The 57671-nt window shown below is 41.9% G+C and carries 56 protein-coding genes (1 of these 56 running past the window's edge); 54 read left to right on the forward strand and 2 right to left on the reverse strand.

What is annotated here, in order from left to right; genetic code table 11:
- Positions 1-116: 116 nt before the first annotated feature.
- From LI149_RS00005 to rpsU, 41 genes are all read left to right on the forward strand, one after another.
- A complete protein-coding gene (locus LI149_RS00005) occupies positions 117-1439 on the forward strand; it encodes a hypothetical protein (protein WP_227142841.1) in 1323 nt (440 codons plus the stop codon).
- Positions 1427-2053 carry a response regulator transcription factor gene (locus LI149_RS00010; protein ID WP_227142842.1) on the forward strand — a complete coding sequence of 209 codons (627 nt, stop codon included), beginning with the start codon at positions 1427-1429 and terminating at the stop codon, positions 2051-2053. The genes LI149_RS00005 and LI149_RS00010 overlap by 13 nt, the downstream gene beginning before the upstream one ends.
- Positions 2054-2138: 85 nt before the next feature.
- Complete coding sequence (locus tag LI149_RS00015; RefSeq protein ID WP_227142843.1) at positions 2139-3518, forward strand: extracellular solute-binding protein; 1380 nt, start codon at positions 2139-2141, stop codon at positions 3516-3518.
- Positions 3519-3540: 22 nt separating this feature from the next.
- On the forward strand, positions 3541-5124 hold the full coding sequence (locus LI149_RS00020; protein ID WP_227142844.1) for a helix-turn-helix transcriptional regulator: 1584 nt from the start codon (positions 3541-3543) through the stop codon (positions 5122-5124).
- A gap of 1 nt (position 5125) precedes the next feature.
- Positions 5126-5287, forward strand: coding sequence for a hypothetical protein (locus LI149_RS00025; RefSeq protein ID WP_005330202.1), 162 nt, complete (start codon positions 5126-5128; stop codon positions 5285-5287).
- Between the two features lie 153 nt (positions 5288-5440).
- Positions 5441-6490, forward strand: a complete 1050-nt coding sequence (locus LI149_RS00030) for a hypothetical protein (RefSeq protein ID WP_147566986.1) — start codon at positions 5441-5443, stop codon at positions 6488-6490.
- A 46-nt stretch (positions 6491-6536) separates the two neighbouring features.
- The gene (locus LI149_RS00035; RefSeq protein ID WP_005330204.1) at positions 6537-7217 is read left to right on the forward strand and encodes a TIGR00266 family protein; all 681 of its coding nucleotides are present in this window, start codon (positions 6537-6539) and stop codon (positions 7215-7217) included.
- Positions 7218-7260: 43 nt separating this feature from the next.
- Positions 7261-7611: a hypothetical protein gene (locus LI149_RS00040; RefSeq protein WP_005330205.1), complete on the forward strand. Its 351-nt coding sequence runs from the start codon at positions 7261-7263 to the stop codon at positions 7609-7611.
- 126 nt (positions 7612-7737) lie between these two features.
- Positions 7738-9129: an SPFH domain-containing protein gene (locus LI149_RS00045; RefSeq protein WP_227142845.1), complete on the forward strand. Its 1392-nt coding sequence runs from the start codon at positions 7738-7740 to the stop codon at positions 9127-9129.
- Between the two features lie 41 nt (positions 9130-9170).
- Positions 9171-10244 carry a hypothetical protein gene (locus LI149_RS00050; RefSeq protein WP_227142846.1) on the forward strand — a complete coding sequence of 358 codons (1074 nt, stop codon included), beginning with the start codon at positions 9171-9173 and terminating at the stop codon, positions 10242-10244.
- Between the two features lie 15 nt (positions 10245-10259).
- Positions 10260-11084 carry a TPM domain-containing protein gene (locus LI149_RS00055; protein WP_005330212.1) on the forward strand — a complete coding sequence of 275 codons (825 nt, stop codon included), beginning with the start codon at positions 10260-10262 and terminating at the stop codon, positions 11082-11084.
- 23 nt (positions 11085-11107) lie between these two features.
- Positions 11108-12211 carry a hypothetical protein gene (locus LI149_RS00060; RefSeq protein WP_168933028.1) on the forward strand — a complete coding sequence of 368 codons (1104 nt, stop codon included), beginning with the start codon at positions 11108-11110 and terminating at the stop codon, positions 12209-12211.
- Positions 12212-12335: 124 nt separating this feature from the next.
- Entirely contained in the window at positions 12336-13286 is a 951-nt protein-coding gene (gene spoIIIAA, locus LI149_RS00065) for a stage III sporulation protein AA (RefSeq protein WP_227142847.1), read from the forward strand.
- A complete protein-coding gene (locus LI149_RS00070) occupies positions 13280-13798 on the forward strand; it encodes a stage III sporulation protein AB (RefSeq protein ID WP_117682471.1) in 519 nt (172 codons plus the stop codon). Before spoIIIAA ends, LI149_RS00070 begins: the two co-directional genes overlap by 7 nt.
- Before the next feature lie 62 nt (positions 13799-13860).
- Positions 13861-14055, forward strand: a complete 195-nt coding sequence (spoIIIAC, locus tag LI149_RS00075) for a stage III sporulation protein AC (protein WP_005336645.1) — start codon at positions 13861-13863, stop codon at positions 14053-14055.
- A gap of 38 nt (positions 14056-14093) precedes the next feature.
- Positions 14094-14480, forward strand: a complete 387-nt coding sequence (locus tag LI149_RS00080; RefSeq protein ID WP_005336643.1) for a SpoIIIAC/SpoIIIAD family protein — start codon at positions 14094-14096, stop codon at positions 14478-14480.
- Between the two features lie 110 nt (positions 14481-14590).
- Positions 14591-15724 (forward strand): stage III sporulation protein AE, encoded by a 1134-nt coding sequence (locus LI149_RS00085; RefSeq protein WP_227078212.1) that lies wholly within the window; start codon positions 14591-14593, stop codon positions 15722-15724.
- 61 nt (positions 15725-15785) lie between these two features.
- A complete protein-coding gene (locus LI149_RS00090; RefSeq protein WP_005330230.1) occupies positions 15786-16169 on the forward strand; it encodes a stage III sporulation protein AF in 384 nt (127 codons plus the stop codon).
- Entirely contained in the window at positions 16117-16761 is a 645-nt protein-coding gene (locus LI149_RS00095) for a stage III sporulation protein AG (RefSeq protein WP_227142848.1), read from the forward strand. Before LI149_RS00090 ends, LI149_RS00095 begins: the two co-directional genes overlap by 53 nt.
- Positions 16762-17388 (forward strand): SpoIIIAH-like family protein, encoded by a 627-nt coding sequence (locus LI149_RS00100; protein ID WP_005330233.1) that lies wholly within the window; start codon positions 16762-16764, stop codon positions 17386-17388.
- Between the two features lie 212 nt (positions 17389-17600).
- Positions 17601-19205, forward strand: a complete 1605-nt coding sequence (locus LI149_RS00105; RefSeq protein ID WP_005330235.1) for a peptide chain release factor 3 — start codon at positions 17601-17603, stop codon at positions 19203-19205.
- A gap of 96 nt (positions 19206-19301) precedes the next feature.
- The gene (locus LI149_RS00110) at positions 19302-19685 is read left to right on the forward strand and encodes an Asp23/Gls24 family envelope stress response protein (protein WP_005330237.1); all 384 of its coding nucleotides are present in this window, start codon (positions 19302-19304) and stop codon (positions 19683-19685) included.
- Positions 19686-20084 carry a transcription antitermination factor NusB gene (gene nusB / locus LI149_RS00115; RefSeq protein ID WP_005330241.1) on the forward strand — a complete coding sequence of 133 codons (399 nt, stop codon included), beginning with the start codon at positions 19686-19688 and terminating at the stop codon, positions 20082-20084.
- Positions 20085-20170: 86 nt separating this feature from the next.
- Positions 20171-21382 (forward strand): exodeoxyribonuclease VII large subunit, encoded by a 1212-nt coding sequence (xseA, locus tag LI149_RS00120; RefSeq protein WP_227142849.1) that lies wholly within the window; start codon positions 20171-20173, stop codon positions 21380-21382.
- A complete protein-coding gene (xseB, locus tag LI149_RS00125) occupies positions 21375-21590 on the forward strand; it encodes an exodeoxyribonuclease VII small subunit (protein WP_005330243.1) in 216 nt (71 codons plus the stop codon). Before xseA ends, xseB begins: the two co-directional genes overlap by 8 nt.
- Entirely contained in the window at positions 21574-22476 is a 903-nt protein-coding gene (locus LI149_RS00130) for a polyprenyl synthetase family protein (RefSeq protein ID WP_227142850.1), read from the forward strand. Before xseB ends, LI149_RS00130 begins: the two co-directional genes overlap by 17 nt.
- A gap of 12 nt (positions 22477-22488) precedes the next feature.
- Positions 22489-24351, forward strand: coding sequence for a 1-deoxy-D-xylulose-5-phosphate synthase (dxs, locus tag LI149_RS00135; RefSeq protein WP_227142851.1), 1863 nt, complete (start codon positions 22489-22491; stop codon positions 24349-24351).
- A 3-nt stretch (positions 24352-24354) separates the two neighbouring features.
- Positions 24355-25167, forward strand: coding sequence for a TlyA family RNA methyltransferase (locus LI149_RS00140; protein WP_005330246.1), 813 nt, complete (start codon positions 24355-24357; stop codon positions 25165-25167).
- Positions 25168-25171: 4 nt separating this feature from the next.
- Positions 25172-26008 (forward strand): NAD(+)/NADH kinase, encoded by an 837-nt coding sequence (locus tag LI149_RS00145; protein ID WP_117648941.1) that lies wholly within the window; start codon positions 25172-25174, stop codon positions 26006-26008.
- 4 nt (positions 26009-26012) lie between these two features.
- Positions 26013-26471 carry an arginine repressor gene (gene argR / locus LI149_RS00150; protein ID WP_005330250.1) on the forward strand — a complete coding sequence of 153 codons (459 nt, stop codon included), beginning with the start codon at positions 26013-26015 and terminating at the stop codon, positions 26469-26471.
- Positions 26472-28148 (forward strand): DNA repair protein RecN, encoded by a 1677-nt coding sequence (gene recN / locus LI149_RS00155; RefSeq protein WP_117606100.1) that lies wholly within the window; start codon positions 26472-26474, stop codon positions 28146-28148.
- A 216-nt stretch (positions 28149-28364) separates the two neighbouring features.
- On the forward strand, positions 28365-29429 hold the full coding sequence (gene spoIVB / locus LI149_RS00160) for a SpoIVB peptidase (RefSeq protein WP_117648939.1): 1065 nt from the start codon (positions 28365-28367) through the stop codon (positions 29427-29429).
- A gap of 114 nt (positions 29430-29543) precedes the next feature.
- On the forward strand, positions 29544-30335 hold the full coding sequence (spo0A, locus tag LI149_RS00165; protein WP_117494204.1) for a sporulation transcription factor Spo0A: 792 nt from the start codon (positions 29544-29546) through the stop codon (positions 30333-30335).
- 68 nt (positions 30336-30403) lie between these two features.
- The gene (glgA, locus tag LI149_RS00170) at positions 30404-31840 is read left to right on the forward strand and encodes a glycogen synthase GlgA (protein ID WP_117494205.1); all 1437 of its coding nucleotides are present in this window, start codon (positions 30404-30406) and stop codon (positions 31838-31840) included.
- Positions 31830-32711: a methylenetetrahydrofolate reductase [NAD(P)H] gene (metF, locus tag LI149_RS00175; protein ID WP_118144729.1), complete on the forward strand. Its 882-nt coding sequence runs from the start codon at positions 31830-31832 to the stop codon at positions 32709-32711. Before glgA ends, metF begins: the two co-directional genes overlap by 11 nt.
- Before the next feature lie 15 nt (positions 32712-32726).
- Positions 32727-33371 carry a vitamin B12 dependent-methionine synthase activation domain-containing protein gene (locus LI149_RS00180; protein WP_005330265.1) on the forward strand — a complete coding sequence of 215 codons (645 nt, stop codon included), beginning with the start codon at positions 32727-32729 and terminating at the stop codon, positions 33369-33371.
- Between the two features lie 3 nt (positions 33372-33374).
- Positions 33375-35780 carry a homocysteine S-methyltransferase family protein gene (locus LI149_RS00185; protein ID WP_117612779.1) on the forward strand — a complete coding sequence of 802 codons (2406 nt, stop codon included), beginning with the start codon at positions 33375-33377 and terminating at the stop codon, positions 35778-35780.
- Positions 35781-35782: 2 nt separating this feature from the next.
- A complete protein-coding gene (asnA, locus tag LI149_RS00190) occupies positions 35783-36790 on the forward strand; it encodes an aspartate--ammonia ligase (protein WP_173785878.1) in 1008 nt (335 codons plus the stop codon).
- Between the two features lie 159 nt (positions 36791-36949).
- Positions 36950-39586: an alanine--tRNA ligase gene (alaS, locus tag LI149_RS00195; RefSeq protein ID WP_227142852.1), complete on the forward strand. Its 2637-nt coding sequence runs from the start codon at positions 36950-36952 to the stop codon at positions 39584-39586.
- A gap of 30 nt (positions 39587-39616) precedes the next feature.
- Positions 39617-40951 carry an APC family permease gene (locus tag LI149_RS00200; protein WP_173789369.1) on the forward strand — a complete coding sequence of 445 codons (1335 nt, stop codon included), beginning with the start codon at positions 39617-39619 and terminating at the stop codon, positions 40949-40951.
- Between the two features lie 113 nt (positions 40952-41064).
- A complete protein-coding gene (gene rpsU / locus LI149_RS00205; protein ID WP_004054229.1) occupies positions 41065-41241 on the forward strand; it encodes a 30S ribosomal protein S21 in 177 nt (58 codons plus the stop codon).
- Positions 41242-41522: 281 nt separating this feature from the next.
- Here rpsU and LI149_RS00210 read toward each other — a convergent pair whose 3' ends face one another.
- Complete coding sequence (locus LI149_RS00210; protein ID WP_227142927.1) at positions 41523-42095, reverse strand: Maf family protein; 573 nt, start codon at positions 42093-42095, stop codon at positions 41523-41525.
- A 179-nt stretch (positions 42096-42274) separates the two neighbouring features.
- Between LI149_RS00210 and LI149_RS00215 the strand changes: the two genes are divergently transcribed.
- The 7 genes from LI149_RS00215 (at position 42275) to LI149_RS00245 (ending at position 49992) form a co-directional block, all read left to right on the forward strand.
- The gene (locus LI149_RS00215; protein ID WP_173785880.1) at positions 42275-42811 is read left to right on the forward strand and encodes a prolyl-tRNA synthetase associated domain-containing protein; all 537 of its coding nucleotides are present in this window, start codon (positions 42275-42277) and stop codon (positions 42809-42811) included.
- Between the two features lie 20 nt (positions 42812-42831).
- A complete protein-coding gene (locus tag LI149_RS00220) occupies positions 42832-44535 on the forward strand; it encodes an ABC-ATPase domain-containing protein (protein ID WP_173785881.1) in 1704 nt (567 codons plus the stop codon).
- A complete protein-coding gene (gene tsaA, locus LI149_RS00225; RefSeq protein WP_173785882.1) occupies positions 44502-45272 on the forward strand; it encodes a tRNA (N6-threonylcarbamoyladenosine(37)-N6)-methyltransferase TrmO in 771 nt (256 codons plus the stop codon). The genes LI149_RS00220 and tsaA overlap by 34 nt, the downstream gene beginning before the upstream one ends.
- Before the next feature lie 181 nt (positions 45273-45453).
- Positions 45454-45759: a metal-sensing transcriptional repressor gene (locus LI149_RS00230; protein WP_173785883.1), complete on the forward strand. Its 306-nt coding sequence runs from the start codon at positions 45454-45456 to the stop codon at positions 45757-45759.
- Positions 45760-45781: 22 nt separating this feature from the next.
- Positions 45782-48328 carry a heavy metal translocating P-type ATPase gene (locus tag LI149_RS00235; protein ID WP_173785891.1) on the forward strand — a complete coding sequence of 849 codons (2547 nt, stop codon included), beginning with the start codon at positions 45782-45784 and terminating at the stop codon, positions 48326-48328.
- Positions 48329-48393: 65 nt separating this feature from the next.
- On the forward strand, positions 48394-49674 hold the full coding sequence (locus LI149_RS00240) for a D-alanyl-D-alanine carboxypeptidase family protein (protein ID WP_227142853.1): 1281 nt from the start codon (positions 48394-48396) through the stop codon (positions 49672-49674).
- Between the two features lie 129 nt (positions 49675-49803).
- A complete protein-coding gene (locus LI149_RS00245) occupies positions 49804-49992 on the forward strand; it encodes a hypothetical protein (RefSeq protein WP_227078223.1) in 189 nt (62 codons plus the stop codon).
- A gap of 119 nt (positions 49993-50111) precedes the next feature.
- On the opposite strand, the gene LI149_RS00250 is transcribed toward LI149_RS00245, so the two are convergent.
- The gene (locus tag LI149_RS00250) at positions 50112-51917 is read right to left on the reverse strand and encodes an aminopeptidase P family protein (protein WP_173785885.1); all 1806 of its coding nucleotides are present in this window, start codon (positions 51915-51917) and stop codon (positions 50112-50114) included.
- A gap of 144 nt (positions 51918-52061) precedes the next feature.
- Between LI149_RS00250 and LI149_RS00255 the strand changes: the two genes are divergently transcribed.
- From LI149_RS00255 to recA, 6 genes are all read left to right on the forward strand, one after another.
- Positions 52062-52928, forward strand: coding sequence for an HAD-IIA family hydrolase (locus LI149_RS00255; protein ID WP_173785886.1), 867 nt, complete (start codon positions 52062-52064; stop codon positions 52926-52928).
- Positions 52929-52984: 56 nt separating this feature from the next.
- Positions 52985-53848, forward strand: coding sequence for a metallophosphoesterase (locus LI149_RS00260; protein WP_173785887.1), 864 nt, complete (start codon positions 52985-52987; stop codon positions 53846-53848).
- Between the two features lie 73 nt (positions 53849-53921).
- Positions 53922-54665, forward strand: coding sequence for a ScpA family protein (locus LI149_RS00265; protein ID WP_227078224.1), 744 nt, complete (start codon positions 53922-53924; stop codon positions 54663-54665).
- Between the two features lie 110 nt (positions 54666-54775).
- Positions 54776-55357: an SMC-Scp complex subunit ScpB gene (scpB, locus tag LI149_RS00270; RefSeq protein WP_005332498.1), complete on the forward strand. Its 582-nt coding sequence runs from the start codon at positions 54776-54778 to the stop codon at positions 55355-55357.
- 100 nt (positions 55358-55457) lie between these two features.
- Positions 55458-56750 carry a D-alanyl-D-alanine carboxypeptidase family protein gene (locus LI149_RS00275; protein WP_227142854.1) on the forward strand — a complete coding sequence of 431 codons (1293 nt, stop codon included), beginning with the start codon at positions 55458-55460 and terminating at the stop codon, positions 56748-56750.
- A gap of 154 nt (positions 56751-56904) precedes the next feature.
- Positions 56905-57671: the 5' portion of a recombinase RecA gene (gene recA / locus LI149_RS00280; protein WP_005332501.1), read on the forward strand. The gene runs 325 nt beyond the window's last position; 767 of the gene's 1092 nt are visible here — the first part of the coding sequence; the start codon lies at positions 56905-56907; its stop codon lies beyond the right edge, outside the window.

Consider the following 57671-nt stretch of genomic DNA (forward strand, 5'->3'; position numbering starts at 1 on the left):
CAAAACACTATTTTAGCAATATTTTATTATCAAGGAACATTTTTACACATATTTGGCGCCCTGTGGGACTAAACTTACCACTTTTTCAGTGGCGCCCTTTTAGGAGGTGGTGTTTCATGAAAACAGTAATCATGGATATCATGAAACGTTCATTTACTGAATTGTCAAAAGAAAGTCAGATTATATTGGGAATCATTATTACTATAATTACAATTTGGGAAATTTCTGCCTTTTTGAATATGATTGAAAGAAAAAGAAGATGGTACTTGTTGTCACTGGCAGTCGGTATACTCATTTTTTCAACAATATTAATGCAAGGACTTGCTGATCTTGCAAGAGGTGGACATATGACTGAATCTGTGCCAGGTAGAATTCTTGAAAAGATACCATTTTCATATGGTGTTTTACTACTTGCACTTTTGTATGGAGTAGAATATTTACTATGGAAAAAAGAAAAAAATACTCAGGAATATCTGACGGCTCGGTCTGTAAAGGAAACACTCGATGCAAGAATAGATGGAATCTGCTATGCATCTATGGAGGGACAGCCAATTCTGGTAAACATACAAATGAATGAGATTTGCGGATATTTATTTCAAACAGAGATTATGAATGCGAATGATTTCTGGGAAGATTTACAGAACATTCAAACTTCAGAGAAAGCAGAAGTCATAAGGAATGAGCCGTCTTTGATTCTTCGATTTTCAGACACAAAAGTATGGAACTTTTTGAAAAAAGAAGTGTCCATGAAAGATACTTCGTATCAGGAAATTATAGCATACGATATCGCAGAGCAGTACCAGCTGAATCGGGAGCTGAAGGATAGAAATACTAAGTTGAATGATATCAATAGAAGGCTCATGAAATTTAATGAAGAAGTAGAAACCGTTACGCGGCAGAAAGAAATGTTGGAAGCGAAGATGAAAGTACATGATGATCTCGGACGCGTTCTTCTTGCACTTCGGACTTATCTGGAAGAACCTGAGAATTCCAAGAGGCGCAAGGAACTTCTTGCAATGTGGAAATATGTTGTAAATTCGATGACTTATGAGGCAGGAGAAAAAGAAAACAAGAAGTCATTTGAGGAATTGAAAAAAATTGCAGATTTAATGGATGTGGAAATTATTTTTGAAGGAGAGCTTCCACAGACAGAAAAAGAACAGCGGGTTATATATGCACTTTTAAGAGAAAGCCTGAATAATATGATCAAGCATGCCGGAGGACATTATCTTTACATTGAAATAGACAATTCCGGAGAAGATGTGCAGATATGTCTGCACAATGATGGAGAGATACCCAAACAGAAAATAGAAGAAAAGGGCGGACTTCGCAATCTCAGGATGATGGTAGAATCAATAGATGGAGAGTTTCGCATTGAAAGTTTCCCGATTTTTGCAATTTATGTGACCTTAAAAAAGGAGAAAGTATGGAGAAAGTAAAAGTAATGATCGTAGATGATCAGTATATAGCCAGGCAGTTATTTGAAATGTACATAAAATCCAGTGAAAAATATAAACTTGTATTGCAGGTAGATTCAGCAGCATTGGCCACAAAAGCACTGAAAGGAAATCCAGTTGATTTAATTCTGATGGACATTCTTATGTCAGATGGTTCGAATGGACTATCAGCCGCCTGTGAGATAAAAAAATTCAGACCAGAAGTGAAGATTATTGCTGTAACATCTATGCCGGAAACATCTTGGCTTACAAGGGCAAGAGAGATTGGAATCGATAGCTTCTGGTATAAAGAAGCATCGAAAGAAACTATCCTGCAGGTAATGGACAGAACGATGAGTGGAGAATCTGTTTATCCGGATAAGGTACCACAAGTTAAGGTAGGGATGGCCACAAGTCATGAATTTACAGAACGGGAAATGGAAGTACTGCGATTGATGACCACTGGTGCTTCGAATGCTGCGATCGCTGAAAAACTGGTGATTTCGGAAAGTACTGTGAAAAATCACATCCATCGAATGTTGAAAAAGACAGGCTGTGAAAGCCGCACAGAGCTTGCAATAGAAGCAAGAATTAGTGGAATTGCAATAAAGATATAAAAATAGATCTTTTGGTTCATGTCTTTCTTTTGATTAATTGATATGATATTTAAGAGAGAGTTTTCGCTTAAAAGGGGGGACGAGAATGAGATCTACAGAAGAAAAAATCAAAAGAAAAGTTATCAGTGTGGTTATTATTGTAGCAATTCTGTCAACGATGGCCGGGTGTGGAAAAAGTCAGAGCCGCAAAGAACCAATCACATTGACTATCTGGCATGTATATGGAGGACAGACAGATTCTCCATTAAATGATCTGATCGATGAATTTAATGGGACGGAAGGGAAAAAAGAAGGTATAAAAATCCAGGTAGGGATGGTATCTAATACAAATACGATTCATGAAGAAGTACTAAAAGCAGCGAATAAAGATCCGGGAGCGGCAAAATTACCAGATCTTTTTATCTCATATCCCAAAACAGTGCTAGCTATGAATGATTCCGGTATATTGGCAGATTATCATGATTATTTTTCAGAAAACGAGTTGAAAGATTTTATACCGGAGTTCCTTAAAGAAGGTGAAATTGACGGTCGCCTCCTCGTATTCCCGGTTGCTAAATCTACAGAAATCTTATTTGTTAACAAGACGATATTTGATCGTTTTTCAGCAGATACCGGAGCTTCTATGGAACAGCTTACCATTTGGGAAGATCTTTTTGACTTGTCAGATACCTATTATGAATGGTCAGATGCTCAGACTCCTGATGTAGAAGGTGATGGAAAGAGCATGTTTGTTCATGATTATCATTTTAATTATTTTCAAGTAGGAGTAGAGTCACTGGGGACAGATTTTTTTAATGGGGACAAAATCGTCTATGATACCAGCGAGTTTGGGCAAGTATGGGAGCCTTATGCAAGGGCGGCTATAGAAGGTGGAATCTGGTTAAATGAAGGGTATGCAACAGAGCCTCTTAGAACAGGTGAGTCCATTGTCAGTGTAGCATCTTCAGCCAGTGTATTATATTATGAAGATATTGTAACTTACTCCGATAATCGTTCTGAGCCAATTGAAATTATTGCCAGACCAGTTCCGGTCTTCAAAAATGGAGGCAAGCTTGTTATGCAAAGAGGTGCAGGAATCTGCCTTACAAAGTCTGATCCAGAAAGAGAAGAAGCAGCAGCAAAATTTGTAAAATGGCTGACTGAACCAGAAAAGAATGTTCAATTTGTTACAAGCGTGGGATATATGCCAGTGACGGAAAAGGCATTCGAATTATTACCGGAAGCAATAAATAATCTTACAAATGAAAAATATAAAAGTCTGTATCAGGCATTCATAGATACACAAAATGAATATACATTTTATTACGCACCTCAAATGGATAGTTATCTTGACTCGGAAATGAAATTCGAAAAAAATATCAGAATGAAATTAACATCTGCAAGAAAAAGATATATGAATAACGAGGCAGATATAGAAACATTAGTATGGGATACATTTCAGGAATTTAGTGATTCGATGGAATAATAAGATAGAGTATGGGTAAGAAATGATAAAGAAAATAAAAGAATTTGGCCAGATTATCTATCTGGCAAGAAAAAAGAATATTCCAATGCGAAAAAAACTGATGCTGTACTTATGCACCATGGTCATGGCAGGTCTTGGAATAGTGTGTTTGCTGCTTGTCCTGACAAGAAATCTGTTTGGAACGCATAAACAGATACAAGATGTATTACAGATGCAGTTGGATTCCAGTACAGCACAGATGCAGGAAGATCTTGAACAATATACAGGATATGGACTTTCTCTTTCCGGACAGATCAGTCAGAATATAGATAATCAATTGAAAAATAATGCAAAGAAACTTACAGATTATAATGATGACCAGGAAGCACTGATTGAATTACAGAGACAGATATATCCGGAAATGAATACGACAATTCAAATCTGTCGTCCGAGCGGTGTATATGCAGTATTGGATGCTACAGTCAATACGAAAATATCCGGGAGTGAAAAGTCAAGAAGCGGACTTTATCTAAGATTAAAAAATGTTACCAATACTGGAAATTTAATGGCGGAGACCATTTTGTTCCGTGGCAGTCCGGATATTGCACGCGAAAAAGAACTGGAATTACATAATCGATGGAATTTGGAGTTTAATACGGATGTAATGCCGGGATATCACACATTGGTAGATGAAAAAAAACGAAAAGGAATGTCATATTTCTGGAGTGAGAAGACGTCATTGACCGGAACGTGGGAAGATGTCATGTTCTTGTGTGTCCCGATCATTGGAAATTCAGAAGACATATATGGACAATGTGGAGTGGAACTGAATTCCATGTATTTTAATCAGAATTACACAGCTGTAGACAGCAAATACGGCTCTATGGTTACGATACTTGCACCAGTCAGCGATCAGATATTGGAAGTGCAGAAAGGTATGACAGGTTCTACCGATGGAACCTGGCTTCAGTCAGTTGAAGATTTAAAAATCAATCATAAGAAATATTACAATGAATATTTTTCCGGTCAAGGAGAGTTTATAGGTCTGCAGAAGGAAATACAGATTCCGGGAGAAAAAGAAGATCGGTGGGTAGTTGCAGTACTTCTTCCGAAAGATAAATGGCAAGCTTCTGTCTGGCGGAACCGAAATTATATGATGTTAGCCGGAATAGGTTTTTTAGTTGTGATGTTTTTCCTTGCAAATCATTTGTCACAGAGGTTTGTTAAGCCTATACTTCGGGGATTTTCTGACATTGTTGGAAATAAAGAACTTTTAAGAAATGAATCGGGTATTGAAGAGTTAGAAGAATTATTGCGATTCACTGGTGAACAGAAGAAAAATGAAAAGATCCATACACAGTCACTGCCACCGAATATTGAAGAATTGTTTACTAGATTTGCACTGGGAGTATGTACTTTGACAAAAACAGAGTATATAATTTTTCATTACTATATGGAAGGATACGAGATTGCACAGATTCCTGAAATTGCATTTATTAGTATGAGTACGGTAAAAAAACATAATAGAAATATCTATGAAAAATTAAAAGTTTCATCTTACAATGAACTGATGCTATATCTGGATCTGTTTGAGAGATGCGGACGGATCAGTGAGCTGGAACGATAAGATGATTACAGGATTAAGTGATGGAAACCGAGCAGAGGGCGAAAGCCTTTTGCCCGGTTTTTCTGTTGCCAAGCATACGACAAAAAGGTCCGGTGGACCTTTTTTAGTTTTAGGTAAAAAGAACTATGTTGTGATCGACATGAAGAGAAAGCTTGTATTATAAGGGAAAAATAATGGTATACCTGGTATACCATTAACGAAAACAGGCCATTAAGTAGCCGTGGGTGAATAGAAAATAATAAAAAAAACATATAAGATAAAACCAGAAAATCACATAGCTCAAAGATTTGAAAAGAAGAAAAAGGAGATGATCAAAATGAAAAAGAGAGCATTAGGAATTATTCTTTCTGTCTTATGTGTACTTTTATTATTTAGTGCGTGTGGCGGAAAAGATAAGAAAGAAAAAAAGAAATCTGATGAAGCCAAGGTGAAAGTTGAAAAAGAAGAGTCGGAAGAAAAAGAAGATGAAGAAGAGGAAGTAAAACTTTCACCAGAAGAAGGAACACCATTTACGACAGAAGCCGTACGTGATGTGACAATGGGACCGGTTACAGTACATTGTCAGTGGATTCCATTTGAAAGTCCATATATTGTAGATGATATTTTCAGTGGACGTGTAGCTGCAGCAGGTGACCGGGTATGGATACTCGCAGATGGCAAGTTAAAAGAATATCAGTATGCAAATGATGCAGTTACATTTGTAAAAGATATTTCAATTGGTGATGGATATTCAGAGATCACAGCAGATGAAACAGGGAACTTATATGTTTCCAGTAAGCTTAGCAATAATGCATTCTTGAGAATTAAGGACGGAAACATAGAAGAGCTGGCAAAGGACATTGGACCTGTAAAAATGCAAAGAAGTGGAAATGTTGGTATATCTGCTCTCTTTGATATAAAAAAGATTGTAGTAGCAGATGGAACAGCAACAGCACAGGACTGGATGCCGCAGGAGCACGATATTATAAGCACAGCACTGATCAGTGAGAACTATGCATATATCGGAGGACGCAGTGAGGAATTAGATGCCTATATTTTAAAAGCATATGATATGGAAGGAAATCACTTACTGACCTTCGGAGAAAAGGGAAAAGATGGTGATGATTGGCTTGCATATGTATCACAGATCATGGAAATTCCAGAAGGTTTCTTTGGAATTGATGCGAATATGCGAGATCTCTATATCTGGGGACCGGATGCAAGTGTACTTGGCTCAGTAGAAGCACCGGATCTGTTTGGAGCTAGATATGCATGGATTGCAGGTGCAGCTAAACAGGACGATGGAAGTATATTGGTTGCATTGACACAAGATCGAGATGATGATTCAGCTACTGAATTATTACTTTACAGATTGAGCGGATTTTAAATTAGAACAAAATTAATTAGAAATATTTTATAAGGAGGAAAATTATATGAGGTATGAAATCACAGGAGGAAATTTACCAGTCGTTATTTGTTATTTACAGTCAGGAGAAGGTATGATCACAGAATCCGGAAGTATGAGCTGGATGAGCCCGAATATGAAAATGGAGACAGTCGGCGGAGGAATGAAGAAGATGCTTGGAAGAGCATTTTCAGGAGAAAATGCATTTCAGAATCGTTACAGTGCGCAGGGCGGCGATGGAATGATTGCATTTGCTTCCAGCTTTCCAGGTTCTGTCAATGCATTAGAGATTGGACCAGGAAAGAGCATGATCGTTCAGAAAAAAGCATTTCTTGCAGCGGAGGAGGGCGTAGAACTTTCTGTTTATATGCAGAAAAAACTTGGAAAAGGATTGTTTGGTGGTGAAGGATTCATCATGCAGAAATTAACCGGACAAGGAACAGCATTTATTGAAATTGATGGTTACGGAGTAGAATATAATCTTGCTCCAGGACAGGAAATGATTGTTGATACAGGTTACCTGGCTGCAATGGAAGAGACTTGTACAATGGACATTGTTAAAGTCGAAGGAATGAAAAATATGTTCCTTGGTGGTGAAGGATTATTTAATACTGTAGTGAGAGGACCAGGTAAGATTATTCTTCAGACAATGCCGATCGCAAATGTTGCAGCGCTGCTCCAGCCATTTTTTGCAGACGGAAAAAAATAAATAAGTAATCTAAGAACACATAAGAGGAAAGGGTGAATTTATTATGAGAAAAAAATTGGCGGTCTTAATTGCTGTGATCACAGCCGCTATGATGCTTTTCGGATGTGGCGGAAAAGATATGTCCGGAAGTGAATATCTCGGAAAGTGGAAAGCAACAAAGGCTGAATATGCCGGAATAGAAGTTGGAGTAGACACCGTATTTGATGAATTTCATTTTACACTACAGGATAACGGAAAAGTAAAATTAAATGTAAATGGTGATGAAACAACTGGTAAATGGGATGAAACAGAGAATGGTATTTCAATAGAAGATGAGATGGAATTCCAGAAATTAGATGACAATACGTTGACCTATGAAGTCAGTGGAGTCACAGTTCATTTTGCCAGAGATTAATCAAGAAACAAAGTATGCCGAAAGCATTCTTGAATAAGGTGAAATAGGTGAAAATAAGTCAGGTGGAGCACATCTTGTGGTGGGTTCCGCCTGAGTGTGATATCAGATGCGAAAGGAGTTAAAAATATGGGACTTATTAAAGCGGCAATGGGAGCAGCAGGCGGTGTTATGGCGGATCAATGGAAAGAATTTTTCTATTGTGATGCGTTGGATCAGGATACATTGATGATCAAAGGTCAGAAACGTACAGGAGCAAGATCTTCCAATACAAAAGGAAGTGACAACATTATTAGTAACGGTTCCGGAATTGCAGTAGCAAATGGACAGTGTATGATGATTGTAGAACAGGGTAAAGTTGTGGAAGTTTGTGCAGAGCCAGGAGAGTATACATATGATACATCTTCCGAACCAAGTATTTTTGCCGGAAATTTAAGTGACAGTATTAAATCAACATTTATGACAATTGGAAAAAGATTTACATACGGTGGTGACACGGGTAAAGATCAGAGAGTCTATTATTTTAATACAAAAGAAATTACAGACAATAAATTTGGTACAGCAAATCCAGTCTGGTTCCGTGTAGTCGATCAAAAAATCAACCTGGATAAAGATGTTGAAATACGCTGTAATGGAATTTATTCCTATCGTATCACAAATCCACTTTTGTTCTATACGAATTTAGGCGGAAATGTATCAGACCGATTTGAAAGAAGTGAGATTGACACACAGCTTCGCACAGAATTTATCAATGCTCTTCAACCGGCATTTGCGAAGATAGCTGAACTGGAGATACGTCCAAGCCAGATTCCGGCACATTCTATGGAAATTGGAGATGCGATGAATGAGGTGCTGACGAAAAAATGGTCAGAACTTAGAGGAATTTCAATTGTATCTGTAGCATTTAATCCAGTTACATTGAAAGAAGAAGATGCAGAGGCAATCAAACAGGCACAGAATGCATCGATGTATCGCGATCCGAATATGATGGCAGCTACTCTTGGAATGGCTCAGGCAGAGGCAATGAAGACTGCTGCCGGTAATCCTAATGGTGCGATGATGGGATTTATGGGTATGAACATGGCCGGAGGCGGTATGGGTGGCATGAATCTTCAAGGACTCTATAACCAGGGAGCAGCACAACAACAGATGCAGCAACAACAGATGCAGGAACAGCAGATGCGTGAACAACAGATGCAGCAACAACAGATAAAACAGCAGGAAGTGGCACAGAACACACAGACGACAGAAACAGCGGCTGGCTGGACGTGCGCTTGTGGAAAAGTAAATACCGGAAAATTCTGCATAGAGTGTGGAAAACCAAAACCGGCAGATGGCTGGACTTGTAGTTGTGGAACTGTGAATAAGGGGAAATTCTGTATGGAGTGTGGAAAACCAAAACCGGCAGGAGAAACATTATATCGCTGTGATAAATGTGGCTGGGAGCCTGAAGATCCAAAGAATCCACCAAGATTCTGTCCAGAGTGCGGAGATCCATTTGATGAGAATGACATGCAGTAAGCAGAAGGCTTTATAACTAATTAAGGAAAGGAGTTGAGAGGATGTCTGATTTAAGAGAATATAAATGCCCTGCATGTGGAGGAGCTATGGAGTTTGATAGCGAATCTCAAAATATGAAATGTCCATTTTGCGACACAGAAGTATCTATTGAAGAATTCGAACAGGAACAGAAGAAAAATCCAGAGGAAACACGCTGGAAAGCTGGTAATGGAGCACAATGGAAAGAAGATGAAATTTCTGGCATGGCAGTTTATTCTTGTCAGTCCTGTGGCGGTGAAATTACAGCAGACAAAACAACAGGAGCTACGACATGTCCGTTCTGTGGAAATCGTGTTGTTCTAAAAGGCCAGTTTGAAGGAGAATTGAGGCCGGATTATATCATTCCGTTTAAGCTGGATAAAAAGGCTGCAAAAGCAGCTTACTATAAACATTTAGAAAAGAAATCATTTCTTCCAAAAGTATTCAGCTTTGAAAATCACATTGATGAGATTGTAGGTGTCTATGTTCCATTCTGGCTGTTCGATGTAGATGCACAGGCATATATGACATACAATGCAGAGCGGATACGAACCTGGAGACAGGGAAATAAAGAACATACGGAGCATGAATATTATCATGTGGACAGAGCCGGCGGCATTGAATTTGAACATGTTCCAACGGATTGTTCAAGAAAAATGGACGATGCACTTATGGAAGCAATCGAACCATATGATTTTAAAGATGCTGTGCCATTTCAGACACCGTATCTTGCCGGATATGTGGCAGACCGATATGATGTGAATATGGAAGAATGTATGGGGCGTGCAACCAATCGGATCCGGCAAAGTGCGGAAGATGCTCTTAGAGAGACTGTAAAAGGGTATCAGATAGTTACTACTACAAATCGTCAGATTAATATTATGAGTGCGCAGTACTGGTATGCAATGTATCCTGTCTGGGTTTTAAATACGACCTGGAAAGGAGAAAAATATACATTTGCCATGAATGGACAGACGGGAAAGATGGTTGGAGATCTTCCGGCAGATCAAGGTGCTTTCTGGAAATTTGTAGGACTTAGAGGAGTGATCCTTGGAGCAATTATTTATGCTGTCATGTGGATCGTGACATTGATATAGAAGGAGGGATCAAAGATGAAAATGAGTTCTGAAAAGAAAAAAATATTCGGTGTGATTCTTTCTTTCCTTTTGGTATTTAGTATGTCTGTTCCGGTAATGGCAGAAGATGAAAACTATCCGAGATATTTGGATGACGCAGGACTTTTGAGTAGTAGTCAGGCTCAAAAGCTTGAGAAAAAACTGGATAAAATCAGCAAAGAACATCATTGTGACGTTGTGATTGCAGTGGCCAATACTACAAACGGCCAGGATATCGAATCATTTACAGAGGATTTCTATGATTCGATGGGATATGGGCAAGGTGAGAAAAAAAGCGGAATTATGCTGATGGTCAGCATGAAAGAACGGCAGTGGAATATGTGTACGACCGGAGATGCGATCGATGCGTTTACCGATGCAGGACTTGATTATATCGGTGAAACATTTATCACTTATCTTAGTGATGAGAAGTATAACAAAGCTTTTACTACATTTGCCAGGTTAAGTGATAAATTCCTGAACCAGGCAGAGAAAGGTAAACCATATGATTCAGGACATATGCCAAAAGGAAGTGTCTCACCGTTCTGGATATTTGGAGATTTGGCGATTGGAATTTTAATTGCATTGATTTGGGGAAATGTAAAAAAAGCAAAACTTAAATCTGTGAAAAAACAGGTGGCAGCTCAGGAATATACAAAACCAGGAAGTCTCAGACTGACGATGAATTCTGATCGGTTCGTGAACAGAACCGTGACTACGCGGGTGATTCAAAATAACAATTCTAATTCTTCCGGAGGTGGCAGTTCGGTCCATAATGGATCATCAGGAACTTCTCACGGAGGAAAGAGCGGAAGCTTTTAGTAAGGACGAAAGAAGGTGACAGAGTGAACGAGAGATTATATAAAAGAAAAATAAGATTGCTTATCTCTATAGTCTTAGTGCTGGTAATGGCGTTTTCTGGTTGTAATGGAAAACAAAAAAAGCAGGAAAGGAAGCGGGAAAATCGTCAGGAAAGCCAGCAGGAAAAAAAGGAAACTGTGAAAGCGGATAACAAAGATCTTTCAAAATCCGAACAGTCACTCCAAAACCTTCAGAAGAATCTAAGGAGAAGCCGCATGCCAATGGCAGCCGCATACCTTGGATATGCAGATGATAACAGTCCATTTCGGGATCAAGTCCGGACGCTGTTGAAGAATGGAAAATATGAAGAACAATATTCTTTTTTGGCAGATGTCCCAAAAGAAAATTACATTTCCTATAACGGGGAAGAAGTATATGCAATTGTTCCGCAAAGTACTCAGTATGCTATGAAGGTTGAGTCTTTTGATTGGGATGAAAATGCAAATGCAATGGTCCGGGATACATTGTACATAAGCCAAAAGGCAGCTCCTGTGATACTTAAGTGTAATCTCAGTGAGCTGAGTTACAATGTTGTCATCACATTGACAAAAGGGACAGAGACATTTTCTTACTCCCCATCATTAAGTCTCATGGATGGGGCATTGTATGCATATAATCTGGATGGGATGGAAATCTATGATTTCACGCTTTATGATAATCTGGAGATACCAGTCTGGAATGAATGCGGAGAATGCGGAGGATGCGGTGATCCGGAAGGTTATGGTGCCCCTTTAGAGGCTGCAGGAGAAGAACCTGGACTGATCGGGCAATGGATATCAACAGAATTGAAAAATCAGTCCGGACAGAATATTACATACGGAATGTATTTTGGAGATTATCAATATTTTGAATTCCAGTATGGTCAAATGGGACATGATTTAGAATGTTGGTCGGGAACTTTTGAGGTAACAGACCAGTTCAGAAATGGAGAACTCGTTGTACATTATGTATTGTACACTCCTGATGGTATACGGGAGGGAGAGTTTTATACAATGGTAAATTATGGAGAAATGCTTGTAACAGAAGGAAGTGGAGATGCAATATTTCCATTTACAGATGCAAGTACAGAATGGTTTTATTCTTATTAAGATGATACTTCGTGTCGGGCAACGGTTAAGGGTACTCTGGAAGACAGGGTATCCTTTCTTAGTGAAAAAAACCAGTCATAAATCCTGTCCATTTACATATATTGAGAGTAAGAGGTGAGAAATCATGAAAGAAGAAGTTATTTTAACCATTTTGCCGCATCAGCTCAGGGAGGTTCTTAAGAGAGAGAATATTGATTTCCAGAGTATTCAGGAAATCAGGCTTCGGGTCAGAAAACCTTTGATTTTGCTGTACAGAGGAAATGAAGTGATTCCTGAGGCAGACGGCAGGCCGTATTACATCACAAAAGATGAAATACGGGAAATGTTAGATTACATCAGTGGATATTCACTGTACTCTTATGAACGTGAGATGAGTCAGGGATATATTACAATTGAAGGAGGGCATAGAGTGGGACTGGCAGGACAGGCTATAATGGAAAACGGAAAGGTGAAAAATTTAAAATACATTTCATCGATCAATGTGAGAATGTCACATGAAATACTTGGATGTGCAGATGGACTATTGCCTTATATTACTTTCCACAGGCGATTATATCATACACTTCTTGTCTCGCCTCCAGGTTGTGGAAAGACGACACTACTTCGGGATCTGATACGACAAATTTCAGAAGGCAATGAGTTTATTAAGGGAATGTCTGTCGGTGTTGTCGATGAACGTTCAGAGATTGCCGGCTGTTACAGAGGTGTGGCACAGAATCATCTGGGAATCCGTACAGATGTACTGGATGGGTGTCCAAAGGCTGAGGGAATGATCATGCTGATTCGTTCGATGCGTCCCGAAGTCATTGCAGTTGATGAAATTGGAGGGAGTGAAGATGTACATGCTATTGAATATGCAATGCATTGCGGCTGCCGTATGCTTGCAACAGCTCACGCAGATTCTATGGAGGAACTACAAAAGAAACCAGTATTTGATCGGCTGATACGGGAAAAAAGATTTGAACGTTATGTATTACTTGGAAATGAGCCACAGATAGGAACGATTCAGGAAATTTATGATGAGAGAGGTTCGCTTCTGTATCAGGATCAGGAGGAAAAAACTGCTATATGTTAAAGTTTCTTGGAAGTCTTTTTATAGTAAGTTCTATGACCGGGATTGGAATCTGGAAAGCAGAAGAAGTGAAACACTCCTATCAGGCGTTAGGAAAAATATATCATTTGATTGGAATGATGAAAAATGAATTAAGTTATGCGGGCTCGGAATTTGGAGAAATGTTCGAATGTCTTTCGAAAAAAATGGATGCACCATATCGAAATTGGCTGCTTGGAATGAAAATACAGATGGAAAGAAGAGATGGAAAGACATTTTCTGAAATATGGGAGGATAATGTCAATGGTTTTTTGGAGGAAAGCGGACTTGGTATGGAAGCTTTAAACCATTTAAAAATGCTGGGCAGAAATCTTGGAGGAGCCGATCGGCAGATGCAGATCTGGTCCATGGAACGTTATTTGAAACAAATAGAATTACAGATGGACGAGATGAGAAAAGATATTCAAATGCGAATGAAAGTGCGAATTTGTCTTGGAGCAAGTGCAGGCATATTGATTACCATATTCTTGATATAACAAAGGAATATTTAGTTGTAAATGAAAAACCATGAGCTGCGAATGTGAATCAGGAGGTAACTATGAGTGTCAATTTAATCTTCAAAATTGCAGCAGTTGGAATTCTTGTGTCTGTTATAAGTCAGGTGCTCAAACACAGTGGGAGAGAGGAACAGGCATTTCTGACAAGCCTTGCAGGCCTGATTCTTGTATTATTTTGGATTGTACCTTACATATATGAACTTTTTGAATCGATCCAAAGATTGTTTACACTGTAAAAGAGCAGTGAGCGCGAAAAGGAAAGGCGGCATCTTACATGAGTATTTTGAAAGTAGGGGTTCTCGCAGTTGCCGGAGTTCTTCTGGCAGTTCAGTTTAAAAATGGGAAAACAGAATATAGCACTTATATAAGTGTTGTATTGGGAATTTTAATTTTTGGCGGAATTTTGGGATATCTGGAAATATTGATCCATGCATTTGATAAGTTGGAAGAGGATTTGGATTTGGATTATGCATATGTCGCAATTTTATTGAAAATGCTTGGAATTACTTATGTGTCGGAACTTGTGTCTGCAATCTGTAAAGATGCAGGATATCAGTCAGTTGCACTTCAGATTGAAATATTTGCAAGGCTTGGGATCATGGTTTTGTGTATTCCGATTCTTATGACACTTCTGGAGGTTGTACGAGGGTTTCTGGGGTAGAGCGTATGTTGATAAGAAAAATATCGGACGTGGAAAAATTCACGAAAAATTCCCGGAGATTTATGTGTCGGAGATTTGTGGGATTAGGGATGCTTTTTTTGTGCTTCTGTATGGAGTTACTTATTGGGAGAAATGTTTATGCATCACAGCTGCAATCAGGTATAAACGATGAAACTGCACTGACTTCAAGTGTTGTCTGGCAGTTTGCAGATCAGTACGACTACGGCGAAATTGATGAGACATTAAAAGAACTTTTTCCCAAGGAAAGGCTGGATTTTAAAGAAATACTTATAGGAGTTCTGTCCGGTGATATTACATTTTCAGCTCAATTATTGAAGCAGCTTGTTAAAGAACAGTTCTCCTATGCATTTGCGAGCAGCAGGCAGAACCTGATACATATTCTCATGCTGGCGATCATGACGGCAGTATTTACGAATTTTGTCCGGGCATTTGGAAATGGTCAGGCAGCAGACACGGGCTTTTACGTGATGTATTTTCTGATTGTGGCATTTTGTCTGAATTCCTGCCAGATCATCATGGACTGGGTGGAGGCAGGAATCAGCAATCTGATACAGTTCATGACAGTATTTGGTCCTATTTATTTTCCGGCGGTGGCAGTCGCAAAAGGGAGTGTGACTGCAATTTCTTTTTACAGCCTGACGCTTTTTCTTGTATATCTGGTAGAGATGTTTCTGAAGTATGTGGTGCTCCCGGCAATTCATATTTATATTTTAGTAAGTATGCTGAATTATTTGACGAAGGAATCGTATCTGAGCAAACTGGCAGAGTTGATAAAGACTGTACTTGTGTGGATTATGAAGACAATTCTGGCGGGTGTAGTGGGGCTGAATCTGGTGCAGAGCCTTTTAAGTCCTGCTATGGATACAGTCAAGAGAAGTGCGTTGACGAGGGGCACTGAGGCAATACCTGGGATCGGAGATGCGATTGGCGGTGTGACAGAGGTGATTTTTGCTTCGGCAGTGCTTGTGAAAAATGGAATAGGTGTAGTGGGAGCGATTATCTGTTTTGCTCTTTGCCTGATGCCGATTGTACAGATAGGGGCAATCGCACTTCTTTATAAACTGGCGGCAGCTCTGATGCAGCCGGTATCAGATGTCCGGATTATTGGATGTATGGAGACTGTAGGAGAAGGTATGAGGCTTTTGATCCGGGCAGTGTTTACAGTAGGAATGTTGTTCCTTATTACAATTATACTGGTGGCGGCATCTACTGGGACAACATAAAAGCTTTACAGTAAAATGAAACTGTGAAAAGACATAAGACAGAAACAGGAAGGGGAAACAAGTGGTTCAGGAATGTTATGACTGGGTGTGGAAACTGGCTGGATATCTGATTTTTATGACGGCAGTATTACAGCTTGTCCCAGGAGAGAAAGACCGCAAGTACATTCATTTTTTTACAGGACTGGTGCTGATCATTCTGATAGCATCGCCTGTGATAAAATTCTTTACTTCAGATGATCTATTTGTTCAGTTTCAGGATCAGTATGATGCAATGGAGACACAGGTAGAGGAGATGTTAAAGAATACTTCCGGATTGGAATCTGTGATGAAATCTCAGGATAATAGAAATGCAGAAGATGAGCTAAGTGAAAACGTGGAAGGGGGAGAGCCCGGTGGAATCCAGGTGGAGGAGATCCGAATCGGACACGGCAGTGAAAATCCGTAAGGTGTTTGAACATTTAAAGCATGGAAAGTTAAAAAAAGACCAGCTTCTTATCGTGTTTTTGGTGGGAATTCTTTTACTCGTGATTTCAATTCCTGCCGGAACTAAGAAAGACAGCAATACTGGAACTAAGAAAACACTGGCCAATTCGTCAAAAAGCAGTGTCGGAACGACAAAGCAGAGTGAGTATACAGCTTATATGGAAGAACGACTGGAACGGATTCTCTCCCAGATTGACGGGGCGGGACAGGTGCAGGTGATGATTACCTGGAAGTCTGATGGTGAAAAGGTGGTTGAAAAGGACAGAAAGTCCAATGAGGAAAATGTGTCCGAGAAGGACAGTCAGGGAGGCAGCAGGACAACGAGCAGCCATGACACGCAGGAGACGACAGTCTATAATAGTGGAAGCAGTACTTCCGGTGTACAGGAGCCTTATGTCAGCAAGGAGCTTTCCCCTCAAGCACAAGGTGTGATTGTGATTGCGCCGGGCGGAGACGATGCAGTAGTCGTAAAAAATATTACGGAAGCTGTGCAGGCATTATTTGAGATAGACACGCATAAGATTAGAATAATGAAAGGCGGGAGGGTGAAGTAAGTGAAGCGAATCTTAAAAAAGAATCAATTGATCATTGCGGCTCTTGCAGTGATGATCGCAGCAGCAGGATATCTGAATTATTCCGGAAGATTATTACCGGGATCTCAGAATACGAAGGAGGCAGGCAGTGACCTTGCGAATAAAGAACTTCTGGATATTTCTGATGAAGATGTTGCCAGTGCTTCCGGGGATATCAAAAGCCAGGACGGCGATGAAGGCGAAGTAGATGGCAATCCAGGCGAAGCGGTCTTAACTTCAGGGGATGCTCAGGCAGTGGCTGCACAGGCGAAGGTCACAAGAGAACAGGTGCGTGCCAAGAACAAGGAGACGCTTCAGAGCATCATTGACAGTGACTCTTTAAGTGATGCCCAGAAGCAGGACGCTGTGGCGCAGATGGTAGCCATGACAGAGATCGCAGAAAAAGAAACGGCAGCAGAGACAATGCTGGCGTCAAAAGGCTTTCTTGATTCTGTAGTCAGTATTTCAGAGGACTCTGCAGACGTTGTTGTCAATGCATCAGAACTGACGGAAGCAAACCGGGCTCAGATTGAAGACATTGTAACAAGGAAAACAGGCGTGGCAGCGCAGAATATTGTAATCACTCCAGTATATGCAGAAGGAAAATAATCGATTTACGCAGACTTGTTACTTTGCGATAAGGCGGCTATCTACAGCCGCCAAATTTTCGTTGAGGAAAATGTCTCCTTATGCTATAATGTATGTCGCTGATTGAAACATGAGATAAGTCCACATTTGTTCATAACTTTAATAAATGTAAAAAATATGATGTAGATATGAAGTGTGAAGATGGGACAGTTTAGATAGGAGAATTCAAATATATGTCAAAGATAAAGGACGATGTTAAGAAACAGATTGAGAAAAGACGAACATTTGCGATCATTTCCCATCCGGATGCCGGTAAGACGACTCTGACTGAGAAGTTTCTGCTATATGGAGGGGCAATCAATCAGGCGGGAAGTGTAAAGGGAAAAGCAACATCAAAACATGCAGTTTCTGACTGGATGGAAATTGAGAAAGAAAGAGGTATTTCAGTTACTTCTTCTGTATTGCAGTTCAATTATGGAGGATATTGTATCAACATTCTGGACACACCGGGACATCAGGACTTCTCAGAGGATACATACCGTACTCTGATGGCAGCAGATTCTGCGGTCATGGTCATTGATGCATCCAAGGGTGTTGAGGCACAGACAAGAAAGCTGTTCAAAGTATGTACGATGCGCCATATTCCGATTTTTACATTTATCAATAAGATGGACCGTGAGGCGATGGATACATTTGAACTATTAGATGATATTGAAAATGAACTGGGAATCGCGACCTGCCCGGTCAACTGGCCGATCGGTTCCGGTAAGGAGTTCCGCGGTGTCTATGACCGTGCTACAAAGAGTGTGGAATTATTCTCAGATACAAGAAAGGGTACGACACAGGGAGAAGTGCAGATTGTGCCAATCGACGATCCTTCCCTGAATGGACTCATCAGTGAAGAGCAGAAAGCAAAGCTGGAGGAAGAGATTGAACTTCAGGATGGAGCCGGAGCAGAACTGGATCAGGAGATGGTAAGTAAAGGAGAACTTTCACCGGTATTCTTCGGATCTGCTCTGACGAACTTTGGAGTAGAGACATTCTTGAAGCATTTCCTTAAGATGACTACATCACCGCTTCCAAGAAAGTCTGATAAAGGTGAGATCGACCCGATGGAAGAAGGCGATTTTTCTGCATTTGTATTTAAGATTCAGGCAAATATGAATAAAGCACACCGTGACCGTATCGCATTTATGCGTATCTGTTCCGGAGAATTCGAGGCAGGTATGGATGTATTCCATATGCAGGGAGGCAAGAAAGTACGACTTTCCCAGCCACAGCAGATGATGGCCAGTGAGCGCCACATGGTGGATAAAGCTTACGGTGGAGATATTATCGGTGTCTTTGATCCGGGGATTTTCTCAATCGGAGATACATTGACAACCTCCTCTGACAAGTTCAGTTATGAAGGAATCCCGACTTTTGCACCGGAACATTTTGCAAGAGTGCGTCAGGTCGATACGATGAAACGTAAACAGTTCATCAAAGGAATTAATCAGATTGCGCAGGAAGGTGCGATCCAGATATTCCAGGAGTTTAATACAGGTATGGAAGAGATCATTGTAGGAGTTGTAGGAGTTTTGCAGTTTGATGTTTTAAAATATCGTCTGGAGAATGAATATAACGTAGATATCAGACTGGAGAATCTGCCATATGAGTATATCCGCTGGATTGATAATCCGCAGGACTTCGATCTTGCAAAACTTTCAGGTACTTCTGATATGAAGAAAGTGAAGGATTTAAAAGACCGTCCGCTTCTTCTTTTTGTCAATGAGTGGAGTATCCGCATGACCCAGGAGCGTAACGATGGACTGGTTCTGACTGAATTTGCCCGATAAGGTTTGTAAATATTTACCGTGAACCTTTGCAAATGTATGCGAATGTGGTAAAATGCTTAAAAAGGACGTATAGAAAAACCGAAAGGATTGGTAGATATGAGTAAAGAAGAAAAGAAAACTTATACAATAAAGTCAGATGAGAATCTGGGCGAAGTAAAGATTGCCGATGAAGTTGTAGCAATTATTGCAGGACTTGCAGCTATGGAAGTAGAAGGTGTTTCTTCTATGGCAGGGAATGCAACAAGAGAGCTGATCGCAAAGCTTGGAATGAAATCTTTATCCAAAGGTGTAAAAGTAGATGTCCTGGACGGCATCGTGACTGTGACACTGGCTCTTAATATGAGCTATGGATACAGTATTAAAGATATTACAGCAAAAGTGCAGGAGAAGGTAAAAGCTGCAATTGAAAATATGACAGGACTTGAGGTTGCGGACGTGAATATCCGTGTAGCCGGAGTTGATGTGCCGGAGGAAGCATAAGTGAAGAGAACAGAGATGAGGGAACACATTTTCAGAATGGTGTTCAGTTATGAATTTAACAGTGATCAGGAGATGCCGCAGCAGATGCAGCTTTATTTTGAACAGCTTGACCAGGAACCAAAAGAGGAAGACATGGCATATATCAGAGACAAGGCTCTGAACGTCATCTTGAAATCTGAAGAGATTGATGAGATGCTCAATGAACATGTGACAGGCTGGAAGACAAGCCGCATGAACAAGGTGGATCTAAGTATCTTAAGACTTGCGGTCTATGAGATGAAATATGACGAGGACGTACCGGTAGGAGTTGCAATCAACGAAGCGGTAGAGCTCGCAAAAAAATACAGTGGTGATGAAGGCCCGGCATTTATCAATGGTGTGCTGGCCCGGCTGTCATAAATAACAGACTGATATACGCCTGACGGGGGATTGAGTAGAACATTACATGTTGCCCCGCGGGCGAATCTTGAATATAGAGGTGTGTAATGACACGGAATGTATATACGGTAGGCCAGGTGAATGCTTACATCAAGAACATGTTTACACAGGATTACATGTTGAACCGTATCTATGTGAAGGGCGAGGTATCTAATTGTAAATACCATACTTCAGGACATATATATTTTTCACTGAAAGATGAGTCTGGAACGATTGCCTGCGTAATGTTTGCCGGGCAGCGCGGCGGGCTCTCTTTTCGTATGTGTGAGGGACAGCAGATCGTAGTGTTCGGACAGGTCAATGTCTATGAAAGAGGAGGTTCTTATCAGTTATATGCAAGAGAAATCCGTTTGGACGGAGAAGGTGTTCTTTATGAGCGTTTTCAGGCTCTTAAGCGTGAGTTGGAAGAGATGGGAATGTTTGCTTCGGAATATAAGATGCCGATTCCTGCATATGCACGAAGAATCGGTGTTGTGACAGCACCGACCGGAGCTGCGATCCGGGATATTATGAACATTTCCAGACGAAGGAATCCTTTTGTACAACTTATTTTGTACCCGGCACTTGTGCAAGGAGAAGGCGCGAAAGAGAGCATTGTAAAAGGTATACGTATGTTGGATCAGGATGACATAGATGTGATCATTGTCGGACGAGGCGGCGGATCCATTGAAGATTTGTGGGCGTTCAACGAGGAAGAAGTTGCAAGAGCAATTTTTTACTGCCGGACACCGGTGATTTCTGCGGTAGGGCATGAGACGGATACGACTATTGCAGATTATGTGGCAGATCTTCGAGCACCGACTCCTTCTGCAGCAGCAGAACTGGCAGTGTATGATTACTGGAAGACACAGGAACAGGTGGATGTAAGAAGAAGTCAGTTACAGGGCTATCTGCGAAGAAAAATGGAGGTATCTAGACTTCGAATCGAGAAGTATGAGACGAAGTTAAAGTATCTGCACCCTGAGCATAAGCTTCAAGAAGACAGGCAGAGACTGGCGGATACAGAAGAAAAGCTGCATATACTGCTGCATCGCAAAGTAGAGCAGTACAGACACCGGTTTGCAGTTTATATGGAACAGATGAAAGGATTATCCCCACTTCAGAAACTGAATCAGGGATATGCATATATTGAAGATGTGGACAAAAAAGCAGTCCGAAGTATCGAACAGGTCAGATGTGGTGATCATCTGTCGGCATATGTGACAGATGGATCCATTCAGATGATAGTAGAGAGTGTAAAGGAGGAGCGCCATGGCTAAGGAAGAAAAAACACTGGATGAGATGTTTCAGGAACTGGATAAACTGATCCAGGCTATGGAGGAGCCGGAAGTATCTCTGGAAGATTCTTTTCAGATGTATCATCAGGGCATTGATATGTTAAAGGCATGCAATGACAAGATGGATAAAATCGAAAAGCAGATGCTTGTATTGGATAGTGAAGGAGAGACACATGAGTTTGAATCTTGATTTTAAAGTACAAAAAGAGCAGAAAGTCAGGGAGATTGAAGATTCTCTGCAGAATTACCTGCCAAAGCAAAAGGGATACCAGAAAATTATTATGGAAGCTATGGAATATAGTCTTCTGGCCGGAGGAAAGAGACTTCGTCCGATGTTGATGAAGGAGACTTATACTTTGTTCGGCGGTCACTCAAAAGTAATTGAGCCATTTATGGCAGCGATTGAGATGGTTCATACATATTCTCTTGTACATGATGACCTTCCGGCAATGGATAATGATGAATATCGAAGAGGGCGTAAGACGACGCATGTTGTATATGGAGAAGACATGGCGATTCTGGCGGGAGACGCTTTGTTGAATTACGCATTTGAGACAGCAGTCAAAGCATTTGTTCTGGAACCGGAAGATAGTCTGACAATCGGAAATGCAATCCGCGTACTTGGTGAGAAAGCCGGAATTTACGGAATGCTTGGAGGTCAGGTCATCGATGTAAAAGAGACCGGGCATGCTGTTTCAAAAGATGTGTTAGATACGATCTACGAATTGAAAACCGGAGCACTTATCGAAGCTGCTATGATGATCGGAGCAATTCTTGGTGGAGCAAGCAAGGAAGAGGTAAAGACGGTAGAGCGTATTGCAAGCCTTGTTGGACTGGCATTCCAGGTGCAAGATGATATTCTCGATGTGATAAGCACCCAGGAAGAACTTGGCAAACCGATACATAGTGATGAAAAGAATGAGAAGACTACTTATGTAACATTACTTGGCATTGACGATGCAAAGAAAGTGGTCGAAGAAAAATCGGAAGAGGCGATCAGCCTGCTTCGGACACTTCCGAATGAGAATCCATATCTGGAAGAATTGCTTATGGAGCTGATTCACAGGAAAAAATAGAGGGGGACCAGTATGCTGGAACGAATACAAAAGGAAAATGACATAAAAAAACTAAACAGCGAGGAATTGGAGTGCCTTGCAGGAGAGATCCGTGAATTCCTTGTAGAGAAGGTCAGTAAGACAGGAGGACATCTGGCTTCCAATCTTGGTGTTGTAGAGCTTACGATGGCATTACATCTGATCTGTGATCTGCCAAAGGATAAGATTATCTGGGACGTTGGACACCAGTCCTATACACATAAATTACTGACCGGACGAAAAGAAGGATTTGAAGATTTAAGAAGTTACGGCGGTATGAGCGGATTCCCGAAGAGAAAAGAAAGCCAGTGTGATGCATTTGATACAGGACACAGCTCTACTTCGATTTCTGCAGGACTTGGTTATGTGAGAGCAAGAGATTTAAAACATGAAGATTATACCGTTATCTCTGTGATCGGCGATGGCTCTCTGACCGGAGGTATGGCATATGAGGCGCTGAACAATGCATCGAATCTGAAGACGAATTTTATTGTGGTACTCAATGACAATCATATGTCCATTTCAGAAAATGTTGGCGGAATGTCCAGATATCTGGCAAATCTCCGGACGGCAGATATCTATACCGGACTGAAAAAAGGTGTGACAAATGCTTTGCAGCAGGTGCCGGTCATGGGAGACCGCATGATTGAGCATATCCGGAAGACGAAGAGCAGTATCAAGCAGCTCGTGGTACCGGGCATGTTTTTTGAGGATATGGGAATTACTTATCTGGGACCGATTCCGGGACATAATTTACCAATGCTCTGCAAAGCTCTTAAGGAAGCGAAGAAAGTGGAAGGTCCGGTACTCCTTCATGTTATGACAACAAAAGGAAAGGGCTATGAACCAGCAGAGACAGCACCGGATAAATTTCACGGGATCGGACCTTTTGACATAGAAAGCGGTAAGGTACTTGCAAAAAAAGACGGAGATACTTATACAGATGTGTTTGGTAAAGTGCTTTGTGACGAGGCATCCAGAAATCCAGACATTGTGGCAATCACAGCTGCCATGGCAGATGGAACCGGACTTGCTAGATTTAAGAAGCATTATCCGAATCGTTTTTTTGATGTTGGAATTGCGGAAGAACACGGTGTAACATTTGCTGCGGGACTGGCAGCAGGAGGATTAAAGCCTGTATTTGCAGTTTACTCTTCATTTTTACAGAGAGGATATGATCAGTTAATCCACGATGTGGCACTGCAGAATCTCCCGGTGGTATTCGGGGTAGATCGTGCGGGGCTTGTCGGAAGCGATGGAGAGACTCATCAGGGAATATTTGATCTGTCATTTTTATCCAATATTCCCAATATGACCGTTATGTCACCGAAGAATAAATGGGAATTAGCCGATATGTTACGGTTTGCGCTTCAGATGAATTCGCCTGTGGCAATCCGCTATCCGAGAGGAAAGGCTTACGACGGATATGAAGGATGCCGGGAAAAGATCAGTTACGGAAAGAGCGAATGGATCTTTGAAGGAAAAGAAATTGCAATTTTAAGCGTCGGTCATATGTTCGAGGAGGCTGTGAAGACAAGAGATAAACTGATCGAACAAGGATATGAGCCGACACTTATCAATATGCGTTTCATTAAACCAATCGATGAAGCAATGATAGAAAAAGTCTGTCAGACACACAAACTGATTGCAGTGATTGAAGAAAATGTCCAGACCGGAGCATGCGGAGAGCGTGTATCAGAATACGTGATGCGAAACATGCTTCCGTCACACGTCCTGACACTGGCACTCCCGGATGATTACATTGAACATGGAAGTGTTGATGTGCTCCGTAAGATGACAGGAATTGACAGTGAGAGTATGTCTGAAAAAATTATAGAGACGTATAAGGAGTTATAGAAGATGAAAGAACGTTTGGATGTGTTGCTGGTGAAGAGAAATCTTGCCGCGTCCAGAGAAAAAGCAAAAGCCATTATCATGTCTGGAAATGTTTATGTGGACAACCAGAAAGAAGATAAACCAGGAACAACATTCCCAGAAGAATCTAAGATTGAAGTGCGTGGCCATACACTGCCTTATGTCAGCCGCGGCGGACTTAAGTTAGAAAAAGCAATGAAAGAATTTCAGGTATCTGTAGAAGGAAAAGTCTGCACAGATGTAGGTTCTTCTACAGGTGGATTTACAGATTGTATGTTGCAAAATGGCGCGGTCAAGGTGTTTGCCATTGATGTAGGTCATGGACAATTAGACTGGAAACTTCGCCAGGACGAGCGTGTAGTTTGCATGGAGAAGACGAATATCCGTTATGTGACACCGGAAGATATCGGTGAGCCGGTTGATTTTTCATCAATTGATGTATCCTTTATTTCCCTGACAAAAGTGCTGATGCCGATTCGTGATTATCTGACAGATAAAGGACAGATTGTAGCACTGATTAAACCACAGTTTGAAGCGGGAAGAGAGAAAGTCGGTAAAAAAGGAGTTGTGCGCGAAAAGAGTACACATATTGAGGTTGTGACCATGATCTTGGACTATGCGTCTACCCATGGATTTCATGTGCTGGATCTTACATTTTCACCAATCAAAGGACCGGAGGGAAATATTGAATATCTTGTCCAGTTAGAAAAATGTGAAGAGCCGGGCGATATAAATGAAAAAATTCAGATTGAAAAAATTGTAGACGAGGCATTTGGAAACCTCGCAAAAAAGGAATAAAGATATGGCAGAGAGAGTGTTGATTGTAACAAATGATGGCAAAGATGCAGACTATGCAATAACGAATCGGGTCAAAGAGTATCTGACACAGGCAGGAAAGATATGCCTGCAGTGCCCAAAAGATGAGAATAATGCCATTGTTTCCGAGCAGATACCACCGGACCTTGATTATGCGATCGTTATTGGGGGTGACGGAAGTTTTATTGAGGTGGCGCGTGCTCTGCGTGGCAGAGATGTCCCGATTCTGGGAGTCAATATGGGAACATTAGGATATCTGACAGAAGTAGAGTTAACGAATATTGAGGGAGCTCTGGAACGTGTTGTGAAAGGCAGATATACGGTAGAAAAACGAATGATGTTAGAAGGCAGTTTTGACGGAGAGCGAATGGATCTGGCTTTGAATGATATTGTAGTTGCAAGAAAAGGGGCTATTCGAGTCGTTCATTTCCGACTTTTTGTAAATGGAGAATTGTTGAACTCCTATGAAGCAGATGGAGTGATCATATCTACCCCGACAGGATCTACGGCGTATAACCTTGCAGCGGGAGGTCCGATCGTAGAGCCGACGGCATCCATGATCGTGATCACACCAATCTGTCCGCATGCGTTAAATACAAGCAGTATTGTATTGTCAGCAGAAGATGAGATCGTGATACAGATCGGAGAAGGAAAACATGGAATCCCAGATGAGGCATACGTGGCATTTGACGGTGTGGATGAAGTGGAGCTGACTTCCGGTGATATGGTAGAGATCCGCAAGGCAGAAGCCCAGACAAGAATTATAAAATTGAACCAGGATAGTTTTCTGGAAACGCTTCGAAGGAAGATGAAAGGAAATTAGAGATATGAAAGTAAACAGACATGCTAAGATCATTGAACTGATTGGCAAATATCATATTGAGACCCAGGAGGAATTGGCAGATTATCTGAACCGGGAAGGATTTAAAGTGACTCAGGCAACGGTGTCCCGAGATATCCGGGATTTGAAACTTACCAAGATTCCAGCTGAGAACGGCAAACAGAAATATGCGCTGCATCAGGAAAGTGGCAATGGCATGAGTGAAAAATATATCCGTGTTTTAAGAGACGGATATATGTCGATGGATATGGCACAGAATATTCTGGTCATCAAGACGGTGGCTGGAATGGCGATGGCTGTATGCCTGGCTATTGATGCTATGAACTGGAGCGAGGTCGTGGGAAGTATTGCCGGAGACGACACAATTATGTGTGCAATCCGCACGACAGAGGATACTCCGAAGGTGATGGATAAGATTCGTAAAATTGTTCGGCAGGAGGAATAGATGTTACAGAGTTTACACGTAAAGAATCTGGCATTGATTGATGAGATAGAAGTAGAATTTGCAGAAGGGTTAAATATTCTGACCGGTGAGACGGGAGCAGGAAAATCTATTATTTTGGGTTCTGTAAATCTGGCACTGGGTGGAAGATACACAAAAGATCTGATCCGTCAGGGGGAGAATTATGCACTGGTGGAGCTGGTCTTTACTGTGACGGAAAAAAGCCGTCTGAAAGCTTTGGAGAAACTTTGTATTTATCCGGAGGATGGCCTTTTGATCTTGAGCCGGAAATTAATGGATGGCAGAAGTGTAAGCCGGATTAACGGTGAGACTGTAACAATTGCTGTTTTAAAGGAAGTAGCTGCTATTCTGATCGATATTCACGGGCAGCATGAACATCAGTCTCTGTTATATAAAAAGAATCATCTCGGGTTTGTCGATGCATTTGCGTGGGATTATCTTGCAGATATAAAAAAACAGGCTGCTTCGGCTTATCAGGAATATCGTACATGTAAAAAGACTCTGGATGAGGCTGATATGGACGAATCAAGCCGTGCAAAAGAATTGGATTTCTTAAAATTTGAAGTATCTGAGATTGAAGATGCCATGTTAAAAGAAGGAGAAGATGAAGAACTGGAGACAACCTTCAAACGCATGGAAAATGGACGAAAGATTGCTGAGAGTACTGCGGCTTCGTATGCTTATACGAGTGGGGAAGCCGGAAGTGCAAGCGAATGCCTGAGCCGCGCGATCCGGGAGCTGGCACCAGTCAGTAATCTTGATGAGACAGCAGGAAATCTGTACAGCCAGCTGATGGAGATAGACAGTCTGTTAAATGATTTTAATCATGATCTTTCCGATTATCAGGATAGTCTGGAGTTCTCAGAAGAAGATTATATGACAATTACTGAGCGCCTTAATGAGATCAACCGTTTGAAGACGAAATATGGCACGGATATTGCAGGAATTCTGGATTATGGAATAAAACAACAGAAAAAGATACAAAAACTGGAAGATTATGAGAATTATATTGCGGATTTAAAGCGAGATTTGGAACAAAAAGAGCAGAAGCTTGAGAAAGTGACAAAGAAGCTGACGAAGATCCGAAAAGAGCAGGCGCAGATTATGGAACAGGCGATTACAGAAGGTCTTGCAGATCTGAATTTTGAAGATGTGAAATTTTCTATTGCATTTGAAAAGTCTGGTTCTTATTCTGCAAATGGTTCTGATGACGTAGAGTTTATGATTTCTTTGAATCCCGGACAGCCGGTGCGTCCGCTTGTGGAAGTAGCGTCAGGTGGAGAACTGTCCAGAATTATGCTTGTGATCAAAAGTGTTATGGCTGACAGGGATGAGATTCCGACGCTGATTTTTGATGAGATCGATGTGGGGATAAGTGGAAGAACAGCACAGAAAGTGTCTGAGAAGATGGCGTTGATCGGCAGAAAGCATCAGGTCATCTGTATTACACATCTGGCACAGATTGCGGCCATGGCAGATCATCATTTTATGATCGAAAAAAATGTGTCAGATGGTCAGACAAAGACATCTATCAGGGAACTTAAGGCGGAAGAATCTACCGATGAACTGGCGAGAATTCTTGGCGGTGCTAAGATTACGGACACGGTCAGACAGAATGCAAAAGAAATGCAGGAACTGGCAGCGCAGATCAAAAAATAAAAGAATTGAAATTCAAATAATACACATACTAAGACAGGTGTTCTGATTGAGGGACACTTGTCTTTATTTATATCAGATGTGAGATGCTTTCCACCGTTGTAGATGGCAAGCAAAAAAATCAGTATCAGTGGCAGAAAGTCCATACTCATCTGATATAGCCTCCGGCAGGATGCTGATTGAGATTTTTTTGTAAAAAACATGGGAGGATCAGAGTGTATGAAAAAGTATTGGTATCGGCGAATTTTAATTATGGCATTGGTGTTTTTTATATCGGTAGGTGGAAGCTATCTTTTGATCGAGCAGAAAAAAGATGCCATGAGGCGAGAGGTGAGCGCTCAGACCTCTGAAGAAGACCTGGTAATTCCAGGTGGCATGCCGGTAGGGATTTATATGAAAACAAAAGGTGTTATGGTATTGGATACACAGAAAATCAAAGGGGAAGACGGTTCAGAATATGAACCGGCGCTTCATATTGTAAAAGCCGGAGATTACATCACTGGATTTAACGGCAAAGATATCAATACTAAAAATGAACTGGTCGAAGCAGTAAGTTCCTTCTCGGAACAAAAAGCAAAATTAGATATTTGCAGGAAGGGGGAGACGATTCATGTAAAAATGGATATGATCCAGTGTGAAGATGGGACGAAAAAACTCGGAATCTGGGTGCGGGATAATGCACAAGGACTTGGGACCATTACTTATCTGGACTCGGACAGTCATTTTGGCGCGCTGGGACATGGAATCCATGATATCGATACAGGGGAGCTTCTTAATATTTCCGATGGAACACTATATCTGACAAGTGTTAAGGAAATCCAAAAAGGTGTGAATGGGACACCTGGTGGTATGGAAGGAATCATTGTTTATAATAATTATAACGTGCTTGGAAAAATAAAGAAGAATACAGAGGCAGGAATTTTTGGAACGATTGACCGGGTTGATGTCCTGTTCGCAAATCAGACTCCGGTACAACTGGCAAAAAAAGAAGAGGTAGAAGAAGGGCCTGCTATCATTCGCTGTGCTGTGGATGGAGAAATAAAAGAATATGATATTTTAATCACACAAGTCAATCTGTGGTCGGGCGAAGTAAATAAAAGTATGACAATCGAAGTGACAGATCCATCGCTTTTGGATGAGACGGGCGGGATCATCCAGGGAATGAGCGGCAGTCCAATCCTCCAGAACGGAAAACTAATCGGCGCAGTAACTCACGTTTTTGTCAACAATCCGACAAAAGGTTATGGCATTTTTGCAGAATCTATGATAAATGAGTCGGAATAAAAAATACCGTGTCGAGAAGTGATAGAACTTTCCGACAGCAATTTCTTGATTCGAAAAAAGGAGAAAATTATAATAAAATCCAACGAGAAATAAAATCGAGGAGGATTTTGGAATATGGGAGAAATAGCTGTTGCAATCGCAGACGATAATGAGAGAATTCTGGATCTGCTTGGCGAAATGATTGAAAATAACAAAGAGATGAAGCTGGTTGGGAAAGCCAATAATGGGGAAGATGTATATACACTGATTAAGGAAAAACAGCCAGATGTTGTACTATTAGATCTGATTATGCCGAAAATGGACGGATTAAGTGTTATGGATACCGTGAATCGGGATCGTGATATCAGAAAACATCCAAGTTTTATTATTATCACTGCAGTGGGACAGGAGCGGATTACAGAAGATGCATTTCGTAAAGGTGCTTCTTACTATATTCTGAAACCGTTCAGTAATCAGATGGTGCTGGACAAGATCCGTGAAGCTGGAAAATATCATGTGCCGGAAGCAAAATCATTTGCACCGGTTGGAAATGCAGAAGCTTCGGAGCCGAAGATAAATCTGGAAAATCGTGTAACGGATATGATACATGAGATAGGGATTCCAGCGCATATCAAAGGATATCATTATCTGAGAGATGCGATTCTTATGGCAATTGAAGATATGGATGTATTAAATGCAGTGACAAAAGTATTATATCCGACTGTTGCAAAGATGCATCAGACGACGGCAAGCCGTGTGGAACGTGCAATCCGTCACGCAATTGAAGTGGCGTGGAGCAGAGGAAAATTAGATACTCTGGACGAGCTGTTTGGATATACTGTGAATGGTGGAAAAGGGAAACCGACCAATTCTGAATTCATCGCACTTATCGCAGATACGATACGTTTAGAATATAAACATAGATAAAAGGCTTTTCTTCTGAAAAAAAATACTGTATAATGATTCATATATCGTGGAATCGGGAGGAAATCACTATGAAAAAAATACTCTTTGCCACTTCAGAAGCAGTGCCATTTATTAAGACCGGAGGTCTGGCAGATGTGGCAGGTTCTTTACCGAAATTCTTTGATAAAGAAAAATATGATGTAAGAGTCATGCTTCCAAAGTATATGTGTATGAAAGAATCCTGGAAGGAAAAGCTTCAGTATAAGACGCATTTTTATATGGATCTTGGCTGGCGGACACAGTATGTCGGGGTTCTGGAGACAGAGTATGAAGGAGTCACCTTTTATTTTATCGATAATGAATTTTATTTTAATGGTTTTGCACCATATGGAGAGATGTATACAGATGTTGAGAAGTTTTCATTTTTCTCAAAGGCAGTATTGAGTGCTCTTCCGGTCATTGATTTCAGACCGGACATCATTCACTGCCATGACTGGCAGACGGGACTGATTCCGATATTTCTGGATAATTTTCGGTATTCCAATGAATATTACCGCGGAATCAAGACTGTGATGACGATACATAATCTGAAGTTCCAGGGGATGTGGGATGCAAAAAAAGTGCGTGACATTACCGGACTTCCGGAGTATTATTTTGTACCGGACAAGCTGACATCTTATGATGATGCCAATATGTTAAAGGGCGGTATCGTCTATGCAGATAAAGTGACAACTGTCAGCAGCTCCTATGCAGAGGAAATTAAGACTCCGTTTTACGGAGAAAAGCTGGAAGGGCTGATGCAGGCCAGGTCGGCAAGCCTTTCCGGTATTGTGAATGGAATCGACTATGATGTATATAATCCGCAGACAGATAAGGATATTTACAGGAATTACAGTGTAGAGAATTTCCGGAAAGAGAAGATTAAGAATAAAATTGAACTTCAAAAAGAGCTTGGACTTGCACAGGACCATAAGAAGCTGATGATTGGTATCGTATCCAGACTGACAGATCAGAAGGGATTTGATCTGATCGCCTGTGTGATGGATGAACTGTGTCAGGATGCAATTCAGATTGTTGCGCTTGGAACAGGTGAGGAGCAGTATGAGAATATGTTCCGTCACTATGCATGGAAATATCCGGATAAAGTATCTGCGAATATTTATTATTCAGAGGCAATGTCTCACAAGGTCTATGCGGCATGTGATGCATTTCTGATGCCGTCACTGTTTGAGCCTTGTGGTCTGAGTCAGCTTATGAGCCTTAGATATGGAACGGTTCCGATTGTCAGAGAGACTGGCGGACTTAAGGATACGGTAGAGCCATATAATGAATATGAGAAGACTGGAACAGGATTCAGCTTTGCAAATTATAATGCACATGAGATGATGGCAACTGTGCGTTATGCAGAAAAAATATATTACGACAAGAAGAGAGACTGGAATAAGATTGTAGAACGGGGAATGAGTAAGGATTTTTCATGGAACAGTTCTGCAAAACAGTATGAGGAATTATACGATGACATGTAAGATAAGAGACATTTTAAAAGATCAGACACCACAGGTTTCATTTGAAATCTTTCCACCGAAGACAGATGCAGGATATGACAGTGTGCTTTCCGCTGCTGAGAAGATTGCGGCATTAAAGCCGTCGTTTATTAGTGTAACTTATGGAGCAGGCGGTGGAACCAGTAAGAACACTGTAAGTATTGCATCTCATATCAAAGATGATTTTGGAGTAACAAGTCTGGCGCACCTGACGTGCGTATCGTCTACAAGAGAAGAAGTACATCAGGTCATTGATAAGTTAAAAGAAAAGAACATTGATAATATATTAGCGCTTCGCGGAGATATTCCGAAAGATAATGCATTTCCACTTCCGAACCAATATCGTTATGCATGTGAACTGATTGAAGATATCAAACAGCAGGGAGATTTCTGCATCGGGGCGGCATGTTATCCGGAAGGCCATGTGGAGACGGAGCATAAGAAAGACGATATCAGCAATCTGAAGACGAAAGTAGACTGTGGAGTTGATTTTCTGACAACACAGATGTTTTTTGATAATAATATTTTTTATAATTTCCTTTATCGTATACGTGAAAAAGGAATTTTGGTTCCGGTACTTCCGGGAATCATGCCAATTACGAATAAAAAGCAGTTAAGACGTTCTATGGAATTATCCGGGACAGCAGTTCCGCAGAGATTCCTGGCAATTATCGATCGGTTTGGAGATGATCCTGAGGCAATGAAGCAGGCGGGAATCGCGTATGCAACAGATCAGATTATTGACCTGATCGCCAATGGTATCAATCACATTCATGTGTATTCTATGAATAAACCGGATGTAGCAGCAGCAATCATGAATAACCTGTCAGCAATATTAAAAGTAGAAGATTAGACTGGATGTTGGAACATGGATAAAAGGACATTAGAAGCGGTCCGTTATCTTGGATATGGAAAACATGCGGTAGACGATCAGACGTTAGCCTTGATCCGGGATTCATTTGAAGACCTGGAACGGGTCGCTAAGAGGAGAATCGTCTATCGCATCTTTGAGTTAAAGGTATCGGACGAAGAACACTTGAATATTGAAGGACTTGAAATTACAAGCAGGAATCTGGCAAAGAATATGAAAGGTTGTACCCAGGTCGTGATGCTTGGTGCAACACTTGGAGTAGAAGTTGATATGCTGATGAAGCGTTATTCTCTGACAGAAATGTCCAGAACAGTTGTTTTACAGGCCTGTGCAGCAGCAATGTTGGAGGAATATTTAAATAACTGGCAGAAAAGTCTGAAAGAAGAGATGACCTCACAGGGATATTTCCTGCGTCCGAGATTTAGCCCGGGATACGGTGATTTCAGTATTTTACACCAAAAGGATATTCTCGGAATGCTGGATTGTGCAAAGAAGATCGGACTTACTATGACTGAAAGCAGTATGCTGACACCGACGAAATCAGTAACAGCAGTTATTGGACTTGGCAGGGAAGAGGTTCACTGTCATGAAGAAGGATGCGAATCCTGCAGTAAAAAAGATTGTATTTACCGGAGGAATTAATGAATGATATTAGACAGATTAGGGAAAGAACTCATATATTTTGACGGGGGGACCGGAACTCTTCTGCAGGAGCGGGGATTAAAACCGGGAGAATTGCCAGAAACATGGAGCCTGGAACGTGCAGATGATATGATTGATATCGCAAGACAGTATTATGAGGCTGGAAGTGATATTGTGCTAAGTAACACATTTGGCGCAAATGCACTGAAATTTCATGATTCCAGACATGAATTAGATGAAATCGTAAAAGCAGCAATTGAAAATGTGAGAAAAGGAGCAAAACTAGGTGTCAAAGATGGCAGAGAGACTTATGTAGGACTTGATATCGGACCGACAGGAAAACTCTTAAAGCCAATGGGGGATCTGGATTTTGAAGATGCATATCAGGCGTTTGCAGAGGTGGCAAGACTTGGCGAAGAAGCAGGTGCTGATCTGATCCATATAGAGACGATGAGTGATACTTATGAAGTGAAGGCAGCAGTACTTGCTGCAAAGGAGAATACTTCACTTCCGGTATTTGCAACTATGATCTTTGATGACAAAGGAAAACTACTGACCGGAGGAGATGTTCCATCGGTTGTAGCAATGCTGGAAGGTCTCCGCGTAGACGCACTTGGAATCAACTGCGGCATGGGACCGGAGCAGATGATGCCGATTCTGGATGAAATTTTACAATATGCTTCTGTTCCCGTCATTGTTAAGCCGAATGCCGGGCTCCCAAAACAAAAAGACGGAGAGGTGTATTACGACGTAGAACCTGAAGAATTCGGGAGATTCATGGCTGAAATCCTGAAACGTGGTGCCAGTCTGATCGGCGGCTGTTGCGGAACAACTCCGGCACACATCCGTGCCATGGTGGAAGCAACGAAAGATCAGAGGGACATTACAGACCGGCCTGGAAAAGAATTTAAGAACCGGACAATCGTATCCTCCTATGGGCGAGCTGTGGAACTTGGCGGGAAACCGATGATCATCGGAGAGAGAATCAATCCAACAGGTAAGAAGAAATTCAAACAGGCACTCAAAGACCATGATATTGATTATATATTAAGAGAAGCTATTTCACAGCAGGATGCAGGAGCACATATCCTGGACGTCAATGTAGGGCTTCCAGATATAGATGAACCGGCTTTGATGCGTGAGGTGGTGCAGGAGCTTCAAAGTGTAACGAGTCTTCCGCTTCAAATTGATACGGTAGATATAAGTGCTCTGGAAGCAGCTATGCGAATTTACAACGGAAAGCCAATGGTCAACTCTGTCAATGGAAAACAAAGTTCCATGGATGCAGTATTTCCACTGATTAAGAAATATGGCGGGGTGGTTGTCGGTCTTACTCTCGATGAAGATGGAATTCCGGCAACAGCCGAAGGGCGTGTAAAGGTTGCAGGCAAAATTATCGAAGAGGCAAAGAAATATGGTATCGATAAGAAAGATATTGTAATTGATGTTCTTTGTATGACGATCAGTTCTGAGCCGACAGGAGCAATCACTACGCTGGAAGCTTTGAGACAGGTACGAGAAAAATATGGAGTTTGTGCGGTACTTGGTGTATCAAACATTTCCTTTGGGCTTCCATACAGACCGGCAGTGAACTCAAATTTCTATACTATGGCAATGCAGTCAGGCTTAAGCGCGGGAATCATTAATCCACTTTCAGAGGATATGATGCGTTCTTATTATTCTTTCTGTGCGCTGATGAATTATGATGAAAATTGTGAGAAATATATTGAACAGTATGGAAGTCAGAAAGTGCAGGCTGTGACACCTGCCACAAAGGCGGAGATGACGCTTAAGACTGCCATTGAGAAAGGCCTGAAGGAAGAAGCACATCACATAACAGCAGAGCTTGTGAAAGATAAAGCTCCACTGGATATTATTAACGAGGAATTGATCCCGGCACTTGACCAGGTCGGAAAAGGATTTGAAAAAGGAACCGTATTTTTGCCACAGCTTCTGATGAGTGCCGATGCAGCAAAGATAGCATTTGCAGTTTTGAAAGATGAACTTGCCAAGAGCGGTGAGAGCGAGCAGGCTAAAGATAAAGTCATTCTTGCTACCGTAAAAGGAGATATTCATGATATTGGCAAGAATATTGTAAAAGTTCTTCTTGAAAATTACAGCTTTGATGTGATCGATCTTGGGAAAGATGTTCCGCCGGAGGAGATTGTCGAGACAGCAATAAAGGAAGACGTCAGACTGGTGGGATTAAGCGCCCTGATGACTACAACTGTAGTCAGCATGGAAGAGACGATCAGACAGCTTCGCAAGAAAAAACCAGAATGTAAGGTGATGGTTGGCGGAGCGGTACTGAATCAGGATTATTCGGATATGATTGGAGCAGATTTCTACGGAAAAGATGCGATGCAGTCCGTTTATTATGCACAACAATTATTTGGAGGAGAGAAATAGACATGAGTTTAATATTACCAGAAAATTATGATCCACACATGACCGTGCGCGAGACACAGGAGGCAATTAAGTATATCCGTGATACATTCCAGAGAGAATTCGGAAAAGAAATGAATCTGGAGCGTATCTCAGCACCGCTTTTTGTTGAGAAGAGCAGTGGTCTTAATGATAACCTGAATGGAGTTGAAAGACCGGTACAGTTTGATGTTGCCGGAATTCCGGGAGAGACAGTAGAAGTTGTACATTCTCTTGCAAAATGGAAACGTATGGCTCTCAAAAAATATGACTTTGAGCCAGGCGAAGGACTCTACACAAACATGAACGCTATCCGGCGCGATGAGGAACTTGATAACCTTCATTCCTGCTATGTTGACCAGTGGGACTGGGAAAAAGTTATCCGTAAGGTGGACCGAACAGAAGAGACATTAAAGACAACCGTACGTCATATCTTTAAAATTATCAAACATATGGAACATGAGGTGTGGTACAAATACCCGCAGGCAGTGAAACATTTGCCGGATGATGTAACATTTATCACGACTCAGGAACTGGAAGACAGATATCCGGACAAAACTCCGAAGGAGAGAGAGAACCTGATCACAAAAGAATATGGCTGTGTATTCCTGATGAAGATTGGAGATAAGCTTGCAAGTGGTGAGCCGCATGACGGACGTGCACCGGATTATGACGACTGGCAGTTGAACGGAGATATTCTGTTCTGGCATGATACATTAGATTGTGCACTTGAAATCTCCAGCATGGGTATCCGAGTAGATGAGAAATCTCTTGCTTCCCAGCTTAAAAAAGCAGACTGCGAGGACAGACGAGAGCTTCCATACCACAAAATGCTTCTTCACGGAGAACTTCCATACACAATCGGAGGAGGTATTGGACAGTCCAGACTGTGTATGCTCCTTCTCGATCGTGCTCATGTCGGCGAGGTGCAGGCAAGTCTCTGGCCGGAAGAGATGAGACAGACATGCAGAGAGCATGACATTATCCTTTTATAGATTATAAAAATGTAAATGGATAAATTTCGTTTGCCAGGAGGAAAGGAGATTCCACCAAAAGAACTGGAAGAAATTGAATTGAAATAAATTCAACGGACGTTGACAAACGAAAGATGACTACTTATAATTATAAGTTAGTGAATTTTTGAGGAGGAAATTATGCAGAAATACGGAGTTAACGAATTAAGAAGAATGTTCCTTGAATTCTTTGAAAGCAAGGATCACCTGGCACTTAAAAGTTTTTCACTGGTGCCACATAACGATAAAAGTTTATTGTTGATCAATTCCGGTATGGCACCAATGAAGCCATACTTTACAGGACAGGAGATCCCGCCGAGAAGAAGAGTGACAACCTGTCAGAAGTGTATCCGTACAGGAGATATCGAGAATGTAGGTAAGACAGCTCGTCATGGTACATTTTTCGAGATGCTTGGTAACTTTTCTTTTGGAGATTATTTCAAGACAGAGGCAATCCACTGGACATGGGAGTTCCTTACAGAGGTTGTAGGACTTGATCCGGAAAGATTATATCCTTCTGTATATGAGAATGACGATGAGGCATGGGAGATCTGGAATAAAGAAATCGGTGTCCCGGAAGAGCGTATCTTCCGTTTCGGAAAAGAAGATAACTTCTGGGAGCATGGTTCAGGTCCTTGTGGTCCATGTTCAGAAGTTTATTATGACCGTGGTGAAAAATATGGCTGTGGAAAACCAGGCTGTACAGTAGGCTGCGAATGTGACCGTTATATGGAAATCTGGAATGATGTATTTTCACAGTTCAACAATGACGGACATGGAAACTATTCTGACCTGGCTCAGAAGAACATTGATACAGGTATGGGACTGGAGCGTCTTGCATGTGTCGTACAGGATGTAGACTCCATGTTTGATATTGATACAATGAAAGCATTGCGTGACCATGTATGCGCTATGTCAGGAAAGCATTATGGCATCGACCACGAGACAGATGTTTCTCTTCGTGTCGTAACAGATCATATCCGTTCTGTTACATTTATGATTTCAGACGGAATTATGCCATCTAACAGTGGCCGTGGTTATGTACTCCGCCGTCTGCTCCGCCGTGCTTGCCGTCACGGAAGACTTCTCGGTATCGAGGGAGCTTTCCTTGTAGAGCTTGCACAGACTGTTATTGATGGTTCAAAAGACGGATATCCGGAGCTTGAAGAGAAGAAAGACTTTATCTTCAACGTGATTGCAAAAGAAGAGGCTCAGTTCAATAAGACAATTGATCAGGGACTTTCTATTCTTGCAGATATGGAAGAAGAGATGAAGAAAAATGGTGAGACAGTTCTTTCCGGAGAAAATGCATTTAAACTTTATGATACTTATGGATTCCCAATTGATCTGACAAGCGAGATTCTGGAAGAGAAGGGCCTGACTTATGATAAGGAAGGATTCGAAAAAGCTCAGAAAGAGCAGCGTGCGAAATCAGAGGGAACATTTGGTACTCACAGCTACACTGGAAAAGACGCTACAGTTTATGATGAACTGGAAGCAGAGCTTGCAACAGAATTCGTAGGATACGAGAATCTTGTATGTGATGCAAAAGTGACAGCACTTACAAGCGAAGAGGAGATTGTAGACGCATTATCCGATGGCGAGAAAGGTACAATTATTGTTGACAAGACTACATTTTATGGAACAATGGGTGGTCAGGAAGGTGACATCGGTACCATTAAGACTGCTGATGGAGAGTTCGTAGTAGAGAATACAATTCATCTTGCCGGAACAAAGATCGGACATGTGGGATATGTAAGCCATGGAATGATCAAAGTCGGTGATACAGTATCTATGGAAGTAGATAAAGAGAACCGTAATCTGTCAGCAAGAAACCACAGTGCAACACATCTTCTTCAGGCAGCTCTTCGTCAGGTGCTTGGAACACATGTTGAGCAGGCAGGTTCTTATGTAGATGCTGAGAGACTTCGTTTTGACTTTACACATTTCTCAGCATTATCAAAAGAAGAGTTAAAGCAGGTAGAAGATATTGTAAATGAAAAGATTGCAGAATGCTTACCGGTCGTAGCTAAGAATATGCCAATCGAGGAAGCAAGAAAGACAGGAGCAGCAGCCCTTTTCGGTGAGAAATACGGTGATGTTGTCCGTGTCGTAAGCATGGGAGACTTTTCAGTAGAGTTCTGTGGAGGTACTCACGTATCGAATACGGGAGTTATCAGTGCACTTAAGATTATTTCTGAGACAGGTGTTGCAGCAGGAGTCAGACGTATCGAGGCTCTGACTTCAAAAGGACTTCTGAAATATTATGATGATATGGAAAAGAAACTTCAGGAGGCAGCAGCCCTTGTGAAAGCAACTCCGAACCAGTTATCTGATAAGATCCGTCATCTTCAGGCTGAGAATAAAGAGCTTCACAGCGAGCTTGAGAGCGTGAAGAGTAAGATGGCAAAAGAGGCAATGGGAGATGTATCTGATCAGGTTACAGAAGTAAAAGGTGTAAAACTTATTGCTGCAAAAGTAGATGATGTAGATATGAATGGCCTTCGTGATCTTGGAGATCAGTTGAAAGAAAAACTTGGTGAAGGTGTGATCGTTCTTGCATCCGCGGCAGGTGGAAAAGTAAGCCTTGTTGCAATGGCAACAGATGAGGCTGTGAAGAAAGGTGCCCATGCCGGAAATCTGATCAAAGGCATTGCCGGCCTTGTTGGAGGTGGCGGCGGTGGACGTCCGAATATGGCACAGGCTGGAGGAAAGAATCCAGACGGAATTGACGCTGCAATTGCAAAAGTAAGTGAAGTCCTGGAGAGCCAGTTATAGACATTTGATCAGACTTTTCAGGGGTAGTTTATGGAGCAAAAACAAGAACAGAAACAAGAGTTAAAAAAGAATTTGGGCGCAGTGACAGCGATGGCAACCGTTGTCGGAAGCGTTATCGGGTCTGGGGTTTTCTTTAAACCCCAGGCTATTTATACAGCGACAGGCGGTGCTCCTGGACTTGGAATGTATGCCTGGCTGATTACTGGAATTGTAAGTATCGCAGCAGCATTAACATTTTCAGAAGTTGCGATCATGATTCCGAAGACAGGTGGAATCGTAGCCTATCTGGAAGAAATTTATAATCCGATGATTGGATTTTTGGCAGGCTGGGTACAGATTTTATTATTTTATCCGGCCATGATATCTGCCCTTGCAGTGGCAGGAGGTCAGCAGATGGCGTTTTTTATCGGGGACGGTTATGTTGCTCCGGTAGCAGTTGCCATGATTATCATTATCATCTTTCTGAATTCTATGGGATCCAAGATAGGTGGCAGTGTACAAGTCATATTTACAGTCTGCAAGATGATTCCGTTAATCCTTTTGATGATTTTCGGGTTTGTGCGCGGAGCAGGAACGAATCCAGTCTTTACTCCGATGGTAGGCGAAGGATTAAGTCCGATGGTCGTTCTTGGTCAGCTTATGATCGCAATTTTATTTGCATTCGAAGGCTGGACCAATGTAGGAGCAATTGCGGGAGAGATGAAAAATCCGGGAAAGGATCTTCCTGTTGCCATCGTTGGCGGAGTATCACTGATCATGGCGGTTTACTTTATCATTAATCTTGCATATCTGTGGGTACTTCCGGCATCCGAACTTGCAACACTGACTGCACCGGCATCTGCTGTAGCAGTGAAGATTTTAGGGAAACTTGGAGGACAGATTGTATCAATCGGAATCATTGTTTCCGTATTCGGAAGCTGTAACGGATTTATACTTTCCGGTTCCCGTGTGGCATATTCTCTTGCGGCAGAAGGAAAATTTCCATTCCACAAGATATTTGCAAAATTGAATGGAGCACAGGTTCCGGCAAATGCAATTATGCTTGTCGGAGGCATCGGTGCATTTTATGCGTTAAGTGGTCAGTTCAATCTGCTGACAGACCTGGCGGTATTTTCAAGCTGGACATTCTACACGCTGACATTTATCGGAGTGATCAAACTCAGAAAAGACCGTCCAAATGCAGTGAGAACCTATAAAGTGCCGTTATATCCTATTGTTCCACTCATTGCGATTGCCAGCGGAATCTTTGTTATTATCAATCAGATTTTTCTGGCAGGGCACAGATCAACCGTAATTTCCATTGCCAGCATAATTGTTATGCTGCTTGGACTGCCGGCATACATGATAATTAAAAAAAGATTGTAAAAAGATATTGACGTAACGTAAATTTATGATATAATCGTATGTGTGCAAAAAATATACCCGAACAGTCGTATAATGCACAATATAGGACTGGAGGGGAGGTTAGGTGTGAGACTATGTCAAATGTAATCGTAAAAGAAAACGAGACGTTAGATAGCGCTTTACGCAGATTCAAAAGAAACTGTGCAAAGGCTGGAATTCAGCAGGAGATTCGTAAAAGAGAGCATTACGAGAAACCAAGCGTAAGACGTAAAAAGAAATCTGAAGCTGCTAGAAAACGTAAGTATAACTAATATGTGCAAAAAACGGAGTGTCTTTTGACACTCCGTTTTATATCAGCTGGGAGTCATTTCCCAGCTGATATAGCCTCCGGCAGGGCGCACATTGTCCGGTGGACAATGGTTTTGCGCCGACCGAAACGGAGTGTAGACTTGCAGAGGTGCGCAGTAGAAGTATGTCATGCAATTATATGACGCGCACCTCGCAGCAAGAATGCCGAGGCATTCTTGAATACGCCAGTCACACGATATTCGAACATAGAGTAGAACCCAGAGAGAGCAATCCATGGGCGTAATTATAATGTCTTAAGTTCCTGATATACTCTTCCAATCGGAAGTCCTACCACATTATTGTAATCACCTTTTATTTCTTTTACATGAATGGAAAAATCACCCTGTATACCGTAAGCTCCGGCTTTATCTAACGGATCACCGGATTCTACATAGCGGTGAAGATCTTCTTTATCAATCGGATAGAGCGTGACATCGGTCTGGCAGTAAAATGTCTTAATTGTCTTTTTCCCTTGCTTTTTCTGAATCAGTGAAACACCTGTGTAGACCTGATGTGTGCGGTCTGCAAGCATGGACAGCATATCGTAGGCTTCCTGTTTATCAGCAGGTTTTCCAAGAATCTCATCACGATAAACAACAATCGTATCGGATCCAATGACAGTATAATCGTCAGGATCTGTAATTTTAGCGTAGACATTTTCCGCTTTTTGGTGAGCCAGTTCCATAACAACATCGGACGGCACTTCTTTTGTAATTTTTTCGTTCACGTCAGACGGAATCACATCAAATTCAAGACCCGTGCGTGCAAGCAGTTCCCGCCTTCTCGGTGACTGTGATGCAAGAATATATCGCATAATAAATACCTCATTTCTTTCTGATTTCAAATATCAGGATACTATTTGCAGTATACCTGATAAATACCACAAATATCTGCAATTAAGATTTGCGTTAAATAAATATTTTATAGTACTCACTTTGGTATTTATGGTAAACTGAAAAGAGGAAAGATGCAAGAGAAAACTTATGGAGGAAGATTATGTATATCAGTGAGATTAAGACCGGTGCGCCGACAGACGTAAGATGCCCGCTGGAACGCCGTATGTACGAGACTTTAGATAAATTGAAGATTCCATATGAGCGTGTGGACAATGATCCGGCAGCCAGTATGGAGGAGTGCGCAGAGGTTGATAAAGTATTAGGAACTCAAATTCGGAAAAATGTATTCTTATGTAATCGGAAAAAGACTACGTATTTCTTACTTGTCATGCCGGCAAATAAATCCTTTGACACAGCAGCTTTCAGTAAGAAACTGGGTGTATCCCATATGTCATTTGCACCGCCGGAGAAAATGCTTAAGCATCTTGGAACGACACCGGGATCAGCCAGTGTGGCAGGACTTCTCGTGGACGAAGACGACTATGTGCAGGTAATTATAGATAAAGAAGTGGCAGAGAGTGAATGGTTCGGTTGCAATCCGGGAATTAATACAAGTCATTTAAAATTTAAGACACAGGATTTATTACAGAAGTTTTTGCCAAAGATTCACCACAGAGCAAGGATTGTAGATTTATAACAGAAGAAAGAAGAAGTAACATGAAATCAGCAGACGATTTGAAACAGTTATTACAAAATATTGATAGAAAAAGTTATCCGGCTTATAAGGGTACGAAAGGAGTATATCGATTTGGCAAATATGCATTGGGAATCGACCATGTACAGGGAGATCCGTTTGCGGCACCGTCCAGCCTTCATATTGAAGTTTCGGGAAAAGTGGCTGCATTTCCAGAATATCTTTATGACGAAAAATGGAAACAGATTGCACTTGAGGATTATCTGATCCGTCAGTTTGGCGCAGCAATCGGAAAATATTCATTTCAGGCGAAAGGATCCGGAAAGAGTGGAATTATTTCTGTGACCAGATGTGGTCAGGAAATTCTAAAGCGGAGCGCCTGTGAGATCAATCCGGCAAATGGAAACATTAGCATGCGATTTGAGGCTGGATTTCCGGCAAATGGAAGAACCATCAATGCAAGAGAGCTTTCAAAAATTTTATTCGATTATCTCCCGGAGTGCGTGGAGAGTTGTCTTTTCTATGCAAGACAAGATAAGAAAAAAGTGGAACGTGTCATGGAGCTATCCGTAGACCAGCAATATATCCGTGAGCAGTTAAAAGAACAGGGACTTGTGGCGTTTGTGGCAGATAAAGCCGTTCTTCCGCGTGAGTCGGGTGTCTCAGCAAAGCCGATGAAAGGAGCTGTGCCATTTGCTTCGCCGGAATCGATGAAAGTAACCATGGATTTACCATACGCAGGCAAAATCACAGGTATGGGCATCAAAAAAGGAATCACCTTGATTGTGGGTGGCGGCTATCACGGAAAATCTACCCTTCTAAAAGCGCTGGAAATGGGCGTATATCCGCACATTGCAGGTGATGGCAGGGAATATGTCATTACAGAGTCAGATGCAGTGAAAATCCGCGCTGAGGACGGCAGAAGTATCAAGGACACAGACATTTCTATGTTCATCAATGACCTGCCAAATGGGAAAGACACGAAAACATTTTCCACGGAGGATGCCAGTGGAAGTACATCCCAGGCGGCAAATGTGGTGGAGGCCATGGAGGCTGGCGCTGCAGCGCTTCTCATCGATGAGGATACGTCGGCGACCAACTTTATGGTGCGAGATGAACTGATGCAAAGAGTGATTCACCGGGATATGGAGCCGATTACACCATTTATTGAAAGAATGCGCGATTTATATGAAAATCAGGGCATTTCCACAATTCTAGTTGCGGGAAGCTCCGGGGCATATTTTCAGGTAGCAGATGTGGTGATTCAGATGGATCGATATGTCCCGAAAGAAATTACAGCCCTTGCAAAAAAGGCTGCCAGCCAGTATCCGGCACTGGAATTGCCAGAAGGAAATGTGAAACTACCAGAGTCCAGACGATGCCCAAAGAAAAATGCAGGGTTAGTTCATAAAGGACGCATCAAGATTAAGACCATGGGAAGAGACGGCGTAGTCTTGAACCATGAAAACATTGATCTTCGATATGTGGAACAGCTTGCAGATTCCGAGCAACTTACCTGCCTGGGGTATCTTCTCCGTTATATGGAAGAACAGGAATTTGACGGCAGAAAAGAAGCCGGACAGATTATCAAACGACTGGTGAAGAAGCTGGAAGCGGAAGGATTTGCAGCGGTCTGTGAGAGTGGAAACGTTCCGGGCAATCTGGCAATGCCGAGAAAACAGGAGGTATACGCATGCGTGAACCGGTATCGGGGCATGAAGTTGTAAAGAAAAAGAGAGGCTGCAATAATCTGGAAAAAGAAACTGCGGGTTTAGAAAAGGTAAAAGTAATCGCAAGAATTCACACAGATTTTCCGACTAAATTCGGGATTCCAAGACAGAGTGGGCTTTCCGATGCGGCTGGACTTGTTGTATTTGAGCCGGAGTTTCGCCAGCCGGACGCTCTGAGAGGAATTGAAGAATACACACACCTGTGGCTTCTGTGGGGATTTTCGGAAGTAAGACAAGAATCCGGTACATGGAAAGCGACCGTGCGGCCTCCGAGACTTGGAGGAAATGAACGAGTCGGAGTATTCGCCTGTCGTTCTCCTTACCGCCCGAATCCAATCGGACTGTCTTGTGTAAAACTGGAACGAATCATTTCTCATGAAAAGTACGGAATGTGCCTGCTTGTATCAGGAGTAGATATGATGGACCAAACACCAATTTACGATATCAAGCCGTATCTGCCTTATGTGGATGCGCACCCGGAGGCGAGCGGAGGATTTGCGCATAAAAAACAGACCTATCATCTGGAAGTACAGATACCTGATGAGGGTATGAAAAAGATTCCGGAAGAAAAGAGAAAAGTCGTGATGCAGATACTGAGTCAGGATCCAAGACCTTCTTATCAGAATGACCCGGAGAGAGTATATGGCATGGGATTTGCTGGGTTTGAGGTGAAATTTCGTGTAGAGGGAAGCACACTTTACGTGGTAAGTGTGACGAAAAAGCAAAAAGAATGATATAAGATATATTAACATTAAAAAGATCATTTGCGAAAAAGTGTAGATGGTCTTTTTAAGTGCATTTTATGAAAGAAGTATTTCTTGATTTCTTTACTGAGAAAAATTTATGAAAAAAGAACTTGTAATATACCCTTAAGGGGTATATACTGTCACTGTAATCAAGAAAGGTGTGCATACTATGGAAGAAAAGAAAGAATGTTGTTATCATAAGAAAAAGGAGCGGACAGAAAAGGAATACAAGGATCTTCTGAACCGCTTAAGCCGGATTGAAGGCCAGGTACGAGGAATTAAGCGTATGGTGGAAGAGGACGCATACTGTACGGATATTCTGATTCAGGTTTCAGCGGTCAATGCGGCGCTGAATAGCTTTAACAAGGTGCTTCTTGCTAATCATATCCGCACTTGCGTAGCGGAAGATATCCGTGCAGGGAAAGAAGAGACAATCGATGAACTGGTTGCCACGCTCCAAAAACTTATGAAGTAATAGTTAGGCAGGTGTATTAATGATGGAACAATATACAGTGACAGGAATGAGCTGTGCGGCCTGCAGTTCCAGAGTAGAGAAGGCTGTGTCAAAGGTGCCGGGTGTTACATCCTGCTCGGTCAGTCTTCTGACGAACTCCATGGGAGTCGAAGGAACAGCAACGTCAGCTCAAATTATAGAAGCAGTGGAAAATGCCGGATATGGTGCATCGCTGAAAGGTGCAGCAAATGAAAAGACAGGCAGTGCTACCGGAAACAATGATGATTTTTTGAAAGACAGAGATACACCAGTATTGAAGCGGAGGCTGATTGCTTCTTTGTGTTTTCTTATACCACTTATGTATCTGTCCATGGGACATATGATGTGGAACTGGCCATTGCCAGAATTTATGGCGGACAATCATGTGGCAATGGGACTGGCTCAGTTGCTTTTGACTACGATTGTTATGGTCATCAACCAGAAGTTCTTTATCAGCGGATTTAAAGGACTGATTCATAAAGCGCCGAATATGGACACACTGGTTGCCCTTGGTTCTACAGCTTCTTATGGATACAGTGTTTATGCGCTGTTTGCTATGACAGATGCGCAGATGCGCATGGATATGGATGCCGTGATGTCATATATGCATGAATTCTATTTTGAGTCTGCAGCTATGATCCTGACTCTTATTACGGTTGGAAAGATGCTGGAGGCACATTCCAAAGGTAAGACGACAGATGCTCTTAAGAGTCTGATGAAACTGGCTCCGAAGACGGCAGTACTGCTCCGCGATGGAAAAGAAGAAACAGTTTCCATTGAGCAGGTGAAAAAAGGAGACATTTTCATAGTAAGACCTGGTGAAAATATACCAGTAGATGGTATTGTTCTGGAAGGAAACAGTGCGGTCAATGAGGCAGCTCTGACCGGTGAGAGCATTCCGGTAGATAAGGCGCCAAATGATACAGTATCTGCTGCAACAGTCAATCAGTCCGGTTTCTTAAAATGTGAGGCTTCAAGAGTCGGAGAGGACACAACACTGTCCCAGATTATTCAGATGGTCAGCGATGCGGCGGCAACAAAAGCACCGATTGCAAAGATTGCAGACCGGGTATCAGGTGTATTTGTACCAACGGTTATTACAATCGCAGTGATTACGATTGTTGTGTGGCTTTTAGCCGGTCAGAGCGTCGGATTTGCTCTCGCTAGAGGAATTTCCGTACTTGTTATCAGTTGCCCATGTGCCCTTGGACTTGCCACTCCGGTCGCAATTATGGTTGGAAATGGTATGGGCGCGAAAAATGGAATTATGTTCAAGACAGCCGTTTCTCTGGAAGAGACAGGAAAAATGGAAATTGTTGCTCTTGATAAAACCGGAACTATAACAAGTGGCGAACCTCAGGTCACAGATATTCTCCCTGCAAATGGAATAAGTGAATCTGAATTACTGGTTCTTGCGTACATTTTGGAGAAGAAGAGTGAACACCCACTTGCAAAAGCAATCACAGGACGTGTAGAATCAGAAGTAGAGCAGTCTGAGCGAGAAAAATTGACAGAAGTATCTGACTTTCAGGCAGTTCCGGGAAATGGACTTTCCGGTAAAATAGGCGGCGCAGAAGTTCTTGGTGGAAACTTGAACTATATCGGACAGTATTCCGAAGTATCTGAAGAAATGAAGCGTCAGGCAGAACATTTGTCCGAACAGGGAAAAACACCACTATTCTTCAGCCAGAACGGAACATTTATGGGAATTATCGCAGTGGCTGATGTCATCAAAGAAGACAGTCCGAGAGCGGTAAAAGAACTTCAGAACATGGGAATACACGTTGTTATGCTCACAGGTGACAATGAGCGTACTGCAAAAGCAATCGGTGCGCAGGCAGGTGTTGACGAGGTGATTGCAGGCGTACTTCCGGAAGGAAAAGAAAGCGTGATCCGAAGACTTAAAACAAAAGGAAAGGTTGCCATGGTCGGTGACGGTATCAACGATGCACCGGCACTTACAAGAGCAGATATGGGAATCGCAATCGGAGCCGGAACAGATATTGCCATTGACGCGGCAGATGTGGTACTGATGAAGAGCCGCCTAAGTGACGTGCCGGCAGCCATCCGCATGAGCCGTGCAACACTTCGGAACATTCATGAAAATCTGTTCTGGGCATTCTTCTACAATGTTATCGGAATCCCATTGGCGGCAGGTATCTGGTATCCATTATTTGGACTGAAACTGAATCCGATGTTCGGTGCGGCAGCCATGAGCTTATCCAGCTTCTGTGTTGTTACAAATGCATTGAGACTGAATTTCTTCAAAATGTATGACGCGAGCAAAGATAAAAAAATAAAACATAAAAAAGAAAGTAAAAAGAAACAGGAGGAATCAACCATGACAAAGACAATGAAAATCGAAGGAATGATGTGCGGACACTGTGAGGCAAGAGTAAAGAAAACTCTGGAAGCAATTGATGGTGTCAAAGAGGCAGTTGTAAGCCACGAGGCAGGAACAGCCGTAGTGACACTGGAAAAAGAGGTTGCTGATGAAGTGCTTAAAAATGCAGTAGAGGCACAGGACTATCCGGTAAAAGGAATTGAGTAGAAGATTAATAAAATGAATCGTGCGGTCATATATTTACTACAAAAGTATGTGTTGGAGCACAGATTATGAAAAAGTTTCTGGTGTGGTTATTCTGCTTAATTTTACTGACACAGCCGGTTTTTGCGCAGTCTGAAAAACTGATTATTCTGAATACGAATACGGGACAGGATACAGACACAGGCACTGGCCAGAACGCTGGAGCAGGAGAGCAGAATTCATCGGATACAACAGAAAATACAGATAATGTAAATACGCAGCAGACGGGAAATGTGGACATATCCGCACCGTCTGCTCTTTTAATGGAAGCATCTACGGGACAGGTAATCTATGAAAAAGATGCAGATTCCAAGAGACCTCCGGCAAGTGTTACAAAAATCATGACACTGTTATTGATTTTTGATGCCTTAAAAGATGGAAAAATACATTTAGAGGACGAAGTGGCGACATCGGAATATGCAGCTTCCATGGGTGGCTCCCAGGTATTCTTAGAACCTGGTGAAGTACAGACAGTAGAGACACTGATAAAATGTATTTCCGTAGCCAGTGCCAACGATGCCTGTGTCTGCATGGCAGAGTACATTTGTGGAAATGAACAGGAATTTGTAAATCAGATGAATGAGCGGGCGAAAGGTCTTGGCATGGAGAATACACATTTTGTCAACTGTAACGGACTTGACGCAGAGGGACATGTGACGACGGCAAGGGACATTGCGCTAATGTCCAGAGAGCTGATCCATACATATCCACAGATTTTTGATTACTGCAATATCTGGATGGAGGATATCACGCACACGACGAAAAAGGGCTCTACACAGTTTGGACTTACAAATACGAACAAAATGATCCGGCAATACGAATATGCGACTGGGCTTAAGACGGGGTCGACCAGTCAGGCAAAGTTCTGTATTTCTGCAACAGCAAGGAAAGATAACACGGATATGATTGCTGTCATTATGGCGGCAGACGACAGCAAAGCGAGAATGAGGGACGCAATTGCACTGCTGAATTATGGTTTTGGAAAATGTCAGAAGTATCAGGAAGATAAAGTAAACAAAATCCCGAATGTGCCGGTAAAGCATGGTGTAGAGAAAGAAGTCAGTGCCGCACAAACGGAAACATTTTCTTATGTTGATGTGACAGGAGCAGATTTATCTGCGATAAAGAGAAATATGAAATTAAAAGAGAGTGTGACAGCACCGGTCAGACAGGGGGATAAAATAGGCGAAGTAATTTATTCGCTGAATGGAAAAGAGATTGGCAAAGTAGATGTTCTTGCAACAGAAGATGTAGAAGAAATCAGTTATGGAAGTGCCATGAAAGAAGCTGTGCGTGGGTGGACATTATAATTAGTCATTGCTAAATGAAAGTAATTATGATTATATTATATTGACAGTGGAAATATCCAGGTACCTTAAAGCAATAGGATATTTTTAAATTACTAGTAGAAATGAGATAACAAATGAGGAGAGAAACATATGGAACTGGGTCTTGTATTAACACTATGTGGTCTGGGAGCAGCGTTCTGGCTTCCGGCGATTATTATAGGTTTAATTTCACATGGAAAAAAGAAAAACTGTACGATGAATACGGTCGGGCTGGTCATAAGAATCAACAGCAAATCATCGGGTGATGGAAGTTTGAGCTTTTATCCGGTATATGAATAATTGGGTGCATACCGATTCTTGTATGTATAGGAATTTTTATTTTTACATGTTTATAATAATAACAGAAATGAACTGAAAAACCTCCCTCACAGTAAATCAGTGAGAGAGGTTTTTCATGATTAAATCGCTCTTGTATATTCAGCCAGCCACTTGCGTTCATCTTCTTTCATATGTGGTGCAAGTGTCTCGTATACGCGCTTGTGGTAAGCGTTTAGAAGTTCTTTGTCTTCGATGGTCATCATTTCAGGTACGACTGCGTCCAGATCTATCGGTACAAGTGTAATTGGTTTAAAGTATAAGAATCTTCCATATGCGGTTGTCTCGCCTTCGCAGATCATAAGTTCATTCTCTGTACGAATTCCGTGAGAACCGGCAATGTAGACACCCGGTTCGTCAGTGATGATCATTCCCGGCTCCAGGGCAATGTCCTGAATTGGAGCCTTATTTCCGAGATAACGGCGGAATCTTGCCGGTTCTTCGTGAATGTTCATAAGATAGCCAACGCCGTGTCCGGTTCCGTGATTGAAGTCTAATCCACGTTTCCAAAGTGGAAGACGTCCGATAACATCTAAACTCCCACCAGTAGTACCATACGGGAACACTATATTTGCCAGATGCAAGTTACATAAAAGAACGGAAGTAAAGTCTTCTTTCATATTCTGTGGAACATTTCCAAATGCAAAGGTTCTTGTAATGTCTGTGGAGCCTTCCAGATACCCACCGCCGGTGTCTGTAAGGAAGAGACCATTTTCCGTGACTGGTACATTGCTATCTTTGGTTGCGCTGTAGTGAACAATTGCTGCGTGGTCGGCAGAAGCACAGATTGGCTCGAAGCTCTGCCAGAGATATCCGTCCTGTTCTTTCCGAAATTCTTCCAGCTTGTCGGCTGCACTAAGTTCCGTGACAGGAGATTCAGAAGAGATACCAACGTGTGTCTTTAGCCAATGCATAAAACGAGTCACAGCAACCCCATCTTTGATGTGAGCCTGTTCGATATTGTGAAGTTCTGTTTCATTTTTTACAGATTTCATCAATACGGAAGGATTTTCGCTTTCGACAACAGAGACTCCTTCTGGAATGCAGTTACGAAGCGCATAGTTAATACGAGACGGGTCTAAAAGGATCGTTTCTTTTGAACTCAGATGTTTTAAATCTTCGTAAATATTATTGTATGGGTGAAATGTAATTCCGGTAGCAGTCAGGTTATTACACATTTCTTCAGTCAACTTCTGCTTATCAACGTATAGTTTCATCTCATCCATGGTGATGATGGCGTAGGAGAGGAGAAGCGGAAAATAGTCAATGTCCCGTCCGCGCAGATTGGTAATCCAGCAAATGTCATCCAGGGAAGCAACGACATGAGTAGTAGCCCCGTGTTGCTTTATAGCTTCACGGACGCGGGCAAGTTTTTCCGTTGTAGAAGCACCGGTGTATTTTAATTCCAATGCAAATGCCGGTTTTGTTGACAGTGCCGGGCGGTCTTTCCAGATCAGGTCGATCAGATCTTCGGAAGTAACAATATGACCATGCTTTTTCTCGGCAATTTCCTGATATGCCTTTCCGTTTTTCATAGAGATGACACGTCCGTCAAAACCGATTGTACCATGTTCCGGTAAATGTTTTTCCAAGAACTCGTTGATACTCGGGACACCTGGTTCCAGCATGCGATAGAGAGTAACCGGAGTGCCTGAAAGCTGTTGCTCGGCCTGTAAGAAATAACGTCCGTCTGTCCAAAGTCCGGCGTGATCTAAAGTAATAATCGCGGTTCCGGCGGAACCGTCAAAGCCTGTAATAAATGTTCTGGCCTGAAAATATGCCCCGACATTTTCACTTTGATGAAAATCATCAGTCGGAACAATATAGATATCGTATCCGCGCTCCTTCATAAGTTTTCTCAGCGCGTCAATATGTTCTGAAACTGTCATGATAAAAACCTCCTCGACATGATTTCTAAATCAGTATATAATAATGCAAGGGTGTAAAGATGCATCATAGTTGGGTATTTTAATCCCGACACCATCATCATTATATAGTATAAATGGACAAAATTCCAGCAAGGAGCTTTTTTAATGTTAAAAGGAAATGATTTAGAGAGTAAAAAATATTTTTTGTTTGATATAGACGGGACACTTGCCATTGATGACACGATTTATGATGGCAGCCGGGAGTTGCTTGATTATATTGAAAGCATTGGCGGACGAGCTTTTTATATTACGAACAATTCGGTCAAAAGCCGAAAAGATTATATTGAGAAATTTAAGAAATGGAACATTTCCGCAGTAGAAAATCAGTTTGTGACTGCATCTTATGCAACATGTAAGTATCTGAAGGAGCACTATGAAGATAAGAAACTGCTTGTAGTAGGAACGCCGTCTTTTGAAGATGAGTTAAAAAGCTTTGGACTAAAGCTGACCCACGAGGCAGAGGAAGATGTAGCATGCGTAGTTGTGGGATTTGACAGAACACTTGTCTACGAAAAAGTCGAAGAAGCATGTAAGGCATTATTTCGTCCGGAAGTGGATTTTGTCGGAACAAACCCAGATTACCGGTGCCCAACTGCATTTGGCTTCGTCCCTGACTGTGGAGGGATCTGCGAGATGTTGAAAGTGACAACAGATCGGACACCTTACTATGCAGGTAAGCCGAATGCACAGATTGTAAAAATGTGTATGGAGCAGGTAGGTGCGAAACCAGAGGAAGTGCTTGTAGTTGGCGATCGCCTTTACACGGACATTGCATGTGGAATTAACGCGGGAGTGGGAACGGCTCTTGTGTATACAGGAGAGGCAAAGCCAGAGGATCTGGTGGCGACAGAATTTATGCCGGATTATGCATTTGAAAATATCCGAAAACTGTATGAGGCATTTCGAAAAAGCCGGGAAGCGGTGACGGAAGGGAAAAATCCAGACATACAGATGTGTTCAAAACAGATATAAATAAACGTGTGATAAACAAACGTAAATAAATGGAAGAATAAATCAGGAGAATATCTATGTCGACAACAGGAATCATAATCGGAATACTGGTGGCAGCAGTACTTCTTGTATTTGCGGAAATGTATCGGGAACTTCATACATTTCGCGTGACTCGTTACCAGGTGGCGTCACCGAAGCTTGCAGGGGAGAAAACATGGGTCTTTTTAAGTGACCTGCACAATCAGGTCTATGGAGTGAATAATTGCAGATTAATTGATGCAGTGAAAAAAGAGTCACCGGATCTGATTCTAATCGGTGGGGATATGTTAGTTGGAAAGAACGGACATTCCTACGAACCAGCCCTTGCCTGTGTGAAAGAGCTTGTGAAAATTGCACCAGTCTACTATGCAAATGGAAATCATGAAGAGCGTATGAAATTAAAACCACAGAAGTATGACCAGTCTTATGCATTATATCGGGAAAAATTGCTGAATCTGGGAGTACATCTTTTGGAAAATGAATCGACAGTTTTAAGTGATGAATCAAAAGTCCGCCTGACAGGGCTTGAGATTCCACTGGAGTGTTACACGCATTTAAAACGAAGAGAGATGCCAGAGGGAGCAATAAAAGAGCGGATCGGAAATCGGGATCCGGAAGCATTTCAGGTTCTTCTCGCACATAATCCTTCCTATATGAAAGAATACCTTGCCTGGGGAGCAGATCTGATCCTAAGTGGGCATCTGCATGGAGGTATGGTGAGAATTCCGGGAATCGGAGGTGTGATCGGACCGGATTTTGTATTATTTCCAAAGTATTCAGGAGAAATGCGGTGCGTGGGAGACCAGACTGTCATTGTAAGTAAAGGACTTGGAACCCACACCATTCATATCAGGCTCTTTAATCCGGCAGAGGTTGTTGTTCTGAGTTTAAATAATTGTTGAGAAATGTGAGAGAATCAAGTATAATAGATTGTCAGACCTAAAAGTCATGGAAATTTATGGAGATTAATGAGACATGGGAATCCCGGTAAAATTGCAGGTGTTCGAAGGACCTCTTGACCTGCTGTTACATTTGATCGATAAAAATAAAATAGATATTTACGATATTCCTATTGTGGAGATTACGAACCAGTATATGGATTATATCAAAGCCATGGAACGAGAAGATCTCAATGTGATGAGTGAATTTCTTGTCATGGCAGCGACGCTTTTGGATATCAAGTGTAAGATGTTGCTTCCAAAGGAAGTAACAGAAGATGGGGAAGAGGAAGACCCAAGACAGGAACTGGTAGAACAACTTCTTCAATATAAGATGTACAAGTATATGTCCTATGAGCTTCGTGACCGGGAGCTGGATGGTGGCCGGACAATGTACAAAGATCCGACTATCCCGGAGGAAGTCATGAATTATGTGGAGCCGGTAGATTTGGACGAACTTTTAGGGAATCTGACATTGGCAACACTGAACCGTGTTTTTCAGGACGTGATCAGGCGTCAGGAAGACAAGATCGATCCGGTAAGAAGCAAATTTGGTAAATTAGAGAAAGAAGAAGTTACGGTTGAGGAAAAGCTGGAGACTGTGACAGATTATGCGAGGGAACACAAGCATTTCAGTTTCCGCACACTTTTGGGCAGCCAGAAGTCCAAGATGCAGACTGTCGTAACATTTCTGGCAGTGTTGCAGTTGATCAAGGAAGGAATCCTGATCATACAGCAGGAACATGCATTTGATGATATTATGATTACTGCAAATCTTTAACGAAGTGTAGTATTAGTTGGAGAACCGTCTGGATGGTTTTGACAGAAGTAAAAGTGGTTCCCTTAAGAAAAGTCGTCAGATTTAGATAGATGGAGTGACTAAGAAATTATATGGGTAAAAAAACGGAGATAGGTAAGATGGAGGCTGTGATAGAGGCCATTTTATTTACAATGGGCGAATCAGTGGAACTTAAGAAGATCGCGGCGGCGATTGAGCACGATGAAGCGACTACAAGAAAGATCATTCATCGGTTGCAGGACAAATATGAAGCAGAGGACAGAGGCCTTCGTATTATTGAGCTGGAAGACTCTTTTCAGTTGTGCACGAAGCGGGAGATGTATGACTATCTCATTCGTATTGCAAAACAGCCGAAGAAATGTGTTCTGACAGATGTTCTGCTGGAGACATTATCAATCATTGCATATCGTCAGCCGGTGACAAAGCTTGAAATCGAAAAGATTCGTGGAGTCAAATCAGATCACGCGGTAAATAAACTGGTAGAATATAATCTTGCCTGTGAAGTGGGAAGACTGGATGCACCGGGACGGCCGATTTTATTTGGTACAACAGAAGAATTCTTGCGAAGATTCAGTATTCAGTCTATCGAAGATCTTCCGAGCATGCAGCCGGAACAGGTAGAAACATTTAAAGAAGAGGCAGAGGAAGAAGTACAGCTTAAATTAAATGTATAAACAGATATAGTAAATGAAACAGATAAAGTAAAGAAGAGATACATATTTGTGCGCAGAGTATCATAATCTGTAAAGATAACGGTGCTTCAGGGTACTGGATATGAATCAGAACAAAATAAAAATTATCGCAGTCTTACTTTTGTTATGCATATCTGCCGCCTGGCTGGCAAAATATGAAATTCAGGAATCGGGTCAGAATCTATCGGGTCAGATGGCTGACAAAATGAAACAAAATACAGACGAGCCACAAAATCTATACGCCCAATCGGCAGTCCTTATGGATGCTGACAGTGGGCGTGTTTTATTTGGAAAAGAAGAGGAAGCCATAAGGCCTATGGCAAGCACCACAAAGATTATGACCTGCATCATAGCACTGGAGCATATGACAGATAATGAGATAGTCACAGCGTCTGCATATGCTGCCAGTCAGCCGAAAGTTCATCTGGGTGTCCGGGAAGGGCAGCAGTTCTATCTGAGGGATATTTTATTCTCGCTTATGCTGGAATCGCACAATGACAGCGCAGTTATGGTTGCAGAGGAGATAGCCGGAAGCGTGGAAGCATTTGTAAAAATGATGAATGAAAAAGCAGAAGAACTGGGGCTTACTAAGACACATTTTGTAACGCCAAACGGACTGGACGGAGAGGATGAAGGTGGCGTGCACGCCACAACAGCCATGGAACTGGCGAAAATTATGAAATATTGTATTATGGATTCTCCGGAAAAGGAAATGTTTCTGGATATTACCGGTACGAAAGAATACCATTTCCGGGATCTTAAAGGAACTTCTTCTTATACATGCACGAATCACAATGCTTTTCTGACTATGATGGACGGGGCGATTTCTGGCAAGACCGGTTTTACGGCAGATGCAGGATATTGCTATGTCGGTGCACTCAGACGTGATGAACGGACATTTATCGTGGCATTACTTGCCTGTGGCTGGCCGAATCATAAAGGATATAAATGGAGTGACACGAAGAAACTTATGGAATATGGACTTTCGAATTATGAGTACCGGAACGTATGGCAGGAGCTTCCAAAGCAGGAGATTGTTGTAAAAGATAGTGGTAACGACCAGAATATTTATCAGAAAAACAGCGTGGCTGAGGTTGAAATTCAACAGAAGCCGGAAGTATTAAAAGTATTATTAAGAACTGATGAAAATGTAGAGATTTCCGTGCAGATGGAAAAAGCTTTGTCTGCACCGGTGGAAAAAGGGCAGAAAGTGGGAGAAGTGCGGTACATAATAGATAAAAATATTATTGGAAAATACGATGTTTTGACAAGAAGCGGGCTTAAAAAACGGACATTTTTCTGGTGCCTGAAAAGATGTATGGAGCGCTTTTTCTGCTATACAAGATTGAATACATTCTTCGTGGATTTGCGTTGACGGAGATCGAAAACCATGATACAGTTAACATTGTCAGGGGAAACAATTCTTACACACTTTTTCTTGTTTTTTCTATTGACAATTTGCGGCGGTTATAATACTATATTAATCAGATACCGAACATTCGTTCGGAGAATATCAAGGAGAATTAATTATGGCGAATAATGAAGATAAGAAGAAAGCCTTAGATGCGGCTATTGCAAAGTTAGAGAAGGATTTTGGTAAAGGTACGGTCATGAAGCTTGGAGACCCGGCAGCCCAGGTATCAGTGGAGACAATTCCGACAGGATCTTTAAGTCTGGATATTGCACTGGGACTCGGAGGTGTTCCAAGAGGACGTGTGGTTGAGATCTACGGACCAGAGTCCAGTGGTAAGACAACAGTTGCACTGCATATGATTTCGGAAGTTCAGAAAAGAGGCGGGATTGCAGGGTTTATTGATGCTGAACATGCCCTTGATCCGGTTTATGCGCGTAACATTGGAGTAGATATTGATGAACTTTACATTTCACAGCCTGACAGTGGAGATCAGGCGCTTGAGATTGCTGAGACAATGGCGCGTTCCGGCGCGATGGATATTATTGTCATTGACTCTGTTGCAGCGCTTGTACCGAAGCAGGAGATTGAAGGAGATATGGGAGATTCCCATGTAGGACTTCAGGCAAGACTGATGTCCCAGGCACTACGTAAGCTGACTCCTGTTATCAGCAAGTCTAACTGTGTGGTAATCTTTATCAACCAGCTTCGTGAGAAGGTTGGTATTATGTTCGGTAATCCGGAGACTACGACCGGTGGACGTGCATTGAAGTTCTATGCATCTGTCCGCATGGACGTCAGAAGAATCGAGACGCTCAAGCAGGGCGGAGAGATGATTGGTAACAGAACCCGTGTGAAGATTGTGAAGAATAAGATCGCACCTCC

This window comes from Dorea sp. 210702-DFI.3.17 (assembly GCF_020560825.1).
Lineage (GTDB): Bacteria > Bacillota > Clostridia > Lachnospirales > Lachnospiraceae > Dorea > Dorea formicigenerans.

What these genes read in the sequence shown, in the direction of transcription:
- xseA (WP_227142849.1), top strand. Translation starts at nt 20,171, where the DNA reads ATGACACGGAATGTATATACGGTAGGCCAGGTGAATGCTTACATCAAG.
- LI149_RS00265 (WP_227078224.1), top strand. Translation starts at nt 53,922, where the DNA reads ATGGGAATCCCGGTAAAATTGCAGGTGTTCGAAGGACCTCTTGACCTG.
- LI149_RS00200 (WP_173789369.1), top strand. Translation starts at nt 39,617, where the DNA reads ATGGAGCAAAAACAAGAACAGAAACAAGAGTTAAAAAAGAATTTGGGC.
- LI149_RS00255 (WP_173785886.1), top strand. Translation starts at nt 52,062, where the DNA reads ATGTTAAAAGGAAATGATTTAGAGAGTAAAAAATATTTTTTGTTTGAT.
- LI149_RS00140 (WP_005330246.1), top strand. Translation starts at nt 24,355, where the DNA reads ATGAAAGAACGTTTGGATGTGTTGCTGGTGAAGAGAAATCTTGCCGCG.
- LI149_RS00055 (WP_005330212.1), top strand. Translation starts at nt 10,260, where the DNA reads ATGAAAATGAGTTCTGAAAAGAAAAAAATATTCGGTGTGATTCTTTCT.
- LI149_RS00130 (WP_227142850.1), top strand. Translation starts at nt 21,574, where the DNA reads ATGAGTTTGAATCTTGATTTTAAAGTACAAAAAGAGCAGAAAGTCAGG.
- argR (WP_005330250.1), top strand. Translation starts at nt 26,013, where the DNA reads ATGAAAGTAAACAGACATGCTAAGATCATTGAACTGATTGGCAAATAT.
- LI149_RS00230 (WP_173785883.1), top strand. Translation starts at nt 45,454, where the DNA reads ATGGAAGAAAAGAAAGAATGTTGTTATCATAAGAAAAAGGAGCGGACA.
- alaS (WP_227142852.1), top strand. Translation starts at nt 36,950, where the DNA reads ATGCAGAAATACGGAGTTAACGAATTAAGAAGAATGTTCCTTGAATTC.
- LI149_RS00005 (WP_227142841.1), top strand. Translation starts at nt 117, where the DNA reads ATGAAAACAGTAATCATGGATATCATGAAACGTTCATTTACTGAATTG.
- LI149_RS00240 (WP_227142853.1), top strand. Translation starts at nt 48,394, where the DNA reads ATGAAAAAGTTTCTGGTGTGGTTATTCTGCTTAATTTTACTGACACAG.
- LI149_RS00045 (WP_227142845.1), top strand. Translation starts at nt 7,738, where the DNA reads ATGGGACTTATTAAAGCGGCAATGGGAGCAGCAGGCGGTGTTATGGCG.
- LI149_RS00215 (WP_173785880.1), top strand. Translation starts at nt 42,275, where the DNA reads ATGTATATCAGTGAGATTAAGACCGGTGCGCCGACAGACGTAAGATGC.
- LI149_RS00260 (WP_173785887.1), top strand. Translation starts at nt 52,985, where the DNA reads ATGTCGACAACAGGAATCATAATCGGAATACTGGTGGCAGCAGTACTT.
- metF (WP_118144729.1), top strand. Translation starts at nt 31,830, where the DNA reads ATGACATGTAAGATAAGAGACATTTTAAAAGATCAGACACCACAGGTT.
- LI149_RS00185 (WP_117612779.1), top strand. Translation starts at nt 33,375, where the DNA reads ATGATATTAGACAGATTAGGGAAAGAACTCATATATTTTGACGGGGGG.
- asnA (WP_173785878.1), top strand. Translation starts at nt 35,783, where the DNA reads ATGAGTTTAATATTACCAGAAAATTATGATCCACACATGACCGTGCGC.
- recN (WP_117606100.1), top strand. Translation starts at nt 26,472, where the DNA reads ATGTTACAGAGTTTACACGTAAAGAATCTGGCATTGATTGATGAGATA.
- LI149_RS00040 (WP_005330205.1), top strand. Translation starts at nt 7,261, where the DNA reads ATGAGAAAAAAATTGGCGGTCTTAATTGCTGTGATCACAGCCGCTATG.
- LI149_RS00245 (WP_227078223.1), top strand. Translation starts at nt 49,804, where the DNA reads ATGGAACTGGGTCTTGTATTAACACTATGTGGTCTGGGAGCAGCGTTC.
- LI149_RS00020 (WP_227142844.1), top strand. Translation starts at nt 3,541, where the DNA reads ATGATAAAGAAAATAAAAGAATTTGGCCAGATTATCTATCTGGCAAGA.
- dxs (WP_227142851.1), top strand. Translation starts at nt 22,489, where the DNA reads ATGCTGGAACGAATACAAAAGGAAAATGACATAAAAAAACTAAACAGC.
- spo0A (WP_117494204.1), top strand. Translation starts at nt 29,544, where the DNA reads ATGGGAGAAATAGCTGTTGCAATCGCAGACGATAATGAGAGAATTCTG.
- spoIIIAA (WP_227142847.1), top strand. Translation starts at nt 12,336, where the DNA reads ATGAAAGAAGAAGTTATTTTAACCATTTTGCCGCATCAGCTCAGGGAG.
- LI149_RS00275 (WP_227142854.1), top strand. Translation starts at nt 55,458, where the DNA reads ATGAATCAGAACAAAATAAAAATTATCGCAGTCTTACTTTTGTTATGC.
- LI149_RS00105 (WP_005330235.1), top strand. Translation starts at nt 17,601, where the DNA reads ATGTCAAAGATAAAGGACGATGTTAAGAAACAGATTGAGAAAAGACGA.
- LI149_RS00070 (WP_117682471.1), top strand. Translation starts at nt 13,280, where the DNA reads ATGTTAAAGTTTCTTGGAAGTCTTTTTATAGTAAGTTCTATGACCGGG.
- tsaA (WP_173785882.1), top strand. Translation starts at nt 44,502, where the DNA reads ATGCGTGAACCGGTATCGGGGCATGAAGTTGTAAAGAAAAAGAGAGGC.
- glgA (WP_117494205.1), top strand. Translation starts at nt 30,404, where the DNA reads ATGAAAAAAATACTCTTTGCCACTTCAGAAGCAGTGCCATTTATTAAG.
- LI149_RS00250 (WP_173785885.1), bottom strand. Translation starts at nt 51,917, where the DNA reads ATGACAGTTTCAGAACATATTGACGCGCTGAGAAAACTTATGAAGGAG.
- LI149_RS00030 (WP_147566986.1), top strand. Translation starts at nt 5,441, where the DNA reads ATGAAAAAGAGAGCATTAGGAATTATTCTTTCTGTCTTATGTGTACTT.
- LI149_RS00035 (WP_005330204.1), top strand. Translation starts at nt 6,537, where the DNA reads ATGAGGTATGAAATCACAGGAGGAAATTTACCAGTCGTTATTTGTTAT.
- LI149_RS00050 (WP_227142846.1), top strand. Translation starts at nt 9,171, where the DNA reads ATGTCTGATTTAAGAGAATATAAATGCCCTGCATGTGGAGGAGCTATG.
- spoIIIAC (WP_005336645.1), top strand. Translation starts at nt 13,861, where the DNA reads ATGAGTGTCAATTTAATCTTCAAAATTGCAGCAGTTGGAATTCTTGTG.
- xseB (WP_005330243.1), top strand. Translation starts at nt 21,375, where the DNA reads ATGGCTAAGGAAGAAAAAACACTGGATGAGATGTTTCAGGAACTGGAT.
- LI149_RS00085 (WP_227078212.1), top strand. Translation starts at nt 14,591, where the DNA reads ATGGAGTTACTTATTGGGAGAAATGTTTATGCATCACAGCTGCAATCA.
- LI149_RS00110 (WP_005330237.1), top strand. Translation starts at nt 19,302, where the DNA reads ATGAGTAAAGAAGAAAAGAAAACTTATACAATAAAGTCAGATGAGAAT.
- LI149_RS00235 (WP_173785891.1), top strand. Translation starts at nt 45,782, where the DNA reads ATGGAACAATATACAGTGACAGGAATGAGCTGTGCGGCCTGCAGTTCC.
- LI149_RS00025 (WP_005330202.1), top strand. Translation starts at nt 5,126, where the DNA reads ATGATTACAGGATTAAGTGATGGAAACCGAGCAGAGGGCGAAAGCCTT.
- scpB (WP_005332498.1), top strand. Translation starts at nt 54,776, where the DNA reads ATGGGTAAAAAAACGGAGATAGGTAAGATGGAGGCTGTGATAGAGGCC.
- LI149_RS00080 (WP_005336643.1), top strand. Translation starts at nt 14,094, where the DNA reads ATGAGTATTTTGAAAGTAGGGGTTCTCGCAGTTGCCGGAGTTCTTCTG.
- spoIVB (WP_117648939.1), top strand. Translation starts at nt 28,365, where the DNA reads ATGAAAAAGTATTGGTATCGGCGAATTTTAATTATGGCATTGGTGTTT.
- LI149_RS00010 (WP_227142842.1), top strand. Translation starts at nt 1,427, where the DNA reads ATGGAGAAAGTAAAAGTAATGATCGTAGATGATCAGTATATAGCCAGG.
- LI149_RS00220 (WP_173785881.1), top strand. Translation starts at nt 42,832, where the DNA reads ATGAAATCAGCAGACGATTTGAAACAGTTATTACAAAATATTGATAGA.
- LI149_RS00015 (WP_227142843.1), top strand. Translation starts at nt 2,139, where the DNA reads ATGAGATCTACAGAAGAAAAAATCAAAAGAAAAGTTATCAGTGTGGTT.
- LI149_RS00145 (WP_117648941.1), top strand. Translation starts at nt 25,172, where the DNA reads ATGGCAGAGAGAGTGTTGATTGTAACAAATGATGGCAAAGATGCAGAC.
- rpsU (WP_004054229.1), top strand. Translation starts at nt 41,065, where the DNA reads ATGTCAAATGTAATCGTAAAAGAAAACGAGACGTTAGATAGCGCTTTA.
- LI149_RS00180 (WP_005330265.1), top strand. Translation starts at nt 32,727, where the DNA reads ATGGATAAAAGGACATTAGAAGCGGTCCGTTATCTTGGATATGGAAAA.